The organism is Paenibacillus elgii NBRC 100335 (assembly GCF_004000865.1).
Lineage (GTDB): Bacteria > Bacillota > Bacilli > Paenibacillales > NBRC-103111 > Paenibacillus_G > Paenibacillus_G elgii.
Map to the genome: position 1 here is coordinate 1 of NZ_BIMB01000001.1, position 56,687 is coordinate 56,687.

Consider the following 56,687-nt stretch of genomic DNA (forward strand, 5'->3'; position numbering starts at 1 on the left):
TAACGCCCGCCGAGCCAGTCCGGTCGGCCGGGCGCCCAGCCGCCGAAGGCGGGAGCGGGCTCGACCGCGAACGCCGGGTGCTCGTCCAGAAATGCGGCGATCATCGCCTCGTTCTCTTCCGGCGAGAACGTACAGGTCGAGTAAACCATCAAGCCCCCCGGCTTCAGCATGCGGCCTGCCTGCCTCAGCAGCGTCCGCTGCATCTCGGCGTATTTCTCCGGCCAGTCCGGCCGCCAGACTTTAGCCATATCCTCTTCCTTGCGGAACATGCCTTCGCCCGAGCAGGGCGCATCGATCAGAATCTTATCGAAGTAGCCGGTGAACGCTCCTTCCAGCTTCGCCGGATCTTCATTCAACACGACGGCATTGCGTATGCCGCTCAGCTCAATGTTTTTCACCAGCGCCTTCACCCGGTCCGGATGCACATCGTTCGCGACGATCAGCCCGGCTCCTTGCAGCTTGGCCGCAAGCTGCGTCGTTTTTCCTCCCGGCGCGGCGCATAAATCCAGCACCCTTTCGCCGGGGCGGACGTCCAGCAGCTCAGCCGGAGCCATCGCGCTCGGCTCCTGAATATAATACAGCCCTGCATGGTAATGCGGATGCTTTCCTGGCCGCCCGTCTCCTTCCCGGTAGTAAAAGCCGGTTGCCGCCCAGGGGACCGGCTCGAGCTCCAGTCGGGTCAAGCCGCGAAACTGCTCTACGGACAGTTTGAGCGTATTGACGCGCAGGCCGTAATGCCGCTCCTCCCCATAAGACGCCAGAAAGGCCGAATATTCGGCCTCCAGCAAGCCTTCCATTTTTTGTTTAAATGCTTCCAGCAGCATCGGCTCCGTCATTGTCGTCACTCGTTTCAGTTAATCTGGAAGAAATAGATTTTATCGCCATCCGCCGCCTTGTGGTACCGCGACATCCAATGCCCGTTCAACCACGCGAACTCTTGATTATCCCAATTGTACTTTTTATAATTCAGGGCCGCAACGACGAGATCCGGCCGCGTGAGCGAACTGACGAACACCCGCTTGCCCGGCTCGTCGGCGAACAAGACGAGGTCCTCCTCCGGCAGCACGATCGGCCGCTTCGTCTTCCACTTCGCCCTGTAAAAGGTCCGGTCCTGCATATTGACGAATACTTGCTCGGCCGCCGTATCGCTCCCGCCGTCCGTCAGGACGCTGCCGAACGCCATGTCCTTCAGCTCCCACCCGTCGGGCACCTCCACCTGCTGGAGCGGCTGCATCGTTCCTGTCTTCAGATCCCCGAGCAGCCACGCGGTTGTTTTCTTAACCACAGCCGCAGTTCCGTCCGTTGCCGCTGCCCGCACCAATTGAAATTGATGCAGCAGCACCGTTTTCCGCTCCTCGCTGTAGCCTCCGAATTCCAGGTGCTCCTTCGAGCCTTTCGACAGGCTGAACCGCTTGATTGGATTCCCTTTCAGATCAGCAATCTGCACGCCGGACGAAGCAAGCAGCGTTCGTTTATTCCCGGCTAGCGCCAGCTCAGGCTTCCGGTCGTAGGTCCAATTATAATAAATCACCTTCCGTCCCGCATCCATCCCCGCGTCCACATATCCCGGTTCGGCCGCAAACGGCTGCCTGGCTCCCCCGGTATTCCAATCGATCCACCATAGGTCGCCTTGAAAACGGCCTGTGGCATAGAGCCCTACGCCCGCTTCCGGCGCCAGCAGAAAGCTTTCTCCGTCCCGCACGGCCTCGGAGGCGGGAACGATCCGGGCCTGCGCTCCGGTCTTCAAGTCGTAGCTTGCGATCCCGCTTCGCTCGTCACGGACCAGCACATGCCGCTTATCCGGCGCAAGCTTGGCTTCCAGCACCGCCGGCGCGGTCCGCCCGTTCGATTCTTGCCGGTACAGCTCCAGGAGCGGCGTCGCCGTGCGCTGCTTCATCGAGAAGCGGTTGAGATAATATACGAACTCGTTTCCTTCGTTTTTCACGGTCGTGTATACAAACTCGTCTTTATTCATAAACCCGCACAACCGGGTCGAACGCCGGAGCACGTCTTCGTCCGTCCCCGTGATCTGGGCAATCGGCGCGCTCTCGGCCAACTCGCTTTGCGGGCCCATCCACAGCGCATCGATCTGGGAGCTGCTCCCGCTATCGCCTGTTTTGCTGCGCTGAACAAGATATAGCATCGTGACGCCGTCCGGTGCAGCAACCTGCTCCAGTACCCGCCCTTGTTTTACTGTTGCCATAAACCCTTTGTTTATTTTGGATCGCACGATCTCCAGCGCTGAAAAGCCGGACGCAGAATTTTGGATGCGATAGGCATCCGGATCGGAGATCACTTTGGCCTTTTCCCCCGGCGGTCCAGTTTGAGCGGGAGAGACCGAAGGCTGCACGGCCCCGGCGTTCCAGAACATAGCGCCCCATACCAATCCGCCTAGCAGCAGCACGCCGCCCACTCCAAGAAACATGGCGTTTTCCCGCTTGCCGAGAACTTCGATGATGCGTTTCATAGTCTTACGTTCCCCCGCCATTCTCTTGGACGTCCCTAGTCTACCCATGTATTCCACGCCAATGTCGAAAATCCTTCAATTTTATTGTATGATAGGAGGAGGAAACTTTGCATAAGTAACGAATGTTTTTAGAGTGACCATTTATCTCGGTAGGAAGAGGGGAATCATGAAAAAGTTAGGTATCTTTTTAGCCATTATCGTCGTTCTATTCGGAGCTCTTTATTTTGTCAATCAACAATCGAACCAGGCGAAATTCGGAAAGTACGCGAACAACGTATACGGCATTGCCCCGGACAAGCTGAATCCGGCCACGCTCGCGCTTCTGGACGATCCGAACTACCAAAACATCATTTTGCCTGACGCGCTCGACAAGAAGATCGCAGCGCAGGAAGACTTCTACTTGTATTATTTCGGTTCAACGTGCCCGCACTGCAAGGTGACAACGCCTGTGCTTATGCCGGTCGCCAAAGATTTCAACATCGACGTCAAGCAGTTCAATCTTGAAGAGTTCAGGGACGGATGGCAAAAATACAACATCGAAGCAACCCCGACCCTGATTTATTACAAAGGCGGCAAAGAAGTCGAGCGCCTCGTAGGCGAGCAAAAAGCCGAAACGTTCAAAGCCTTTTTCGAAAAGCATAAAAAGTAATCCTGCCGGCTGTCGGTGGACGCCCAAGGATACCCCGAAGCAGCGGATGCGTCCGCTGTTTCTTTTATTTCATTTTTTTCAAAAGGAGCTGTACAGCCCCTATGCAACCCAAACAAGCATCGCTGACCGGAAAATATATATTGATCGCAGTCGTCATCGTGCTGCTGTCGATTCTGATCTTCATAAAGTTCGCTCACGATTTGCAGAAAAACCAACTGGAGCGCTTTGACCGGACCTATATCGATTGGATTCAATCGCATATCAGTCCTAAGCTGACCGTATGGATGAAGGGGATTACCGAGCTCGGATCGTTCCAGACCTTGTCCGTCCTGCTGCTCGTTAGCGTATCTCTGATGGTGTGGCGGAGGAAGAAGTGGGAAGCTCTCTTTTTCATGGTGGCCGTCACCGGCGGCATGCTGTTTAACCAGCTGCTGAAGCAAATTTTTGAACGGCAGCGGCCGATACTGCACCGGATCGTTGAAGAAACGGGCTACAGCTTCCCGAGCGGACATTCCATGGGGTCGATCGTCTTTTACGGCATGCTGGCTATGCTCCTCTTGATGTTCGTCAAATCTCCTGTTCTAAAGCTGCTAATTGCCGTAACGGCCGGTTGTCTGATCATCATGATCGGCGTAAGCCGCATTTACTTGGGGGTTCATTATCCGAGCGACGTAGCCGCCGGATTTGCCGCCGGGGCAGCATGGCTTACCGTGTGCGGGGCCGGGCTGCAAGCCGTTCTCGTCTCGCGCCGGTCCTAACGCCGGCATGGCAAGCCGCAGCATTCCGGGCTAATCCTCTTCATGCGGCTCCGGAGGATGCAGCCTAAGCTCTTCTACCAATGCCTCCAGTTCGGCGTCCAGAATGCGGATGTCCAAATCGTAGAAAGCAAACGGCAGCTCCTCCGCATGAGCCAGCTTGTTCAAGTACAGGCGGCTGTCATCGCGAAGTTGACCCAGATCGATCCCGAGCGCGTCCTCCGGGTAATTGTCCAATTTGTCCAAGGCCGCGGTAAACAGCTTGATCGACCCGCTCGTATTGCCGTTGCGGTAATGGTAAAGGCCCACTGCCACCTGCAGCAGGCCTTGGTACAACGGATGTCTGCCTTCCTCGAGCCAAAGCTCCTCCATCACTTCGTGACATTCGAAATAGTCGCGCGCCACGTTGAAATAATACACGAACTCTACATATAAACGATCGTATGACGTTGTCACCGTCTCGCCTCCGTTTCGATCGCCTCCAGCGGAGGCCCGGTGAATAACAGGCCGCTGGCCCGGCTTCACCGGACTTTTAGGCCAAGGAATTTTTCTTCGCCCGGTGAACCGCCTGATCCACCTCGTTCGACAGCTTCTTCAGCAGCCAGACGTCGTCCGTGTCCCACAGCTCGTTGAAGCGCATCTGAAACTGCGCGGCTTCCCGGACCCGTAGATGAAAGTAAAGCTCCTGAATGCCGTTCAGCACCCTGGTCACGATACTCGATTTGTCCTCAAACAGCTTCTGTGCTTCGACGATCTCTTCACGGATGCTGCTCATCTCTTGATCAAGCTGGTAAGCGGCTTCTGCCGCCCGGCTGAGCCGCGCGACGACATCCTCTGGCAAGCTTTCCCGGTATTTATAGTTCAGCGAATGCTCGATCGTCGCCCAGAAATTCATGGCCAGCGTCCTCAGCTGAATTTCGGCCAGCACGCGCTTCATGCCGAGCGCCGTCTGGACCCGGTATTCCACAATCATATGGTAGCTGCGGTAACCGCTCGGCTTTTTATTAGCAATATAATCTTTCTCATATAATAGCGTCATATCTTCACGGGCACGGATCAATTCGGCCAACCGATCAATATCCTCAACGAATTGACACATAATCCGAATGCCCGCAATATCTTCGATCCCGGTCTCGAGCTGATCCATCGGAACGCTCAGCCGTTTGGCTTTTTCCAAAATGCTGGAAGTCCTCTTAACCCGGCCGGTTACAAATTCGATAGGTGAATATTCATCTCGGCTTTTGAGCTCTGCGCGCAATGTCTTGAATTTGACTTTCAATTCCTCGACCGCCTGTTCGTAAGGCAGCAGAAATTTTTTCCAATCGCGTCCGTCCATTCCGTCGACCTCCAAATCTTTCTTGCCTTAATGCCCCGATCCGATCGCCTCCGATACGTTCGTAAATCCATCCTGCCGAAGCAATGTGCGAAGTCCGCGGTTAATGCGCTGCAGCACATCCGGTCCTTCATAGATCAAGCCGGTGTAGACTTCGACCAGACTGGCTCCCGCCCGAATCTTCGCATAGGCGTCCTCGGCCGTAAAAATGCCTCCCGATCCGATAATCGGAAGTTTCCCGTCCGTTAGCCGGTATACGGTTCGAATCAGTTCGGTGGAGCGCTCCGTCAACGGACGGCCGCTTAATCCGCCCGTTTCTCCCCGGTTCGCATGGCGCAGACCGTCTCTCGCGATCGTCGTATTGGACGCAATGATGCCGGAGACATGGCTCCGTACGATCGTTTCGACCATATACTCGATTTCCTGCGGCGTCAGATCGGGTGCAATCTTCACAAGCACAGGCTTCTCCCGTCCGCCGAAGCGGGCATGCTGCTTGTGGATCTCGTCCTTCACAGCCGCGAGCAGACGCGACAGGTCGTCCCCGTGCTGCAGATTGCGCAGATCCGGCGTATTCGGCGAGCTGATATTGACGACGAAAAAATCTCCGTACCCATATAATGCTTGAATGCAGGCGCGGTAATCGTCTTCCGCCTGCTCGTTGGGCGTCGTTTTGTTTTTTCCGATATTGATGGCAAGCGGAATCGTGCGCTGGCCTTGATTGCGCAAATTTCGCTTCATGCCTTCGATTCCGACATTGTTGAACCCCATCCGGTTGATGAGCGCCTCGTCCTCCGGAAGTCGGAACAACCGCGGCAGCTCATTGCCGACTTGCGGCTTCGGTGTCACCGTGCCAACTTCCATAAAGCCGAAGCCGATGTTCGAAAAACCGGGGACCGCTTTCGCATTCTTGTCCAACCCTGCCGCCAAGCCGACCGGATTCGGAAACCGGATCCCCCACAGCTCGCTCTCCAGCTCCGGATACGCCCGGACGCCCCACATCGCGCGGAGCAGTCCCCGTCCGCCAGGCAGCTTGGCAAACGTATGCAGTCCGTCGATAATGAGATGGTGCGCCTTCTCCGGGTCCATCCCGAACAGCACCGGCTTCGCGATTTTTTTGTAAAGCATGCTTCTGTCCTCTCCCCGCACGTGTCTCTTCGTTAGTCTCTTTTGACAGTTTAGCGCTTTACGAAACAAAAATAAAGGGGACAAGTCACAAAATCCTTACGACTTAAATCTATACATTATGTTAAAATATGCTTAATCCAATAAAAAGGCAGGGCTGAGGTCTATGCAAAAAAAGAAAGTATCCCCTTATGCACAGCGGAAAACAAAGGACGAGCCTAATAAGAAGCTGATCGTGTGGGTCGGTTCCATCTTCGGCGTCGTCATTCTCGGCATGATTGTTCTGCTTATTTTCAACCATTAGAGCTTGTTAGCGCTTTCTATCCTCTCGCACAAAAGCTTGGTCTTCTAATAAAGGCTATGGCAAAAACTAAAAATTCCCCGTCAAGGTAGGTTGAATATATTCCGTAAGAGTTTACGTCCGCCTTTGAAATCCGAAAAGATACCTTAAAATTCAATTCAATATTTTTCGGGTTTCAAGAGCGGCTGCAGGAATATATTCAACCGAATAACCAGGGGGATTCTTTCCCGGTTACTTCGCCACGGCCGGCTTGGACGACCAAGCTCCCTAATTCAACCAGTTGTACTTCTTCCCCGGATTCGTATCGACGCTTTGCGGCGGTACTCCATACGGTTCGGGGCTCCGCGATTCCTCCTTGGACAGTCCGCCCTTGCCGATCGTCACAGTCGTTCCGAGCGGCACCAAGTCAAACAGCTCCTCCACATCCTCCTTAGCCATACGGATGCAGCCTAGCGACTCGTCCTTGCCGATACTGGACGGCCGGTTCGTTCCGTGAATCGCATAATTCGTATCGGACAGCGTCATCCCGCGGCTCCCGAACTCTCCGTTCGACTTCCCGTTCGGATTGCGCACCTTTTCCGAGATGACGAAGCTGCCCTCCGGTGTCCGATCCGCTCCTAAGCCTACCGGATAATTGCGGACGACGATGTTGCCGCTGACGACCGACAGCCGGTGGGCCTGCTTATCGACAATAATTCGCATCGGCTCCGTCAAAGGCTTGGTCAGATTGCCCGTTCCGGGCGGCACGGAATTTCCGTCGGCGGCCGCAGGCTGCGCCCCGGCTTGCTTGAGCCATGCGCTCAGCTCCGCAGCCAAGGCTTCCTTGTCCCGGTCGAACGTTTCCTTCATATAGGGAGTCAGCCCCGGCAGCACGTTGTTCGGATACGCTTCCGTCAGCTGCGAAGCCTGTGCCGGCGCTTGCCCCGTACGCTGGATATAAGCCGCGACGGCGGAGCGCAGCACCAGATCCTGCTCCTGCTTCGTCATCCAAGCGGCCACAATGCTATCCGCCTTCTGCGGATCGGTTGGCTGGCAGCTGCAAGCAGCCGCGTCATGATAATTGATCTGCTGCTGCGCCGCATTTGCTTTCGCTTCGACGGAAAGCAGCGTCTCCGGCTTCTTCAGCCAGCTGATCCAAGCGGTCCCGTCGAGCGGAATCCCCCGGGCCAGAATCGCGTAGCTGCTAATTCTTTCCCGTAGAAGCATCTCTTGCAGCGCCGCGCCGACATTCGCCTGACTCTTCTCGCCGGCCAAATAATACACTTTCGTCTCCTGCAGCTCGGAGGAAGTCATCCCTTCCGGCAGAACGATAACCGGAGCGCTGGCGCTTTCTTCCGTCTTCTCGAATATACGCCCCAGCTCCGGGGCAAACAATACACCGGCAAAGGCGAGCAGACCGGCAACCATCAGGCGAACGAGCCGCTTCCGTCTGTTCTTTTGACGTTCCGTTCCCCAGCGATGGATCGGTTCGATTTCTTCGGGAGGCAGAGCCACCTTCTGATTCTCATACGCTTCATAGACTTCTCCGGCCTGCGCGTAACAGTATAGGGCTTTTCCCTTTTTCCCTTGCGCTTCATAATCGCGTCCGAGCAAGTACCACGCCATTTTATTGTTCGGATGCTCTTTGACGTATTTTTTTAAATATAACGGATCCTGTTTGAAAAAGAGCTGAAGCTGTTCTTCCGAATCCTTCAAATCTTTCGGTTTCACGGGACGCCCCTCTCTTTCCGCCTTCCTGCAAACTATATCGGCGGGAGAAGCGCTTTTCTTAATACTCTTGCGTCCTAGGCCGCACCGTTTCTTCAGCTGCAAACCTAGTCAAAAAGACCTATCCAGAGAAGTCCGCCTCTAAGAGCTTTCCTCGGAATAGGTCTCATTTTGTTGGCACTCCATATTACTTTGATAATTTCGTTTTGCTGCGTACAATTACCGTTCGTGTCGCCTCATCCCACTGAACGTCCATTCCGATTTCTTCGGCGAAGAAACGTACCGGTACGAAGGTCAAATTTTGCGAAATATACGACTCGACATCCGTCGGTTTGACGGTTGCTTCCTGTCCGGTTACCGCCCGCTTGATCCCGGTCTTTCCGATATACAGCTCGATCGTCCGGCCGTCCTTGGCGAGCTGTACGGCCCGGGCCGCATCGTCGAACGTCACTTTATAACCAAGCGCTTCCGTAATTGCCCGGATCGGAACCATCGTTCTACCGTTGACGATCTCCGGCTGAGCCTCGAACACGATCTGCTGCCGGTCCACGACGACTTTGACGGTCCTGTCCTTCGGAAGACCGTCCGGCAACCGATACAGACTGACTTCGCGAAGCTTGTTGTTGTAGGCGTCGGCCACCAATATCGATCCGTCGGCACGAACTCCGACATCCATCGGTCGGTGGAGCGCAGCGCTTCCTTCAATCCCGTCGGCATTTCCGGTTATGCGGTCGGCTGCCCCGGCAATGGTGCTGACTTGCCCGTCCAGCAAGTAACGAATCGCATGGTTCTGGCTGTCCGCGATGACAAGTCCGCCTTCCTCCGTCAAGGCAAGGCCCATCGGAAAGTTGAATCTCGCATCCGACGCGCTCCCGTCGGCGAAGCCTCCCTGAACGTGCAGCTCTTTGTTCGTTGCCGCCTGACCTCCGCCCGCCAGCGTCGTTACTTTCCCCTGCTGCAAATCGATATATCGGATGCGCTGGTTCCCGGAATCGCTTACGATCAAATTTCCTTTGGCGTCCAGCACAAGGGCGGTCGGCTCGTTAAATTTCGCGCTTTTCAAATCCCCGTCGGCAAAATCCCCTGCGGGCGATACTTGTCCGGGGAACAATTCTACGGCGCGGGACGACAAGGCGTTCAGCGTCTTGACTTCGCCCGAAGGCGATATGCTTCGGATCGCATGATTGAGCGAGTCCGCCACGTACAAGGTACCGTCGGCTGCGACAGCCACATCTGTCGGACGATAGAACAAAGCATCCTTCCCTTTGCCGTCCTTTCTTCCGAGCAGCCCATTACCGGCAACAGTGCTGACCTGACCGGCGGTATCGATTTTACGGATCGCATGATTTCCCGAATCGGCTACGTATACGTTGCCGTTAGCGTCGGCCGCAAGTCCTTGAGGCTCGTTGAAAAGCGAGGCATCGCTCTTTCCGTCTAACAGCGCGCCGACAGGGAAGCCTTTGCCGTCCTGTTTATAGGCTGCGCCGGCTAAGGTGCTGACCGTCCCCTGCGACAGCTTGCGGATCAGCTGATTTCGGGAATCCGAAACCAGCACCGTACCGTCCTTCAATACAGCCAATCCTCCCGGCATCCGGAAGGAAGCGGACGCGCCCGCTCCGTCCGCGCTCCCCAAGCCGCCGTTGCCGGCCAATGTCGTCATCTCCGTTAACGGTTGCCCGTTCTCGCCCCGCAGGGCGTCCTTCGACCACTCGGCGGCTTGCGCGCTTGATGCGCCAATCATGGCAGTCATCAGAAGCGACACGGCGATTCGTTTCGTTGCTTTCTTCATAGCTTGCTCCTTCCCGTACCCCGCACCTTACTTCGTGCCGACGCTAATCGATTGAATGTCTCTGCTTTCGTATACCGTATTCCCTTGTTTGTCGATGATTTTGATATAGCCCAGATCAACTTTGGCGGAACCGGAGGGCGAATCGACAACCGATAAAGGGACGTTTACGAGCAAGGTATCTCCGCTTAATTGAATCGGCTTTATTGCGCCGGAGCCCTGCGTTTCAAAGGCAGTTGCCGCGTAGATCAATTCGCTCCTGGAGGCGTCGCTTACCTGACGAAGCGTCTCTGCCGTTTGAGAGCCATAGAATACGGTGCCTGGAACAGACGTCAGGTCTGCCGGACCTCTGTAGTCCAGCGCAACCTTATCATAAAGCAAATGCGCTTCGACGGAATAGAACGGCGCAGCAGGCGTAAACCCTTTCATCGTCAACGCCACGTTGATCTTCCCGTCCTTGATGGCGCCGGCCTGCTCCAGACCTATTCCCAAAATATGAATCGGCGGAAGCGAAACCGGAACGCTTGCTGCGGAATCGCGGAAAGCCTGCACCGTTAAATTGTAAGTGCCGGGCTGCAGCGTCCGAAGCGTAACGGTGACTTCGCTATCTCCCTGCCCGTCCGCGCGTCCGACTTCCTCCGTGCCATTGAGCACACGGACGGTTGTCCCGGCAGCGGCTTTCACTTTAATTTGCACCGGATTCCGCACCGTCGCTTCTGCTGTCGGGCTAATCAACACGGGAGCGGAAGGACGGTCGTCCGTGGAACCGCCGCCCGAGCCGCTGTCGCTCCCGGAATCGGCTGGAGGCGTAGTCGGACGGGAGGATGATTCGGGCGCAGGCTGATTGGCGTTTTTCCTTTGGCTCTCCTCGAATTGTTTCTTTTCGTCCGCACTAAGCGTGCTCGTATATTGATCCGTCGCCTTTTGATCCGCTTCTGCAACGGCTTTTTGGTTTTGGTCTTGAATTCGCTGCCTGTCGGCTTCAATACGATCCAGCAAAGCCACCAGCTTGGCCTGATTATCGCGCAGCTCCCTTTGCTCCTGCTCATATGCGGTATTTTTGGGTTCCGCCTGTTTCTTTAACTGCTCCACTTCCGGATCGATGCCTGCATTTTTATCCAGGGCAGGAGGATTGTGAATATCAAGCTTTCTTGAGGCATCGGCCATGTTCGCATTGGCTTCGTCCACAGCTTTTTGAGACAGTTTCCCCGCGTCTACGGCCGATTTGGCCAGCAGGGACAGAAACCGGTCGAAATTGGTTGTGACGGCTTCCAAATCCGCCGGCGTACTGATCTTCAGAATCGAACGCCCGTCCGGTTTTCCCTCGCCTTTATCCAGATTTTCCTTAAGCTGCGCTTTAATTTTATCTTGTTCTTTTTGGATATCCCGGATGTTTTTGATAAAGCTTTCAAGCACTTTTTTATCCAGAACCTCGACCAATGCTTTGGGGTCGGCATACTCCGCTCGCGCTCTTGGGTCCTTATTCGGTCCGGAGGAGCTGAGCGCCACCTGCTGAGCCGGGTACACCGATACGCTTTCTGCATTCCGGGTCTGCTTATGATCCGCAGCGGGATCAGCTTCCGAAGCGGAGACGATCCCCGCCGCCACGGCCATCGTCGTTTCCCCCGTCTTCCAATTGACGGACGTCATAAAGTTCGTTCCCCTGACGCCCATAACCGCCGTCGGCGTCTCGATCTCGAATTCCTCCTCCGAGCCGATCAGAGACTTGACTTTCGCCCATAAACTTCCAGCCCAAGACTTCACCTTGGTTTTCTTGCCGCCGTTTTTTTCAACTAAATCGGATATGTATATCTCGGAATTTTCGCCGATTGTAATCTCATCCTCGCGGTCCACAACTCGCAGCACAACCGAGGAGGACGGACCGGTCACGATCGAATCGCCCTGGTTCAAATTCAAGTCCTGATACGCCGCGTAAGAGCGCGAGCCGCCCGATTTCTTGTAAGCTACATCTCCCGTTACTTCAACGACAGCCGCCGACCGGGATGATTTGGCATTCGCCGGGCTTGCGAGAGCTAAAGCGGCTCCCCCTTGAAACAGCATAGCGAAAACAAGCACCCAAGCCAAAGCCGGCTTCCGTTTCCGTCTATTGATCCGCACTGCGTTCGCCACAACAAAACCCCTCTCCGGAATCAAAAAAATCTATTCATATTGTAAGGTGAGAAACGGTATTATTCAACGAATTTTCGTCAAATCAAGCCGGAACGTCTTTCATTCCCATCACCTCAAAAAGCTTGAGCGGAACGCTCTTTCCTTTCATTAGCTTCTCCCCGGCAAATTGATAATCGAAAGCATGCTTCGTCAGCTCGTAAGTCGCTTCGGACACCAGGATCTGATTCGGCTGCGTATTGGACTCGATGCGGGCGGCCGTATTCACGTTGTCGCCAATCGCCGTATAGTCGACCCGCAGATAAGACCCGATATTGCCGACGACGACATCGCCGGTGTTGATGCCAATGCCGACGCTGATCGAAACGCCGTATTTCTCCAGCACCTCGGCGCGCACCCTCTCCATTCCCTTCTGAATTTCGTAAGCGGTTTTCACCGCGCAATATGGATGATCGGACACGTCCAGCGGAGCATTGTACAGGATCATCGCCGCATCCCCGATAAATTTGTCGATCGTGCCGCGGTTTTCAAGGGCCCGCTCCGTGATTAAGTTAAACATCATATTCAAGAAGTCGACCACTTCTTCGGGCTTCAGCTTCTCGGACAGCGGGGTAAACCCGCGGACGTCAAGGAACAGAACGGTGAGTTCCTTGCTGATCCCCCCGAGCTGGATTTCCCGCTCGCTGCTCGCAATCTCTTTGACCAGGTCGGGAGAAATATAGCGTCCGAATTGCTTGGTAATGTAATTTTTTTGCTTCGTTTCAAAATACGTTTTCATGGTCAGATTGCCAAAATAAGCAAGGAGCCCGCAAGTCACCGCATCGACAATGTCCAAATACTGCGAGTAGGCCGCGAAATACTCGTACTGTCCAACGAACAAAAGAACGACGACCACCATCGCAAATATCGCTCCGCTGATCGCCCGCAGCCGCCAAGTCACCCACCCGAGCAGCAGAACGACGAGAAGCGTAAGCGCAAAATCGATCCGCTTGTCCACAGGCAGCACGACCTGCTGCTTTAAAATCTGATTTAAAATATTCGCATGCGCATATACCAGATGCATATGTTTCTCCACAGGGGTAACGCCCTCGTCCGAGCCGGGGGCCGTATAGCCGACAAGCACAAGCCGGTCTTTGAACGTCTGAGGCGGCACGTCACCCTTCAGCGCTTTGGCGAACGGAATCGTTTCGAAATCGAATTCCTTTGCATCCCAACGGATCAGCATCTCCGACTTGGGACGGCCGTCCAATACAGGCAGGTTCAGATACCGGCTTACATCAACTCCGGCAAGCTGCGCCATTGCAAGCCCAAACGACGGATATACCCCTAGAGGCGAATCGATCTGCAGCCAGTGGGAGCGAATGACGCCGTCGCTGTCGTAAGCCGCATTGATATGTGATTTTCCAACCGACTGGCGGAAGGCCGGGATCGGTTCCGTTACCGAGCGGGCTGTCAGCAGCTCTCCTGCCTTCACCTTCATCGACCGGTCGAATTCATTTTCCAGGTTCGCATGGGATGGAATGACGATGTTGTTGTGTTTGGCCAATTCGTCGGCCAGCGCGCGGTCGCTTTCCGGCTTGTCGCTTTTGGAGTACAACTCGATATCGAAGCCGATCGCTTTGACGCCTGCGCTTTCCAGCAGCCGGATCAGCTCGGCGTATACTTTCCGATCCCACGGATAAGGCCCTACTTCCCGAATGGAGTCGGAGTCGATGCCGACGACGACAATATCCTCGTGCGGGGCTTGAGTCATGGTTTGCTTCACGTTAAAATTGTATAAACTGTCGGATAATACCTTAAGCGCCCCGGTCGTCAAAAGCACGACGCAGAGCAGCACGATAACCGCATTACCCGCGGCGATAACGCCGATCTTTCTCCATCCCTTTCTCATGAAAAGCCCCCTGTTTTTCTTGCAGTATCCGCTATCATCTTACCATAAAATCCCGGTACGAAGTTATTTATTTCAAGTCAGGCCGGAACGAAAAAGAGCCCGCTTCCACGGAGGAAACAGGCTCTTTGTTATGAAGCTATAGGTATTCGAGTATTAGTTAAAAGGAGCGTCTGCAACTTTGATGGAATCTGTCGGGCAGCCGTCCTGAGCATCCTGCAGATCATCGTACAGATCTTCCGGAATTTCGGTTACGCCTTTGTTGCCGTCGGCTTCGTAAATTACTTCTGCAAGACCTTCATCGTCGTAGTCGTAGATGTCTGGTGCCGTCGCTCCACAGGCACCGCAAGCGATACAGGTTTCTTTATCCACCCAAGTGTATTTTGCCATGTCTAATCTTCCTCCCTTGATTGTGTAACCACATCCTAAAATATAATATAAAAGCTTACAAAGTTCAAATAGAAAGTAGCGAACGATATGATACCGCTTCGTTATGGATTCCTCATGCGGGAGCGGATAAACTCGGCGACGGACTCTACGGCGTCCATAGAAAAGTAAGGAATGCCCGGCGCCGCGGCTTCTGCGAGCTTCCGGTCCGCGGCTATGCAAGCGATCGGGGGCGCAGTGAGCTCCTGCACGATCCGCGCCTGCTCCTCCGTCCGGAATACGGCGATTTTATCGTGCGGCTCCCGCTTGAAGCCTTCTATTAAAATCAGTCCGTAGCTTCCTTTTAACCGTTCGATCGTCTCCTGAAGCGTGACCGTTTTGCGTTCGTATGTTCTTACGGCATCCGGGGACAAGACGACGGCTGCCGATGCTCCGGACCGGATAAACAAAGTGGAATCCGCTGCGGGAGCTTCCTTATAATGCCCGTGCGCATCGTGTTTTATAACCGCAACCTTGACGCCCCGCTCCTCAAAATATGGAACCAACAGCGAAACTAGCGTCGTTTTACCGCTGTCAGAAAAACCGGCGAAGCCGATGATCGTCGTCAATAATCGTCATCCTCCAATCCTTTTAACCTAAGATGATCCATTTGCAGCGACGTGCCGCGTCTCTTGGTGTTGCGGATGAGCGTGGAAGGATCGTCGCCAAGCATCCCCGCAGTCAAAATCACGCCTTCGCCGTACTTGTCGCGGAGCGCATCCATCGCCTGATTCAGCTTTTCCTTGACAGGTTGCTTCTGATAGCTGAACAAGTCGAGCTGTACGGCAAGCTCCTGCTTGGCTGACAGATTCTGCAGCGTTACGCCGAGCAATCGCACCGGGAGCCCTTCCTTCCAATGAGCGTCGAACAATTGGCAGGCCGCCCGGTAGAAGTCGTCCGCGCTTTCCGAAGGCTCGGGCAGCTTCGAGGCCCTAGTAATCGTCTTCATATCGGGATCGCGTATCGAGATCTGTACCGTCTCCGCAACCAGGCCCTGCCGGCGCAGCCGCCGTCCGACTTGGTCGGACAAATTCAGAAACACCCGGTGGATATCGGCCCGGTCCGTATAATTCACCGGCAAGGTCGTCGCATGACCGATCGATTTGCTTTGCTCTTTATCCGGATTAACCGGCGAATTGTCTTCGCCGTTGGCCGCCCGCTTCAAGGCCGGACCGAGTACGCCGAACCGGTCGCTCAGCAGCCGCTCGTCGGCATTGGCGAGCTGGCCGAGCGTATGGATTTGCAGCCGCTTCAGCTTTTCGGCGGTTTTCTTACCAATGCCGAACAAATTAGCGCACGGATGCGGCCACAGCACGGTTGGCACGTCCCGTTTGCGCAGCACCGAGATGCCGTTGGGCTTTTTCATATCCGAAGCCATTTTGGCCAACAGCTTGTTTGGCGAGACCCCGATCGAACAAGGCAGAAGAAGCTCATCGCGAATTCGCTTTTGAATCGTTTCGGCGATTTCGAGCGGGGTTCCGAACATTTTGGAGCCGGTAATATCCACGTAGCATTCGTCTATCGACACCGCTTCGACGAGCGGCGAATATTCGTAGGCGATCTTCATAAACCGTCTGGAAAACTGCCTGTACAGGTCAAAATCGGGGCGGATCAAGATTAGGCCGGGGCAAAGCTTGTCGGCTTCCCGCACCAGCATCCCCGTCTTCACGCCGCGCGCCCTCGCTTTATAGGAGCAGGTAACAATAATACCTTTGCGCAGTTCTACGCTCCCGGCGACCGCAATGGGTTTGTCTTTGTATTTTTCGGGTTCTACCGCTTCATGCACCGAGCAATAGAACGCGTTCATATCGATGTGGAGAATCACTCTGCCGTTCACGGGATAGCCGTTGGCACTCCCATTTGTCTCAACCATGGCATCCGCCTCCCGTCCTCTACTTACAGCATAATTCGCCCGGAGTACCGGGGTCAAGCCGGGGATATTTTAGGATTGGCAATACCCTTTGGCTGCTACATTGTGCTATAATTAGAAATTATACTTTAGCGCAATAAAATGTTAAAAGAAACAGGAGGATCATTATGGCGGGCACGGTTAAAATTTTCGATACTACGCTTCGAGACGGTACTCAGGGCGAAGGCGTCAGCCTCTCCGTCGAAGACAAACTCAAAATCGCCCAAAAGTTAGATGCGCTGGGCGTTTCCTATATTGAAGGCGGTTGGCCCGGCAGCAATAACAAGGATATTGAGTTTTTCATGCGGGTGAAGGAATTGAAATTGTCGCATGCGAAAATTACAGCCTTCGGCAGCACGCGACGCAAGGAGACGTTGGCGGAAAACGATCCTAACCTGAACCGGATTCTTGAAGTCGGGGTTCAGGCCGCAGCGATCTTCGGTAAATCGTGGGACTTCCAAGTGCACACGGCCATTCAGACGACGCTGGAAGAAAATTTGGCGATGATCTACGATTCGGTCCGCTTTTTGAAGCAAAACGGGCTGGAAGTCATTTACGATGCGGAGCATTTCTTCGACGGCTACAAGAGCAACCCGGAATACGCTCTGGCGACGATTAAGAAGGCCGAGGAAGCCGGCGCCGACTGGATTGCGCTGTGCGACACGAACGGAGGCACGCTGCCTCACGAAATTTCGGCCATTGTGACTAAAGTAACGTCCTCGATCTCCTGTCCGATCGGCATTCATGCGCACAACGACTGCGAGCTCGGCGTAGCGAACAGTCTGGCCGCCGTCATGGCCGGAGCCCGGCAAGTGCAGGGCACGATCAACGGCTACGGGGAACGGTGCGGCAATGCCAATCTCGTATCGGTCATTCCAAATTTGCAGTTAAAGCTGAAGTATGATGTGATCAGCGCGGAGCAATTAGCCAGCTTGTCCACCGTGGCACGCTATGTCAGCGAAATTGCCAATATGCATATGCCGGTTAACCAGCCTTACGTTGGCTCTGCCGCTTTCGCGCATAAAGGCGGAATTCACGTATCGGCAATTTTGCGCGATTCCAGTACGTACGAGCATATCAAGCCTGAGCTGGTCGGCAACAAGCAGCGCGTGCTTGTCTCGGAGCTTGCCGGACAGAGCAACCTTGTATTCAAGACGCAAGAGCTCGGCTTGGACTTCGATACGAACAACCAGCAGACCAAGCAGCTCATCGAGCAAATCAAAGAGATGGAGCATCAGGGATACCAGTTCGAAGGCGCAGACGCCACGCTGGAGCTTCTGATCCGGGACGCCTACGGCAAGCTGGAGGAAGTGTTCACACTTGATTCGTTTAAAATTATGGTAGCCAAATCCGCCGATCAGCCGGTGCTTTCCGAAGCGATCGTTAAGGTGAATGTACATGGCAAAACGATCTATAACGCCGCCGAAGGGAACGGTCCCGTGAATGCACTGGACAACGCCTTGCGCAAATGTCTGGTTGAATACTATCCAGATATCAACAACATGCATTTGTCCGATTATAAAGTGCGCGTCTTGGACGAGAAAGACACTACGGCAGCAAAAGTTCGCGTGCTGATCGAATCGACCGATTTCAACAGCACGTGGAGCACCGTCGGCGTATCGGAAAATATTATCGAAGCGAGCTGGCACGCCCTTGTCGACAGCATCCGGTATGCGCTGCTCGGCATGACCCGGGTGGCCGACAAGCCGGAAGAAAGCCGGGAACGCCTCGGGCTCGTAAATCACTAAAATAACGATTGCAAACAAGCCGCAGTTCTCCGGCCGGAGACATTGCGGCTTGTTTTGATGTAGCGGGCTTGCCAAGTCTAGCTTGCGATCAGCCGTTTGATTTTGTCCTCCAATTGGTCGGGAGGCAGCACATGAATGACTTCCTTCAAGCGCCCTTGTCGGTCAATCAGGAAGCTTGTCGGGACGAATAACAGCCGGTAGGCGTCAGCCGCCTCCCCACTCGTATCCAATAGTATCGGGAACGAAAACTGGGCTTGGTTGACGAAACGCTTGACCGCCTCCAGCTCATCCCCTTTGGTCACGTTAACCGCGTAAAGATCGAACTGTCCTTTGTAACGGTCGTACACCTGCTTTAAGGCAGGTGCTTCTTCGCGGCACGGTCCGCACCACGAGGCCCAGAAATTCACCATCAGCGGCTTGTCCCGTACCCCGCCGACCTTATATTCTCCCCCATCCAGTCCCTTCAGGGTAAACGCAGGGGCCGGCGATTCCACCTTTAATTCCGGCCGGCCCGCAGCCGAGACCGACGAGTTCCGGTCAATCCGATCATATTGAAAAAGCGCCAGCCCCGCCAAAGCCAATGCCAGTCCGAAAATCAGCAAATTTCGTTTCATCGTCTCTCTCCTGTCCATACTCCGGCTTGCTTACGGTTACAGTATTGCCCATTTTCCAGAAAACGTTACTAACCGATCACGCTCCGCTGGATAAAGCCGGAAAGCATGGCGCCTTCCATGAAAGGGCACATTAACTTTACGATTGTTTATTAGCGGAGGTTGAATATCGTATGGAGAAAGCAAAATCGAAAAAGCTGCGGATTACGTTCGAAAGCGATATCGATTATTCGGCTTCAAATGATAAGCAAGCCACTGGCGGCGATAATCCGAAAGCGGCAGACTCGAAAGGAGTCATTTGGGAGTTTATCGCCATCGCCAGCGTACCGCTTGTCCTGGTGCTCGGAAATTCGATGCTTGTTCCCATTTTGCCGGATATGCAGGAACGCCTCGGTATTTCCCAATTCCAAAGCAGCTTGGTGATCACATTGTTTTCCGTCACCGCGGGCCTCGTGATCCCGATCGCCGGGTACTTGTCCGACCGGTTTTCCCGCAAAGCAATCATGATACCTTCGTTGATCATTTACGGCGGTGCCGGGATCTTGGCGGGCTTCGGCGCCCTTTGGAATTCGTATACCGTGATCATTATTGCAAGGGCGATTCAAGGGATGGGCGCAGCGGGCACCGCTCCAATTGCGATGGCGCTGGCGGGGGATCTGTACAAAGAAGGGATGGAGAGCAAAGCACTGGGGTTGACGGAAGCTTCGAACGGAACCGGAAAAGTGGTCAGCCCGATTCTCGGCTCACTGCTTGCGCTAATCGTCTGGTATGCCGCTTTTTTCGCTTTTCCGTTCTTCTGCCTGTTATCTTTGCTGGCCGTCATGTTTTTGCTGAAGGAGCCCAAGAAGGAGCAAGCTCCACCCAAGCTCGGTGAGTACCTGCGGAATATTGGCGCTATTTTGAAGCAAAAAGGGCGCTGGCTCATCACGTCGTTTTTTGCGGGCTCCATGGCTTTGTTCGTCTTGTTCGGCGTCCTCTTTTATTTATCGGACATTCTGGAGGTAGCCCCTTACCATATCGACGGGGTGATGAAAGGGCTCGTCCTCGCCATTCCGCTCCTCGGCATGGTGGTCACATCCTATACGACCGGCTCACTCATCAAAAAGAACGGCACTCTGATGCGCTGGCTCATCAATATCGGCCTTGTGCTCATGACCGTGTCGCTCGGTTTATGCATTTTGTTCTACAACAAAAGCATTTATGTTTTTATCGGCCTGCTGACTCTGAGCAGTATCGGGACCGGCTTGCTTTTGCCCTGCTTAAACACGATGATTACCGGCTCTGTCCAACGGGAGCAGCGGGGGATGATCACGTCGTTATACAGCAGCCTGCGTTTTCTGGGCGTCGCCTTCGGCCCTCCGCTGTTCGGGTGGATGATGGACAAGTCGCATCAAATCGTGTTCATTACCGTTACGTCTTTGTCGCTTCTGACGTTAATCCTTGCCTTCTTCTTCATTAAGCCGCAAGGGAAAATCGGAGGGTAAAAAGAGCGGGAAATGTAGTATAATGGCGCAAAAGACAATGAAAGGCGCCTCTTCCGATGAATCGTTTGCAGATTCGAATTCACCGACAAGCATGGTCCGAGATGATCGGCCACTGCCTTGAAGCGATGCCGCGCGAAGCGTGCGGCCTTCTTTTTGGCTATCTGTCTGCGGCAGGCATTCCTGTGGCCTTAAACTATATGCCGATCGCCAACGCCGCGGCCAATCCGCTGCACAGCTTCGAGCTGCACCCGCAGGAGCTTGTCCGGGCCCTATACGCTGCCAGCGGGAAGCATGAGCTGATAGGGATCGTTCATTCCCATCCCCGCTCCGCTCCTTATCCGTCGGATCGAGACTTAGCTACCTTATGGCACACGACGCCCAGTCACTGGATCGTTTCGCTGCGCGATCCGTCTTTGCCCGAGGTCAAAGCCTTCGCCTTTCGGAAAAGGCAGCAGGAGCATTCCAGCCTTGAGGCGATTTCATATGACATCGTTATGGAGTGACTTGATTTTAGTGATGGCTCAAATGCGCATACAAATCCCCTAACGTCTGCACGTCCTTCGACTTGATTTCGCGCATGAGCGCAGTCCACAAGTGGGCGGTCATTCGCGCATCCTCAAGCGCATGATGGCGCTTCGTCACTTCGATGCCGTACACGTCGAGCAGCGTGTCCAAATCGTATTTTTTCAGCTTCGGGTGAAGCCATTTGGCAATCATCATCGTATCGAGCAGACGGTGGTTCAAGTTGACTTTGGACGTCCGCCAGAGCGCCGCATTCAAAAAATGCTTGTCGTGACCGGAACCGTGAGCGACTAGAACCTTCTGCCGGACGAATTCCAAAAAGCCGCGCAGCGCGTGCAGCAAATCCGGCGCAACCGCCGCCATCTCGTTCGTAATCCCTGTCAGCTTTTCGATCTCCCCAGGAATGCTTCTCTTTGGATGGACCAGGCTGTAGTAGGTGCTCTCTTCCTTGATTTCGGTCCCGGTGACGGAAACGGCGCCGATCGAAATAATCTCATCCCCGTTATACGGCGAAAAACCGGTCGTTTCCAAGTCGAAAACGACCAGTTCCACTGTGCTTAGAGAAATTTCATACAATGAATTTTTGCGCTGTTCCTTCATGATGGAGCGGATGAATGCCATCTGCTGCGCGCTTTGCGCATCGAACATCGACGTGATCGCCGGAGTGAGTCCGCCCATTTTATACAGCTGCCACATCCGGCCGGCCGGCCGCATATCCTTCATAAGCGATCACCTAACCTTTTGACTATCTCCTTAGGAATGGTCCTCTTGACGTACTTCTGCAAGTCCGTACCAATGCGAAGGCATTGCTTCAGCTCCGTTACCCGTTCTTTCGTCAACTGGTCTGCGGTCAGCTTGCCGCGGGTCACATACCGGCCTTCCTCGAGCTGATAAGGAGTCATCGACCTCAGCTTCAATGCCAACGTCAGGGCCTCCAGCCAATCCTGACCGATCTCTTCCGGAACGTGTCCGCCTGCGATCAATGCCTGTATCCGCTCCTCGGTCGACGAACGGCGGATCCCCGCTTCCACCGCCAGCAAGCGGATTCCGTTAACAATCGGGATGTAGGCGCCGTACTTCACATCGACTCCGCCGGCATCTTCGCCGTACCGCTCCTTGATCAGCTGTCCGAACAGGCCGATCGATACTTTATGGTGCAGCGTATTGCGCAGCATGTGCTCCAGCATGGCGGGTTGGGCTGCGGTATACCGGTAGATTTCCTCGATAAGTGCGCAGCCAAACATTTCATCCCCGTACACCGAACGCGCATCGACCGTAATTAGCAAATATCTCACATGCTCCCAGTCCGGCTCCCGCATCCACTCGTTTACCATCCGACGGTAATCTTCCAGCGGCTTGCGCCATTGCTCGTTGGTGCAGATAACTTGCCCGTGGCAGGGCGGGTAGCCAACCGCTTCCAAGCCTTCCGTAATACGGGCAGCCAATTCGGTGAAATAACGATCCGCCTCCAGACGCTGCTCTGCCGATGAAGGGTCCGCGTAGATCAAGCCGTTGTCTTGATCACTCCACAACGTCTGCTCTCCTCGTCCTCCGCTGCCGAACAGCAAGAATGCATAAGGAAGCGGTGCGGCTTCTCCCCATTCTTCCTTCAGTCGCTCCTCGGACAGCACAATGACTCGGCGGATTAACGCATCGTGGTATTCGTTGACCTCCCGGCTCCATTCCAGCGCTTCGGCAAAAAGGAGACGCCGCCCGAACTCCTCGTTAACTTGATCCCGAAGCGCCCTCAGCTTCTGCAAGCTCCGGACCCGGGACGTTTCCCGTTGAAACCTTTCAAGTGCGAGACGGTCCATGACGACATCCCCTTCTGCTTGTTCGCTCTATACCGTGGTAGCTGCGCCGCCATGCGCCGCTTTCTTCATTTGCTCCGGATATCCGTACGTCCCGTGCTCGGACAAATCCAGACCAACGAGTTCTTCTTCTTCCGTCACCCGAAGGCCGATCGTCACTTTGATCAAGTACAAAATAACGAAGGACAGCATCAGGACGAACAGGAAGGCGCCAAAAATGCCAAGCGCTTGCACGCCAAGCTGCTCCAAACCGCCGCCGTAGAACAGACCTGCTTTCCCGACGCCTACTTTCGCCGCCAGCTCGGGTGTTGCGAAAAGTCCGGTCGACAGCGTTCCCCAAATGCCCGCAATCCCATGAACGGAGAAGGCGTAGATCGGGTCGTCGACGCCCGCTTTTTCAAACCATTGTGCCGTGAAGAAGGTCAAGACGCCGGAGACCGCCCCGATAATGACAGCGTCGCGCGGTGCAACGAAGGCGCAGGCCGCGGTAATAGCCACTAGAGCGGCCAACACGCCGTTCAGCATACTAGGTATATCAGCCTTGCCAAAATACATCCAGGACACGATCATAGCCGCTACCGCGCCTGCCGCAGCCGCAAGATTCGTCGTTAAGGCGATGTAACCGAAGAAGCCGTCGTTCATCGCGCTCAGCGTCGAGCCTGGATTGAAGCCAAACCAGCCGATCCATAGAATGATCACGCCGAGAACTGAAAGAACTTGGTTGTGCCCGGGAATCAGATTTGGCGTTTTATCTTTATTATACTTGCCGATCCGCGGCTTAAGCAGCAGCGTAGCGACAAGCGCAGCCGTTGCGCCTTGCAAGTGAACGACCGTGGAGCCCGCAAAATCCTGCATTCCGATTTGCGCGAGCCAACCGCCGCCCCATACCCAGTGAGCTACGATCGGATAGATGACTACTGTGAACAGCGTGCCGAAAATGAAGTAGACGGCCAGCTTGCCGCGCTCGGCAAAGCCGCCCCACGCAATCGCAAGCGATACGCCGGCAAACGCCAGCTGGAACAGAAATTTGATGGCGATCGGTACGTCCGACGCGGATAGCGAACCAAAGGCCGCTTTGGCTTGCTCCTCCGTCCCGTCTACGAAGAATCCGGTCGTCCCGAAGAAGCTGTTGCCGTCTCCGAAAGCTAAGCCGAAGCCGACGGCCCAGAAGGCGATTGCACACAGGCCGAAAGTCAATACGGTCTTGCCTGCGACGTGGCCGGCGTTTTTCATCCGGGTGGAACCCGCTTCCAGCAGCGCAAAGCCCGCTTGCATGAAGATGACCAGAATCGCTGCAAGCATGACCCACACCGCGTCGATTGCGCCTTGGAGCTGAGCGGGTGTCGCTTCGTCGGCAGCGAATGCGAGGCTTGAAGGCAACAAAGCTAACATAATTACCGCGGATAAGAATAACCTTCTAAACAAAACGACCACTTCCTTCTTTGATGTTAGTTTTTATAACTCATTCTGAAATTTATATTGTCATTATATCCACCAGTCACTATTTTGACAATAGATTTTCGTTAGAAAACCATGAATTACGAAATATAATCTAACATTATCCATGTATAATTCGTTTTTTCAATCTTTTTCCGTTGATATCCATATTATTTGCGTTATATAAAATAACGCGCATATTCAAACTGCGATATGCTTCAGGCAATCAAAGCGACTTTCCCTCCAGGTAAAAGTGTAACGTTTGACTGTATGGTTTGGATTCAGGTATCATGAATACAAGAGCACCTATTCCAGTATCTATATAAAACGAGGTGACATGAGATGGGGAGATGAAGCTTTACAAAATCGGCGAGTTGGCGCGCTTATCGGAGGTCAGCCCCAGAACGATCGACTACTATACAAAGCTCGGGCTGATTCAACCGGAGAAAAGATCAGACACGAATTATCGTTACTACAGCGATGAAACCTTAGCGCGTCTAAAACGTATTGAAAGTATGAAGAGGGAGAAGTATACCTTAGAGGAAATCAAGGCTAGCCTGTTGCAATGGAACAAGGTGAGCCGAGATGAAATAGTGACAGATAAACTGACATCATTGCAATTGTTACTTAAGCAGCTTGAGAAGGAAGCGAAGGAAGTCGGACCGATGCTTGAGAAGCTGAAGCCGTCGCAATTGAAGAACCTGAACAAAATTCTCACGCAGCCCACCGCTGCATGCATCGAGGCTTTATTGTTGCTGTTAGGTAAAGGCCCTCTTTCCTAATCGAAACGATATTTACAAACGGAGGAATGGATCGATGTTTTTTCACCCTATGGATTTCCTAATTATCATTGCGTTCATACTCTCCATTTGGGCGCAATTCCGGGTCAAAGGAACATTTAACAAATGGTCCGATGTGCCCGTGCAATCCGGTATGACGGGATACGAAGCGGCCCGCCGCATGCTGGACTCCAACGGATTGTATGACGTTCCGGTCGAGCCGATTCCCGGCGCGCTGACGGATCACTACGACCCGATTGCCCGCACCGTACGGTTGTCGGAGCCGGTTTATTACGAGAGCACCATCTCGGCCGTATCGGTCGCTTGCCACGAGGTCGGACACGCCATTCAGCATAAAGTAAATTACCCGATGCTCGTCGCCCGCCACCGGATGTTCCCGGTCGTAAACTTCGCTTCCGGCATCGCGCCGCTGCTCTTGATCGCAGGCTTTTTGTTCCATTGGACCGGATTGCTTGGCCTGGGGATTATATTCTTCTCCGCCGCCGTCGCTTTCCAGCTTGTGACCTTGCCGGTAGAGTTTAACGCCAGCAACCGGGCCCGCGACTTGATGGTTGCCGAAGGCTATATCACCAACGATGAAGAACGTGGCGTAGCCAAAGTACTAAACGCTGCTGCGCTTACTTATGTAGCTGCTGCCTTGATCTCGCTGCTCGAGCTGATTAAGTATATTATGATCTTCACCAACCGCAGCGACGACTAACCTTGCTGCTCGCTGCGCTGAACGTTAAAGCCGCCGGACCCGCTCCTTCCTGGAGTGATCTGGCGGCTTTTTTTCATGCGATCTTATCGCTCCTGCTGCAAGGCGTCTATTGTCGGTTCGAACCACAGATCCCGGAACCGGACCCAACCGAGCGAGTTCAAGCAAACGTTTCTTAACGAAGGATGGAATACGGTGCGCTGCGTATGATGGAACAGAAACAATACATAAGCCTGATCGGTTACAAGCTGCCTCAGCCGATTCAAATACGTGCCGCGCGTGACGGGAGATCCTTCTTGGTACAGCCGCTCGATGATGAAATCGGTCTGCTGCTTCAGCTCGTCTCCCAGATGCATCCGAACGACACAGTTGTCTGCGAGAAACAGCTCGATAACCGCCAGCTCTACATCATGATCCAAGACGTTGCGGTTAAAGGTGAAATGCGAGCTGCGCACCATTTCCTCCCGTTCCGCCGTTCCCCAGTTCACTTCGTTCAGCTTTACCTTTATGCCAATCTCGCCAAGCTGGATCTGCAATTTCTCCGCGGACCCCTTGTGATGGGGAGCATGCACAAGCAGCATCTCTTCCCCGTCATACCCACTCTCCGCCAGCAGCCGTTTGGCCAGTATCGGATCATACTGCTCATCTGTATCGCTAGGCTCTCGAGATTCCTCGTAAAACCACTTGGCGAACGTCACATCTCCAGGTGCGCCAGAGGGCACCAGAAGCTTGCGGTCGACGCCATGGACGACAGCTCTTCGAAAAGCCAGCTTCTGCTGCGGTCCAGGCAAGTTTAAATTAAACGTGAAAAAGCTGCAATCCCGTCCGATCGTCTGTATCGCCTGCCAGTCTTTAGGCAGCTCTTCAGCCGTGTCGCATTGGTGCCGCATCATATAATTCGGCGGTTGAAGATGACTCGCTTTGCGCATCAACTCGGGTGTATACCAAATTTCAATCCGGTCCAGATGCGCCCGCCGATCGAAATAACGCGGGAACGCTTCCAACACCAGCATATTGTCGTCATTTTGGACCACACGGAAAGGTCCGGTCCCGACCGGCATCCGGCGGAAAGCTTCTCCGAGCTCCGTCACCGCATCCTGCGGAACGATCGAAGCCCGGTCGTAGCTCAAATGATGCAGGAACAGCGGATTAGCCCGCCTCAAATGGATACGTATGGCGTAGCTGCCGATCGTCTCGATGTGCTCCACATCCGCAAACAGCCATCGAAACGGCGAGCACAATTCTTTGCAGTTATGACGTTCAATTGAATACTTGACGTCCTCCGAGGTCATTTCTCTCCCGTGATGAAAAAATACCCCTTTGCGCAAATAAAACGTCCATTCCTTGCCATTGTTCCCGCTGGTCCAGTAGTGCGCAAGCCCGCCTTCGATTTTGCCGGTCTTCGTGTTCATTCGGATGAGCACGTCAAAAATTTGCTGTACCATATGACATTCTACGACAAAGGTGATGAGCGCCGGGTCCAGGCAAGCAATCCGCTTGGAATAGGGCAGCCGCAGCGTATCCGTCAGCGTATCGTTCTTCACCTCGGGCCGATAGCCGAAATGAGAATCCAGCCAATAAACGAACTGGTCCTTGAGCGCAGGCAATGCGGAATGCTCTTCCAAATAAGCGAACGCTTGCTGAATGTCACCTTTCTTCACTAACGCTTGAGCAGCTTCCAGCGCAATCGTTTCGCTTTTGGCCAAAAATATGATTTTTGAGCGATGCCCCCGCCCGCGGCCCGGAGTCCAGTGAATCCAACCGGCTTCTTCCATCCGTTTCAAAACCAAGTTGACGTTGCGGGCCGTACATTGAAAAATATCCGTCAGCTCCGTCAGCGTAATCTCAATCTCCGCCTGTTCCTTAACCTCCGCATATTTCTTGCGCAGGCGCAAATAGTAGAAATCGATCATTCTGAAAACGCCTCCTCGCCGGTCCATGCGTCCATAAAAGATGAAAGAAATAAACTATATGCTACACTTTTTATTCATCTTTCGCAAGGTATAATGAAACCAGAAGCCGCAAGCAAGCGAAAATAAAGGCTTCCTCAGGAGGAGAGACACCATGTTAAACCCGTTCGATCTTGAAATGCAAATGCTGGAGCAAGCGAAAGAAACCGAAAAAAAAGCAAGCGGCTCCCGGTTTCCCCGTGTGCCGCTTATGGACTGGCTGGTTGGCGTCACCGCCGTCAGCGCGATATTTGTTTAACCCCGAGGCTGTCAATGAAGACGCATATTAGGCCCAGGCGGCCTTTTTCTCGAAAAAGTCGATCAAAAATTTGCGGAACACTTCCGCCACGGGCGGAAGCTTTTCGCCGTTTCGGCGAATCAGCCCAATGCTGCGCGTAACGACCGGTTCCGTAACGCGCACCTTGACCGGCTGAAGCTCGTTGATTTCCTTCAGCGCCATCTCCGGCAGCAGGCTGACGCCCATGCCTGCCGCTACCAGCCCGCGGATCGTATCCGTTTCTTCCCCTTCAAATCCGATTTGGGGCGTAAAGCCCGCCTTTGAACAAGCTTCCAGTACGATCGCGCGGAGCGAATACTCTTCGCTGAACATGACGAACGATTCGCCGCTAAGCTGGTCCAGCTTAATTGATTCGTTTCCCGATAACGCATGGCCTTCCGGCACGATGGCATACAGCTCTTCCTCAAGCAGCACTTCACCGACCACGTGATTATGCTTCTCCGGAAAAGGTGAAATGAAAGCGAGATCGATTTCTCCTTTCATGACGTCGCGGATCAAGCTGTTATAAGTCCCCTGACGCAGGCGGAACTTGACGTTCGGGTAATGCTTGCGGAAGCTCGCGACGACTGTCGGCAGCAAGTTAATACCAAGACTGTGGGGAAAACCAATCCGAATTTCGCCCCGCTCCGGGTCAAGAAATTCGTGGACCTCATCCACCGCGCGATCCAGATCGGTCAGAATGCCCTCCACCCGGCACAAAAACAGCTTTCCGACCGAAGTCAGCTGCAGATTGCGGCCCTTTTGCACAAACAATTGTACGCCAAGCTCTTCCTCCAGTTGATGGATTTGGCGGCTTACCGCCGATTGCGCCACATGCAGTTCTTCCGCTGCCTGGGTTACGTGCTGTTTGCGCGCCACTTTTACAAAATACTGCAGCTGTCTAAGTTCCAAAGCTATTCCTTCCCCCTGTATATATTTAAAGTTGTGCACTCCTATTGGACAAGTTCTCTTATAAAAGATTATAATATATTTTGGTGAAATACCAATCATTCTCACACATTGAAGGAGGCCCATGTACTCATGGCAAAAGCGGCATTCAAAGGCAACCCGATTACCCTCATCGGAACGGAAGTTAAGCCAGGCGATAAAGCTCCCGATTTCACAGTAAACAAAAACCTGCTCGAAACCGCATCTCTTGCCGATTATGCCGGCAAAGTGAAGCTGATCAGCGTGGTGCCTTCTTTGGACACCGGCGTATGCGATGCGCAAACCCGCCGTTTCAATGAAGAAGCTGCCAAGCTCGGCGACAACGTCGTTGTACTGACGATCAGCGTGGATCTTCCGTTCGCGCAATCCCGCTGGTGCGGCGCTGCGGGCATCGATAAAGTCGTAACGCTGTCCGACTACAAAAACCGCTCGTTCGGCAAAGCGTACGGCGTGCTGATTGACGAACTGCAATTGCTGATGAGATCCATCTTCGTCATCGATGCAAACGATACCGTACAATACGTGGAATACCTCGGCGAAATGACCGAGCATCCGAACTACGAAGCTGCGATCGAAGCAGTGAAAAAGCTCGTTTAATATCGTTTCCGATCATCAGTCATGACACACAAAAAAACAGCGGGCAGCCGTGGAGCTCCTCGCTGTTTTTTTTAATCGTTTATTTTATAAGCGGCCAGCCGCTTGTCAATGTGCCTATATATATCAAGGATCGTCCTGTAATTCGACCCGAGGTCTCCGAGCGAGCCGCGGGAAGCCGAATAAATATCGATCGCCGTCTTGAGCGGGTTAATGCCGAACATGGTAAGGGTAATATCCTGCGTGCGGCCGGTAATGGTGCGCCGTTCCACTACGATTTCGCCGACGTTCTTGACTTCGTGGAGAAGTTTGTAGCCGCTTAGCTTCTTGAACATGTTCACGACTTCGTCCCATGCCTGATCTTTGGAGATTTTATAGTATCGGGTCTTCAAAGCCGGGTCCTTAGCCTTCTCTCCTGTTGTTTCGTGGCTGCGAATGAGACCGATTAAGGTGCGCTTTAGCAAAGCCTTCCCTCCTCAATGAAGTGACAATCTATTCCGGTTAACACTATCTTTTATCATATCATTGTTTGCAGGGAAGAGAAAGAGCTAACGAATAAAACCGTTCATATTTTGTACAAAATTGATTTCTGCGTTTCCCTTGCTTCCAGTATATTACCATGGAAGCCAGTCTATGATTCGAATCCCGGACAAGTTTGCGATTTCGCGTTACATATTTTTTCAAAGGAGAAATTCATTGATGCTGATACGACAAGCACGGCCAACCGATATAGCCGAAGCATATGCGATTGAAACGATGTCCTATCCCCCGGAAGTCGCCGCTTCCCGCGAAGCGTTCGATTACCGCTTGCAGACGTTCGGCCGTTATTTCAAGGTAGCCGAGCACGACGGACGGGTCGTCGGAATCGCCAATGCCGTTCGCCTATCTCATGAAAACCTTGCTGATGAAGAAATGAAGCAGACCGGAGCCAGTGACCCGGAAGGACGGTTTTTGTGCGTGCTGACCGTCGCCGTCCACCCGGATTATCGCGGCAGCGGACTCGGCGCCCGGCTGATGGGAGCTTTACTGGAGCAAGCGGAGGCGGACGGGCTCGAAGCCGTACTGCTGCTATGCGAGAAGCATTTGATTTCGTTCTACGAACGTCTGGGCTTCCGGTATATCCGGTCTTCGGCGTCCGAACATGGCGGCATCGCCTGGCAAGAAATGAAACGCGATTGCAGGTGACGAACAGAAACAGGGCCTGCTGCCGCTTAGGCGCAGCGCAGGCCCTGTTGGTTTACGTTGGACGAAGGATGGTTGTCCCATCCTCGTTTGGTTTTAGAATGAGCTTTGGTTCGCGCCTTCCCAGTCTTTCAGGAAGCGCTCGATACCGGCATCCGTTAACGGGTGCTTGATCATTTGCTGAATCACTTTATAGGGAACAGTAGCAATATCCGCTCCGAGCAGCGCCGCGTCGATGACATGAGTCGTCGTACGTACGCTTGCCGTAATAATTTCGGAGCCGATGTTATGTACCTTGAACATTTCGCTGATTTCTTTAATCAAATTCATGCCGATTTGGTTAATATCGTCAAGGCGTCCGACAAACGGGGAGACGTACGTTGCTCCGGCGCGTGCGGCAAGCAAAGCTTGCGTCGAACTGAAAATCAGCGTCACGTTCGTTTTGATGCCCATCTCGCTGAAACGTTTCGTCGCTTTCAGTCCTTCTTCCGTCATTGGAACTTTTACAACAATACTATCGCCAAGAGCAGCCAGTTTTTTACCCTGTTCCACCATCTCGTCAGCTTGAAGGCTGATCACCTCAGCGCTGATCGGCAGGTTTCCGACGATCGAGATGATTTCCTTCACCGTTGCGAAGAAATCTTTTCCTTCTTTGGCAATGAGCGACGGGTTCGTCGTAACACCGGCAATGACGCCGAGTTCATGTGCTTTGCGGATTTCTTCCACATTGGCTGTGTCGATAAAGAGCTTCATCTCCAACATCCCTCTCTTTAATTGTGAACGCTAACATTTTAACGCAACAAAAAAACCCGCATATGCCGTCCGATTTCGTGTTTCAAACCCGCTCTCGCAGGTGGGTGTCCGCAGAATCGGTTTTGAAGTCCCCTTTCGAGGGCATGACAGCCGCGATTCAATGTAGGTCTCCCTAGAAACAGTCATTGGTTCAAAACAACTGTAAAACCGAAACGCACATCGCAGGATTTTGTTGTATTCCTATTATAGTCCACTCTAGGGTGAAAGTAAACCTTTGCGCCGTTCTTCTTGTTGGAACCGGGGGAAAATTACGGGTTTTCCGCCTTGCGCTCCGATTCGGCCGCCTCCGGAGCATCGGCATTTTCCGTCTCCAGACGCTGCTGTTCCGCTTCTTTCTCGGCCAGCTCTTGCTGCTTCTCCTGCAGCTTTCCGAATATCAGGTTAAAGTGCCAGAACGATACGACTGCGATCAAGCTGCCCATAAAAAAAGGAATCAGGAACGTAAACATATTAAAGCTGACATACAGGACGATGCCGTTCAACACGATCATCGACAGCGATCGCACCGGATTGCCGATCGTAATCAACAGCGCATTTTTGACAATTTGCAAAATCTTCATGTGCAGGTGCGACAGGATCGAGAAGAAATGGAACAACGAAATGATCAACAGCACGGTGAGCGATAGCACTAAAAAGCGTAAAATGCCAAAGGTTCCCATTTGATTCCCATAAAACTGGAAATTAGTGTACAGAATGGCGCCAATGAGAATATAAATCAGACCACCAAGCAAGCTTTGGACGAAGTTATCCTTATAGCCGCGAAAAAACGTCTTGAACAGCGGCACATCCTCTTCCCCCGTCAACCACTTCCGAGCCACGCTGAACATCGCTGTCGTCGACGGAAAGATAGTGAATGGCGCGACAACGGCCATCAATATAAGTGTTTGCAGTGCTTGATCGGCCGATTGAGACTGCAAAAAAACGAGCCCCAGGAAAAAGAAAGGAATGGCACATATGACCCATAATACGTTGATTACCGATAGTCTCATGATCCATTCGGAAATACGGTAAAACCCACCCATGATTCCTCGAAATTCCAAATCCTATGCCCTCCTTCATCTGTATTGCTTTATTATAGCCTATTTCATTCCATCTAGGTAGCCGTCCATATCTAATGCTGCAAATAACATATGCTAAAGTACCAACCACGGTTAGTAGCCCCCGTCATCCGTTATGTACGCACAGCGGAATGTCCCATGGGCAAGCAAGGGATACCCGCGCCCGGATGCCGAGGAGCTCAACTTGCACATGAGAACCGTTATCCGTCAGGATAACGCTGTTTCTAGTGGTAAAATACAGGAAGGAGGCTGGTCACTATGGGTGGTTTCGCAGGAGGAGGATTGTGGACTTCCACTGCCGTTATTTTGGTTCTGTTTATTCTGCTGGTCATCGTTAGCTGCAGCTTCTGGATCTAATTCATGCAATGGTATAGCAGGCATGTGCAGGTACGTACATGGCCTGCCTTTTTATGGCTAAAAAAAAGCAAGCACGCTTTAGATGGCGTGCTTGCTTTTTGTTCATTACACCAGTGTTTCTTCGTTCGAGCGGTTGGAGGAACGGGAGTACCCTCCGCGATTGTCGCGGTCCGAACGGCCGCGGTCGCGGTCGCGTCCGCCGTCACGGTATCCGCCGCCGCCGTCGCGACGGTTGCGGTCCCCGCCACGATAGCCGCCACGGTCACCGCCATAAGGGCGATCGTTGCGACGTGCGCCACCAGCCGTACCGTAAGAGCCCGACGGTCTGCGTCCGTTGCTGCGGACGTCCGGTCTTCTTTTCTTCGCACGGATCGGATCTTCCGGTGTCAGTTCGATTTCGACGTCTTTCTTCTCGCCGGTAAGCAGCTTGAACGCCGCAGCCAGGAGGTGAACGGAATCGTGCTGCTCCAGCAGGGAAATCGCAAGACCTTTAAATTGATTGTGGTCGTCGCTTTGCATCGCTTCCAGCACGCGCTCTGCCGTCATTTTTTGCTTGCCTTCGATGGCTTCCGCCAGGCTCGGCATCGGCTTGCGGGAAATTTTGTGACGCGTGATTTTCTCGATAAAATGCAGGTGGTCGATCTCGCGCGGCGTAACGAACGTATACGCTGCGCCTTCCTTGCCCGCACGGCCGGTACGGCCGATCCGGTGCACGTAGCTTTCCGGGTCCTGCGGCAGGTCGAAGTTGATGACGTGGGTAACGCCCGATACGTCCAAGCCGCGGGCCGCTACGTCGGTTGCGACGAGTACGTCGATGCTTCCGTCGCGGAATTTGCGCATTACGTTGTCACGCTGATTTTGGGACAGATCCCCATGCAGACCTTCGGCAGTATAGCCGCGCTTCTGCAATGCTTCGGAGAGCTCGTCAACCCGGCGCTTCGTCCGGCCGAAGATGATCGCAAGGTCCGGCGCTTCCATGTCGATCAAGCGGCAGAGCGCTTCGAACTTCTGGCGCTCGTGAAGCTCGATGTACGATTGATCGATCAGCGGCGCGCTAACTTGCTTCGGAATGACGGATACGTGCTCCGGGTTGCTCAAAAACTGCTGAGCCAGCTTCTGAATGTTGATCGGCATCGTCGCCGAGAACAGCATCGTTTGACGCTCATCCGGTACGAGCTTCAGGATCGATTGGATGTCCTCCATGAAGCCCATATCAAGCATTTCGTCAGCCTCGTCCAAGATGACGGTTTGCACATCGTCCAGCTTAATGGTTTTACGGTTGATGTGGTCGAGCAGACGGCCCGGCGTACCGATGATGATTTGCGGCTTTTTACGCAGCGCACGAATTTGCTTTACGATATCTTGACCGCCGTAAATCGGCAGGGAGCGAATGCCCTTGAAGCGTCCCAGCTTCTCGATCTCTTCCGCTACCTGGATTGCCAATTCACGTGTCGGGCACATGATCAAAGCAACGATACGCTCTTCTTTAATGTCGATCTTGTTAATGAGCGGGATGCCGAATGCCGCGGTTTTCCCTGTTCCCGTTTGCGCTTGGCCGATAAGGTCGCGTCCTTCCATCGCTATCGGAATGGCTTTTTCCTGGATCGGCGTCGACTCCTCGAAGCCCATTTCCGTAATTGCGCGAAGTACCTTTGGCTCTAAGCCGAATTCACTGAAAGTTTTCAAATGATTTCAATCTCCTTTGTTCTAGGGTTCATCTTTTGTCTATACCCTTAAGTGCGCTCCTATCTTCTATTTTTAATCTCTTCATGAAACACCTTCCAAGCCGTGTCAATATGAACAGTCAAGGCCGTACTTAAGAATATCTTTAGTAGTATACCATACCCTGATGCCATATTCCAGAATTGTTCAAACTTGAAACCCAAATTCGCCGAATATCGTATATAATAATTATATTCGTCGATTTTGAAAAGGAGCGAAATGCCCATGTCCATCTGGAAAAGAGTCGGTTCAATTATCAAGAGCAACAATCCGGAGCCGGAAGTAAAGCCATCGAACCCGTTGGAGGAAACAATGGTCGGCGATATTCTTAATGTAGACCTCGAAGAATATGTCGTATCCGGCAAGGCCGTTTATTTTGACCGCGGGTTTGCGCCGCACCGCTTTGCGTATTATCTGCAAAACGGCAAGCATATATCATGTCTGCTTGTGGAAAAAGGACGCACGTACGAATGTTTTTTATGCGAATTTGTGGAAGGCTCGCTTGATGATCCGAACGACGTGCCGTCGGTGCTCGACGTCGGCGGCGAAGTGACGTACCATATGGAGCATAACCGCACGGATACGGTGCGTGTCGAAGGGAACACCGATTTCCGCGCAGGAGACGAAGTCATGTTCTGGCGTTACTTCGGTTCGGAGAACCGTTACTTCTTCCTGCAATGGCAGGACGGGAAATATGTCGCCATGGAGGGCTCCCCGACACCGGCGGGACAAATTAAATTTATGAAGGGCTCCCGATGACCGTTCGTCCTCATTTCCATAATCGAATGATTAAATCAGCTTGAAATGGAGGTGACCGCCGCATGATCAACAAATTGTCCAAATGGATTGCCATCCTGCTGGTATTCACGTTGCTGGCCGCTTGCGGCGACGCCGGCAACTATATTAAAGACAATTATTCGTTAATCGACGTTCAAGGGCAAGGAAAGAGCACGGCCAAAATTTATTCCGTCGCGGGAAAAGACGTGCCGACCGTCGCCAAGGAAATTGCAGGCAAGGAAAAGCCGACCGAAATGAGCAAGGATTCGGAAGAACGGATGTTCCTGGTTTACGATAATAAGATCGTCAACGTACAGAAGGACCCGAACACCGAAGGAACCACCTTGGTCGAGGTTGACTCCATCCAATACGCCAAAGAAAACTATAGCTCCTCGTTCCTCCAGGGCTATGTGGCGGCAACGCTGCTGCAATCCCTGTTCGGTGGCGGCTGGTTCAACAACAACCGCGGCACAGGCAATGATTACAAGGGGTACACGTCGAGCCCACGCTATAACGATTACGGCAAGTACCAATCTGCTCCTAATCCCGGGTCGACAGGCTCGGGCTCGACGACCAAGCCGCAGCCTTCGACGTCCGATCGCAAAGGAAGCTTTAGCACGACGCCGTCGAAGCCGCAAACGACGACACCGTCCAATCCGCAGACGGATACGCCGTCAAAGAGCAATCCGTCCGTAGGGGATTCGGCCAGAAAGAGCGACGGCTCCAAACCGACTTACAAGACGCCTTCCTCCGGTTCCTCGAAACCGAGCACCAGCTCGCGTTCCGGATCGTTCAAGCGCAAATAAGACCGCCAAGCTTTCCCTTAACCTGGGAAGCTTGGCTCTTTTTCGGCTTTCGGGGGTTCAAAACGGTCAAAACGCTTCATACTAAAAGCATGCGGGAGGTGCATTCATGTTTCAGCTTCAACGTTCCTGGACCGGTTCTTTAATCGCTTGTCTTCTCGGCGCGGCTCTGATCGCATCGAGCTTCAACCTGTTCTTGATTCCCCATCAATTGCTCAGCGGTGGCATTTCGGGCGTATCCATGCTGGTCGGTTATTTTACGGATTGGAATATTTCGCTCTTGTTTCTTATCTTTAATGCACCGCTTCTGATCTGGGGACTGCTGACGCTAGGGCGCAAATTTATTATTTTGAGCGTCGTCTCGGTTGTATTGACCACATGGTTCATGCAGCTGATCCCTACAATGACCGTCAGCAAAGATTTAATCATCTCTTCCGTTGCCGGGGGGGTGCTGGTCGGGCTCGGAACCGGTATTTCGATGCGGGTGGGCGGATCGACCGGCGGCTTTGACATCATCGCTTCCATCCTCACGCGCAAACGGGATTTTTCGCTTGGCACGTCTCTATTCGGTCTGAACGGCATTGTTATCGTGGCACTCGGCTTGTTCAAAAACAACTGGGACCTAGCCCTGTACTCCATGCTGTCCATGTTCATAACAGGCAAAGTCATCGATACGATTCATATCCGGCATTTAAAAGTAACCGTCTTCATCATCACCAAGAAAAAGGATCTGCTCCTGAAAAAAATGCAGAAGCTCAAGCGCGGTGTCACGGTCATCGATACCGAAGGAGCATATACGAAAGAGCCGCAGCATATGCTGATGACGGTGACGACACGCTACGAATTGAACGAACTTCAAAACCTGGTGCGCCAATGGGACCCGCAGGCTTTCGTCAATATCACCGAGACCGTAGGCGTTATGGGCCTGTTCCGCCGCTCCGACCGGAACGAACCCGGCAATTAAGCAAAATTCCCGGTACATAGACCTTCGGAATTATGCTATACTGGAGGAGTAATTTCATACCGTTTTTCCAAGGCTTAACCTGAATTACTCGTAAGTCCTGATCTCTAAACAACAGATGACGGGAAGGGTGATGCTTGTGGAAACCGTAAGGTTGGCAACCATTGTCATGAGACTGACGCCGGAGCTGTATCCATTCCTTAAGAAACGCGAGCTCGAATCGGAGATCGTGCTGCGCAACGGGCTGGAAGCTCTCGAAACAGAGGATGCCATGGAAATTATTCAATACAGCATTTCGGAACATCAAAAGGACGCCTTCCTTCATTGAATAAGTAAAGCGTCATAATATGTATAAGACCGCTCTTCGGCCGCCCGTACGGTGGCAGGAAGAGCGGTTTTGTTTTATGCCCCTATTCGGAAGGAAGCTGCAAGCCGCGGGACAAGCTGCGGTATTCCGTGGGTGCGATGCCGACCGATTTTTTGAAGTTTTTGGATAGATGGAACAGATCGTGAAAGCCTGTTGCCTGCGCCACCTCGCCGATGGTCATGTCGGTCGAACCGATGAGCTGCTTCGCTTTTTCGAGACGGCGCTCATAGATGTACGTCATCGGTGTCGTCCCGAGCTGGCGCTTGAAGAAGCGCACAAAATAATTAGGATGGTGATGCACGATGTCGGCCAGCTCCGCTATCGTCATCTCCTCGGCCAAATGCGCGTCAATGTAGTCCAGCACCTCGCCAAGTTTGCTGTGACGGAATGATAGGCCCGCCTGCCCCGCCTGTCTTAACACCGCCTGCTCCATATAGCAGGCAATGACGCCGAGCAGCGCCGCCTCGACCCGGATTGACCCGGCCGGTCCTTTCTTCCTTCTATGCTCGTCCGCCAGCCTCTCGAACAAAGCAACCGCCTCAGAGGACTCCTGCGCCGTCAAGCAATAGGGCAGCTTGAACAACGAAAACAACCCCATCCAATTCAAGTCGGACGTAAAATGACACCAATACATCGTATATGTCCGGGCCGGATCGGTAACCGAGAACGATTGCACCAATCCTGCCGGAGCAAAAACAAGCTGCCCCGGCTGGGGGGACAGCTCCTGCCCGCCGACCGTCATCCGCCCTTCCCCTTCGCAGATGTAATAGATTTTGCTATACGCGGGGGTGAACGGCTTTTGAATCCAGTCGGGATTGCATTTGCTCCGTCTTGCATTCAGCAATTCCGTCTTCATATCCTTCAGCAAATGGCTGAGCAGCGGGAAATCCGGTTCGTTGTTAGACATCGCAGCACCTCGAAAAGCGTAACTTGACGGTTCGACAAAAAGGTTAATTTCGTACAAATAAGCGTTAACCGCATCCATAGGGATTATATCATATGCCGGGTACAATGGGAGTGAGCAACGCGGAAATGACGAACCACAAATGAATGGAGGCTTCTTCGATGATCAAACGGGATATGTATATGGATAATGCGGACGCGGAAGCGGCCGAACAAGCGAATACGCCTTTACCGAATGATGAACTGCAGGACCGCAGGCTGGCTTGGTGGCGGGAGGCGCGTTTCGGGATGTTTATCCATTGGGGATTGTATTCGCTGCTAGGCGGCGTCTGGAAAGGCCGGACGGTGCCGGGCGCCTACGGAGAGCACATTATGCTGCGCGGCCAAATTCCGGTGAAGGAATACGAACGGCTCGCGGAATCGTTCAACCCGGTCCGCTTCGATGCGGAAGCCTGGGTACGGGCCGCCAAGGATGCCGGGATGAAATATATCGTGATCACGGCGAAGCATCACGACGGCTTTGCCTTGTACGACTCCGCCGCGAGCGATTTCAATATCGTCAAACGCTCCCCTTTCGGCCGTGATCCGATGAAAGAACTAGCCGAGGCTTGCCGCAAGGAAGGAATAAAGCTGTGCTTCTATTACTCCCATTCGATGGACTGGCATCACCCCGATTCCCAAGGCAACACGCATGACTACCCGAACAATATCGGGGCGTGGGACTCTTTGGAATCGTGGGTTAACGATGAGGACAAATTTGCGCGGTACGAGCGGTATATGGAAGAAAAAGCGTTGCCGCAAGTTCGGGAGCTGCTGACCGGCTACGGCGATGTCGCCATCGTATGGTTCGATTGCGGGCATAAAGTGACCGACGAGCAGGGACAAAGGTTCGTCGATACAGTCCGCAGCCTGCAGCCGGATTGCCTGGTGAACCGCCGCGTGCGCCGGGACGGCTTCGGGGATTACGGCAATTCCGGCGACAATCAGCTGCACATCCGGATCAACCGCAAAGACTGGGAATCGATCCATACGATGAACGATTCGTGGGGCTACAAGAAAACGGATCACAATTGGAAATCCGTTACAAGCATTCTGCACAACATGATCGACGTGTTCAGCTTGAACGGCAACTATTTGCTGAACGTAGGCCCTACGCCGGAAGGCGAATTCGACGAACCGTCAAAGAATATTTTGCGCGAGATCGGACAATGGCTGAAAATAAACGGCGAAAGCGTGTACGGAACGACCGGAAGCCCGCTCGGCAAGCCGCAGTGGGGACGCTGCACGACAAAGGACGGACTCCTCTATCTGCACGTATTCGAATGGCCAGCGAGCGGGCGGCTGGTCGTTCCGGGGCTGCGCAACGACGTTCTAAGCGCTTACCTGCTGGCTGATCCACAGCGGGGCTCGCTCGTCCATCGCCGTTTGAACGACCAAGATGTACTGATCGAGGTGCCTGCTAACCCGCTTGACCCGAACGTCACCGTAGTCGTGGTCGAATACGAAGGCGCAATTGACGCCAATCCGGTGAAACGGCTGCTGGAGCTCGATTATGTCAACCGGTTCGGCGCCTTCGACGGCGACATCCAAGGCAGCGAGCTGCGCTACGATACCGGCAAAAGAGACCGCGACGTCGTAACGAACTGGGTCAGTCCCGCTGACTTCATCCACTGGACGTTTCGCGCGGAAACGCCTGGAGCCTGCCGGCTCACGGTCGTTTACGGAGCGGCGGAAGGCGAAGCCGGGGGTACGTACCGCGTGGAGCTGTGCGGCGAGCGGCTTCAAGGTTCGGTGCAGCCGACGGGCGGCTGGTACGATTTCAGAAGCGCCGAGCATGGAACGGTGCGCATTCCCGGGTCAGGTACCTATACGCTAACGGTCAAGCCGGATACGATAACCGGCGCTGCGCTGATGAATTTGAAAGAAGTGCGGCTTACCTTTTTGAACGAACAAGAGGGTTGATTTATTTTCTTAAATTTTTTTAGGACTGTCCTAAAATCGTTGTCTTTTTGTAACAAAAATGTGTTATAGTACAATTAAATAAATGGTATGATTAAGTCATACCATTTCGGAGGTGTACTAACACTATGGGAGCATTATCCCCTTGGCACATCATTTTGATCGCTCTCGTCGCTCTGCTTTTGTTCGGACCGAACAAGCTTCCGGAGCTCGGACGCGGTTTCGGCAAAATGTTCCGCGAATTTAAAGATGCAACGTCAGGCAACGGCGGCCGTTCCGACGATAATCCTCCGGAGCCCGAAGCCCCGAAAAAAGAATTGGCGGCTCCAGCAGCTTCGTCGGCAAGTGAACCCGTTCAGCCGACAGCGAATAAATAATTGTAGTACGATGAAACCATTCGTCCGGCTCAGGACGGATGGTTTTTTTTGCGGTAATACGCGTGCGTACCGAGCAGCAGCACCGCTGCGATACAAGCCATTCCTGCTCCCATGAAATACATGTACGAGCCGCCCCATTCATCCTTGATCCAGCCTCCAACCGAACCTCCGGCAATGCCCGCAAGCCCTAGAAACACCATGGATAGCATCGACTGGCCCGTAGATTGCAGCTCTTGCGGCACGAGCTGAACGACATATTGCACCGAAACGATCCAAAAGGCGGCGAACGTCATACAATGCGTTGCTTGTAATAACATCAAAACGGACGGGTCCGATATCCAGCCGTACAACAGCCAGCGGATCGTATACAGCACTGCGACGATCCCCAGCAGCGCCAGCTCGTGAAACCGGTGCATATAACGGCCGAGCAGCGCAAATGTCGGAATTTCCGCCCCTGCCGCAAGCGCCCAAGCCCATCCGGCCATCGAATCCGTGGCCCCCAAATCCTTCAAGTACAGGACGAACAGCCCGTCATTCATCCGGTGCGGCACCATGAGTATGAAGATCAGCAGCAGAAACCACAAGAACGGCTTGTTTCCGAACAAACTGCCCAGCGCCTTGAGAGAAATGCGCTCCCCCGTTCCTTTCTCATCTTTAAGAAATACGAGCAGCACGAAAGGCAGTACCCAGATGCTCCAATATATATAATGAATGCTGTTCATCCCGCCTAAAGCGCCCAATACATAACCGGACGACAGTGCCAACAGCGTAAATCCCATCGAACCCCACATCCGGATCGAACCGTAGCTTTTCCCGGCTTGCAGCGCGGATTTAATCGACACCGTGTCGAGCAGCGGCACCGACGATTGCATGAAGAAATACAACAGCAGCGTAAAGAGCAGCGCGAGGGTGTATCCGCTCGTCTCGAAAAGGCCGATGCTCGACAATACCGTCATAACCCACAGCCCGAAGATGATCGTCTTTAGCGTCTGATAGCGGTCGCTCAAGTAGCCCCAGATCGGCTGGGCAAAGATCGTCACAAACGGCCCGATCATCATAAGCAATCCGATCTGTGAAGAAGAGTAGCCTTTTCCTTCGAAGTAAATGGGCAGAAACGGCAAGAGGACGGCAGTGGTTGCATAGTAGGAGAAGTTCAGCCCCCGCAGCGTCCAGATTTGTTTGTTCATCCGGATATCGGTCCTTTTTTGATGTGTCGTTTAAAATCTATCGATGCTCTCTATCGGATTGCCAACTCTTTTATTATAATGGTAGATATCAAACTAGCAAGGAGAGACTGATCCATGGAACTTTTATTGGCCGCGTTCCTCATGGCCTGGGGGGGCGTCAGCGCCGATCATCCCGATGCGACATTCGAGCAAGTGGCCCAAGCTTCGATCGATTCTAAAACTGCCGTTGCCCAGCAGCCTTCCCCCGACGGGAATCTGTTCGACCGGCTGACTCCGGTAGACAAGAAGGACCCGCAAAAAGATGCGCCGAAGGTCAAAGGCATTTACGTCACGGCGCACAGCGCAGGCGGTTCGCGTATGAATACGCTGCTGAAGCTGATGGACGATACCGAGTTGAATTCGATGGTCATCGACCTCAAGGACGACTGGGGGTACATAACGTACGATACCGGCAATCCCGAACTGAATGCGATGGACACGACACAAAAAATTATTACCGACATGCCGAAGCTGATGAGTACGTTTCAGGAACACAAGGTATACCCGATTGCCCGTATCGTCGTATTCAAAGATACCGTACTGGCAAAAAAACGGCCTGATCTGTCTTTTGTAAATCCGGACGGCTCCCTCTGGGGCAATGGCAAAAATCCGCCGGACAGCTTCGTGAACCCGTACAAGAAAGAAGTGTGGGACTACAATATCGCGATTGCGAAAGAAGCGGCCAAGGCAGGCTTCAAGGAAATCCAGTTCGATTACGTCCGGTTCCCGGAAGGCTTCGAGAAGCGGGCCGATACGCTGAAATACGATAAAGACGAGCGCTCCCGCATCGAAGCGGTTGCCGAATTCGTGAAGTACGCCCGAGAGCAGCTTACCCCTTTGGGTGTCCGGGTATCAGTTGATATCTTCGGCTACGCCGCCTCCGTACCGGCCGCCGAAGGCATCGGCCAAGACTTCCAGAAAATATCCCAGAACGTCGACGTCATCTGCCCGATGATTTATCCGAGCCACTATTCGAACGGTTGGTTCGGAGCCAAGGTGCCGGATGCCGCACCCTACGTAACGATCAACGGGGCCATGAAGGATACCGCCAAGAAGCTTGACCCGCTGCAATCTCTGAAGCCGGTCGTCCGGCCATGGATTCAAGATTTCACCGCCACTTGGGTACCCGGTCACGTCCGTTACGGCAAAAAAGAGATTGAAGAGCAAATCCGTGCGCTGAAAGATAACGGCACCGAAGAGTTCCTGCTATGGAACGCCGTCAATACGTACACGCCGGACGTCGATTACAAGTAAAAAGCCTCGCCTGCGAAATAAGCGAAAAGCCCGCTTCCTTCCACACATCGAAAGGAGCGGGCTTTTCCATTTGTAAAAAAGATCAGGCCGTGCCGCTGCTGCGGCTTTGCACGCCCATATTCGGGAGCTGCCAGTCGATCTCTGCGCTGCCGATGCTTCGCAGAAAATCGTTGACCTGCGAAAACGGCCGGCTGCCCAAAAATCCGCGATGCGCCGAGAGCGGGCTCGGATGAACGGACCGCACGATGAAGTGGCGCTGTTCGGTAATGAGCTGCATTTTTTGCTGGGCGGGGTTTCCCCAGAGAACGAACACGATTGGTTTCTCCCGCTCGTTCAACAGCGAAATGACACGGTCGGTGAACGTCTCCCAGCCTTGCCCTTTGTGCGAATGCGCTTCGCCCTGCCGTACGGTAAGCACCGTGTTCAGCAGCAGCACGCCCTGCTCGGCCCAAGGCACCAGGCAGCCGTTATCCGGGATCGAGCAGCCAAGGTCGCTTTGCAGCTCCTTAAATATGTTTTGCAGCGAAGGCGGTGCCGGGATTCCGGGCTTGACCGAGAAGCTGAGGCCGTGAGCCTGTCCCGGGCCATGATACGGGTCTTGTCCGAGAATGACCACTTTGGTATCCGCATAAGAAGTGTAATGAAGGGCGTTGAAAATATCGTGCATATCCGGGTATACCGTACGCGTGGCATACTCCTGCTTCAAAAACGATCTCAGCCGGTGATAATAAGGCGCCTGAAACTGGTCTTCCAGCAAAGGAGCCCAATCGTTCTGTAATATCGCCGCCACGGCGATCTCACTCCCCTTTCATTCCCGATTATTTCCGAAACGTCGAAATCATTTGTGCGAAATAGCCGACGGTCTTCAGCACGCGCTCCCGCGTCTTCGCATCTTCGGGCTCGCCCTCCGGCGTAAAGCTGCGCTGCGCTCCGCCGATGGAGATCCATTCCGGGCAGTTGATGCCGTGCAGGTTGCGCACGATGGTCTGCAGCTGCTGCAGCGAGCTGACGCCGACGGCTCCCCCGGCCGAACTGACCGACAGCGTCACCTTGCCGTCGAAGTGATCGAAGCCGGTAAAATCGAGCGCGTTCTTCAGGACGCCCGACATGCTCCCGTGATATTCCGGCGTCGCCAGCACGATGCCGTCAGCTTCCAGCAAACGCTGTCTCAGCTCAACGATATTCGCATCCGTCTGGTCGAGGTCCCCGTTGTAGAACGGCAGCGGCTTCTCATACAAATCGAACAGCGTAACCTGGCAATGCTTTTCTTCAAGCAGCCGCGCAATATACCGGCACAGCTGCGTGCTCGTAGCCTCTTTACGGTTGCTTCCCGCAATAATCGTAATTTTCATCGTTTGACTGCTCCTTTGCTTCATCTAAAGTTTTGCTGCTTTTTGCTTTCAATGACATAGCCCGTGCCTTGGACCGCACGCTTTCATGACAACGCGGACGGGCTGCTCCTGCAGTTGGCCTTCCAGCTTATATATGTACACCACTGTTGTCTCCCACTTCTATGAAATGGGCCGCTCCCCCATCCTACCGAAATCGGTCGGAAGAAGCAAGTGCCGAAGGAGCGATGGCGCTTCCCTATTAGAATGAATTAGAGACAATTTAAAGATTTGAAGAAGCAAAACAAAATGCATAATATGGAAATATAAACCATAATATCACGGAGGGAAAGCAATGAATTCTTTTATGAAAAAGACAAAAGCATGGTGTCTGTCTCTTTTATGTGGTTCCGTCCTGTTAGCCGGGGCAGCAGGGCTCACTACCGAAGCCCAGGCTTCCTCAAATCTGCAGATGAGATCCGTATTGGTCTATACGGGATCGAACCAACCGGCGTACAAGACTGAAGATATTGTCAATTTATCCAAAGGCGCTGACCATTTCATTATCGTAACGACCAAAACGACGGCAGCTTCAGCGGATGTAACGGATTTCGCCAATCAGGCCAATAAAATCGTCGCAGCCAATCCTCAAGCCAAGCTTTGGATCTCCACCCCGTCACGAAACTCGACCAGCAGCGCAAGCACATACGATGCCTCCATTACCGGATTTCTTGATGCGGTTAAAAAGGCCATCGGACAAACCAACTGGGACAAGCATGTGAAAGGCATCTATATTAACTTCGAAAACATTTATTTGGACGGACCTGATACCGGCACGAAATATACTGGGGCGAACTGGACCAAGACGTTACAAAGCAACATGAACGATAATACCGTAGTCAAAACGATGAGGTCGATCAAGCAATGGGCCAAAAGCAACGGCAGCCTCAATGTGGCATGGGCTCCGTACGTAACTCCTCATAACGATCAATTGAAACGACTTGCTTACGTCATTAACGAAAATATCGCCGATGTCGTTTTACTTCAGCCGCATTACTATTTTGACGGAAACAAAGTACCGCTGCTGGTTGTGGACAAAAGCATAACAAACGGGTACTTGAGCTACACGGACGGCAAGCCGATTATTCCTGCCAACGATAGTTACATCAAGCTCCGAAGCGCAAACATCGGCGTTGATATGGAAATCGACGGTGACGCAAGCAAGTCCGATAGATATAACTTATACAAAGAATATGAAACGACCTTCCGCAAACATAGTAATAAGCCGTTTACTTATTACCTTGGCAGCGCTACGCAGATGAACTACAAGTCCTACGCCGGAAAACAGCTTTGGGAGCATCTGGTCGAGTTTTATACGTCCCTGTAGCGTCCGCCAGTATTTCTATGCCTTGCATTCCCCGACAGCGATTCGCTACAATACAATCAATGTACTTCGTCATCCATGTGAGGGGGAAAAGCCAGTGCTTGCTATCGGGACCAAGGCTCCCGCATTTACCGCAGAAAGCACGCAAGGTGCGGTCCGGTTAGCTGATCACCTGGGGAAACGGCCGATCGTGCTTATTTTTTATCCGAAGGACAACACGCCCATCTGCACGAAGCAGCTTTGCGCCGTTCGCGATTCCAAAGCCCAGTATGCCGATTATGATACACTGGTGCTTGGCGTCAATCCCGGTTCGCTTGAAGAGCACCGGCAATTTTCGCAAAAGTTCGGTTACGATTTTCCGCTTGTCACCGATTCCGGAGAGACGATCCGCCAGTTGTACGATGTGGGCCAGACATTATTCGGTCTGCTTGGGCAGCAGCGCATCGTCTATGTCATCGGCCGAGACGGTACGATTCGGTATGCGGCAAGAGGAAACCGTCCTACCGCTGAAATCGTAGCCGCAGTAGCCCAGGACTCGGAATAAGTCCTAACTTATGAAAAAACATGCAGCCTTCCGCCTACGGAAGACTGCATGTTTTTTGTGCTTTTATTGGGATAACCGTTTCGAAAGCTCGTATAATTCCATATTGAATTGTTTTTTGGTATTCACGACTTTATCGATATCGGTCGCAACAAGCTCGCCTTTGATCATTCCGCATGACTTGCCGGAATCTCCTTCGATCAGCCGGCGTACGGCAAAATCGCCGAGGCTGCTCGCCAAAATCCGGTCGTTGTGCGTAGGCGTACCGCCCCGCTGAATATGTCCAAGCACGGTCACCCGCGGCTCGATTCCGTTGCGCTTCATAATTTCCGCCGAGATATTTTCCCCTTTGCCTACGCCCTCGGCCACGATAATGATACTGTGACGCTTTCCTTGGGAGAAGTTTTCCGACATACGATTGGCGATTTCGTCCAGATCGTACGGCACCTCAGGCACCAGAATCGTCTCCGCTCCGCTGGCCAGGCCCGCATAGAGGGCGATATCTCCACAGTGGCGGCCCATGACCTCGACTATGGACGAGCGTTCATGAGAGCTCATCGTATCCCGAATCTTATTGATCGCATCCACAACGATGCTGACCGCCGTATCAAAACCGATGGTGAAATCGGTGAACGGGATGTCGTTATCGATCGTTCCCGGCAGCCCCATCGTTTTAATTCCGAGCTTGCTCAGCTTGTTTGCACCTTGGTAGGAGCCGTCCCCGCCGATGACGACAAGCCCGTCGATTCCGCGCTTGCGCAGATTGTCCGCAGCGAGCTGCTGTCCTTCCGGCGTGACGAACTCCTTACAGCGTGCCGTTTGCAGAATCGTTCCGCCGCGCTGAATGATGTCGCCGACGCTCCGCAGGTCCATCTCGCGGATGTCGTCGTTGATTAGCCCCGAGTAGCCGCGCTGTACGGCGAATACTTCAAGACCGTGATACAAGCCGCTGCGTACGACGGCGCGAACGGCCGCGTTCATCCCCTGGGAATCGCCGCCGCTCGTGAGTACCGCAATTTTTTTTACAGACATGGTGGTTCCTCCTCGTCATCTTGACTGTCTCTTTAATTGTATATAGAATCAAGAGGTTTTGCGGATCCAAATACTGTTAATGAAGAAAAACAAGCGCATCAGCGGACTGTCCTTCATCAACTTCCGGGATATCGTCTTCACTTGCCGCTGCTTGCTGACTTTAGGATCAGACAAGTACAGCGCCAGCAACCCTTCGATAATCATCCGGTGAAATCCCGGATGCTCGAGCTGTTCCGACTTGCTCTTCGCCTCCTCTACAATGAAGGCGATGCGTTCGACGGTCCGATCCATATTATCGTAGTAGCTGCAGAAATTAAGATCGCCGCCGGCCAGATCTTCCTCTTGGTCTATCAAATAATCAAGCAAAATGTGAAGTCCGCAAATGTACGGAAAATACGCCTCGTGAATTTGCCGGACCGTTTCCGGCTGCAGCTTCGGATCGGAAGCAGCCAAAAACAACATGAAAACGCCAAGCGTCGATCCCGTAGCGGCGGCAAATTCATTCCACGCGACCGCCGGAAACCGTCCCCGGTGCTTCTCCCACCAAGACAGCAGCGCATCCTCGCGCAGCTCCCGGTGAATGTGTTTATACACCTGCAGATCGCAGTACAGACCGACAAGCTCGCGCACCGAATCCGCTGCAAGCGGATAAGAAGGCAGCAGTCGGAGACTGGCTTGACATGTCTTGACCAGCTCGTTCAAATAACCGGCGTCGTCCTTCTCTTCCCGGAATTCGTAATAATCGTGCAGCGGCTCCGCCGGATCGACCGCATCGAGCATCGATTGATGCAGACGCCGAAAATCTTCGGGATCGAGCGAAGTGCTCCGGTCGCACAAGTTATCCAAGTAATCGCTGATCGTCTGGAAAGCGACGATCAGGGGAATAAGCACATGACGCATGGACAGATTCGCTACGGCATAGACCGAGCCGCCTTCACAGTGGAACTGCTTGCTGGTCATGCTCGCGATCGCTTGCTTCCGGAGCTCAGGATCGGGCATCGCTTCGGCTTTATCCCGCCAGTGGCGAAGCTGCTCCCGCACCTCCGGCAGCGCATAGCGATACACGCGCAGCATAAGTCCAATCGGGCGTTGGGGCACATCGGCTGACGAGTTACGGCGACTCAAGCAACGTTCCTCCGCCTCCGCTTTGGACATAGCCGTATTCGAGAAGCAGGCGCATCTCAAGCCATTGGATATGCTTAAGCAGCTCCTCGGCCTGCTCGTCCCGTATCCGGGTGACGTGCTGCTCGACCAGCGCGTTAAACGCGCAGGGATCCCAACCGGACCCGGATGCCCACTCCTCCAGCCGTTCCCTGAACGCCGTATTTGTAATGTCCTGCAGGTCTAACGACCTCACATAACCGTAGGCCCGCTCCGCGAGCTCCTCATAGATGGGAAGACTGCGTGCCATGCGAAACCAATAGTCGGCATTAGGATAATCGCCTTCCATCCGGTGCATGATTCCGTGCCAGTAGCTACCTGCGGGATTATGAATTTCCTGGGAGAGCGCATGGGATTTCTCCAAGCTCTCGTTAAACAAATGCAGCCCTGCTTTTACCGTGAGCGCATAGGCTTTCCGTTCCCCTTCGAAGGCGTCCAGCGACAGCTTTCCGATCTTGATATCGGCTAAGTCGTCGAGCTCTTCATCGGGATACAGCGAAGGTTTATGCGACGTCAGCTGCGCTGCGAGTCTGCCTAGACTATCGGTCCAACTCAAGCTTACAACCTCCTTCTGCGTACCGCGTTGCCATTCCATAGCTTTGCTTGCATCGGGGTTCCCCCCATTATATTCGGTAATGGGTCGCGCCATCAGTGATGAACCGCACGATCCGGCATGTCCTGATGAACCCGAAACCATAAGTGCAGTTCGTTGATCGTGCTGGCCAGATCGGCGATTTCGCTGTTTAAGCGGCAGGATGTCGGAAAATGCTCTTCCACATTGAGCAGCTCCTGCTTCGCGATGATAACCCGTTCCAATTGCTTGACCCGATCGGGAATGCCGCCGCGGATTTCCTCCCAGCGCAGAAGCATCTCCGCTTGTTCCTGCTGGCTATAGTCCTCAAAGTCCTGTTCAAGACGGGGCAGCGGAATGCCGAGACGTTCGTCCAGTTCAAACGCGTAAGTCATCTCCGTTTCCACCTTTCTCACCTTTTCTCGATTATGCAAAAGGGACGCACCGTTTGATCGATCCGTTTATCTATATAAATGTATCACGAACGATGAGCCTCTTCCAGTAGGTACGTAAATTTTTCTCCCTTGACTCCCCTATCCATGTTATAATGTTTGGCATGTGAAAAGAGGGAAGTCAACATGAACGAACTGCAGCAAACCCGCATTACGTTTCGGCAGCTGCTTGCCTTCTTTGTTCCCCTCGGAATGTCGGCGAGCCTTGTAACGATCTCCCATGTCATCATTAACAGTACGCTGGCGCGCGCGGCCTCTCCAGAGATTGTCATCGCAAGCTACGCCCTGCCGATGAGCATTCTGGGCATTACCGAGAGACCGGCGGTGCTGCTGCGGCAGACGTGCTCCGCTTTGGTGCGCGACCGCCTCTCGTTCCGCGCTTTGACGGCGGTCAGCCTTTACGTTCTCGGGGCCATCTTCCTCATCGGCGCATTCATCAGCTACACCCCCGTCGGACCGTGGGTGTTTTTGCGTTTGTTCGGGGTCGACGCCGCGATGGTCGAGCCGATGGTGGAGGTGTACCGCGTCTTGATGTTCGTCAGCATTTTTTCGGGAATCCGCTGCATGTTTCACGGCATTATTATTTACAACATGCGGACCAAATGGCTGACGATCGGCATGGCGATCCGGCTCGCCGGAATGTATGCGCTCTCGCTTTATTTTATACGGACGGGCGTCACCAGCGGAACGGTCGGCGCAGTCATCTTCCTGACGGGCATGATCATCGAAGCCGCCGTGAGCCTCTGGGAAGGAAGGGCTTTGTTAAAACACGAAATTCCGGAGAAGCAGCCGGACCATCCGATCGAGAAGCCTTCACAGGTGTTCCGGTTTTACCGGCCGCTGCTGTTCTCATCGGTTATCGCGGTCATTTCGGGACCGGCGATCAACGCCTTTCTCGGAAAAACGACGGACTTGAAGCTCGCTATCGCCTCGTTTGCGATCGCCGCCAGCCTCACGAACCTGGTGCAAAGCTTTTTCTCCTACATACATCAGATTGTGCTGAACTTTTACCGCAAAGATGCGGCTTCCGTGGTCCGCTTCACCCTGCTGCTCTCGCTCATCCCAAGCCTGCTGATCGCCTTGCTCGCTTATACGCCGGTCGGCCCGTGGTTCATGCAGCATGTGATGGGCGTTAGCGAGCGCTTGATGCTGGCAAGCCTGTCGACGCTCCGCGTCTTTATGCTGATGACGCTTGTGTTTCCGTGGCTTGATTTCGGCAACGGGCTGCTGATGCTGCGCAGTCAGACCAAGGTGATGGTCTGGTCCCAAGCCGCAAACGTGTGCGTTACGCTGCTGGTTCTTGTGCTCTGCGTCGCCCGGACTCCGGGCTGGAACGGGATGATCGGCGCCCTGGCCCAATCGCTTGGCGTCGCGGCGGAAGCGGCGGTCGTCTGGGCCGTGCTGCGCTCGGCTCTGCGGGCGGACCAAGCCATTCCGAGACCACTGCCGGCTGCGAACCGAAAACCTACCGAATCGAGTGAAAGCTTATGAGTATGTCCAAACCTCCGCGCAACGAGGTCGTGCTGCGCAGCTTTACGTTTACGTATTACATGACGATGGCCGTGATCACGTCATTCTTTCCTTTATATTTCCAATCGAAAGGCTTTTCCACGCTGCAAATCGGACTTTTGTATTCGGTCGGCCCGATGATCGGGATCTTCTCGAACTTATTTTGGGGAGTGGCCAGCGACAAGGTCCGCAGCGTGAAAAAGATTTTGAACGTCATTTTTATCGGGCAGCTGCTGATGGCGGCTTGGACGTTTCACACTGATACGTTCGGGCTTCTGATGGTGTTGATGGCCGCCTTCTTCTTTTTCCAGTCGCCGACGACCTCGCTGACCGACAGCTTGATTCTGCTTACCGTGAGCCGCAACGGCAAAAGCTACGCGTCCTTCCGCGTATGGGGCTCGATCGGCTTCGCCTTCGCCGCCCTCGTGTTCGGCCAGCTGCTCAAAAGCTACGGCGCGGGTCTGACCGTGGCGCTGTGCCTCGGCACGATTGCCTGCTCCCTGCTGCTGTCGTTCCTGCTTACGGATACGCGGGACGTCAATGTGAAAAAGCCGGACTTTTCCGGGCTTCTCCCGATCGTCGGCTCCAGGTCGTTTCTCGCGTTCCTGCTTACGGTACTGACGGTATCCATCGCCCACCGGATGAACGACGGCTTCCTCGCCTTGTTCTTACAGCGGCTCGGCGGAGACCAGTCCGTCGTCGGCTGGTCGTGGATGATGTCGGCGCTCAGCGAAATTCCGGTGTTCTTCCTGCTCAGCAAATACGGGCACAAGCTGAAGGAGCTGCCGCTGCTGGCGCTCTGCTGTCTGGCTTATGCCGTACGCTTCCTGCTCATGAGCCTGGTGGATAACCCGATGTGGGTCATTGCCATTCAGATGATGCATTCGATCACGTTCGGCGTGTTTTTGTTTACGACCATCCGGTACATTCAGAGAGTGGTTCCCGATCATTTCCGGGCCAGCGGCCAGGCGGTATTCGCGATTACGTGGTCCGGACTGGCCGGATTGCTCAGTGGCACGATCGGCGGTTGGGTGTTCAACAGCTGGAGCCCGCACGCCATGTATGCGGTTGGCTCCGCGCTCTCGTTCGTCGCCATGCTCGGATTTCTTGCCCTGTACGCCAAAGCGAAAAACGTTGCAGCAGGGGCACAGCAAGATACATTGCAATAGCTGCAGGACTGGCCGCCGTGGCAAACGTCTATTATCAAGCGGACGTTCCGGCGGCTTTTTTTGCACGCGTCTCTTAAAGTTTTCTTAACTTTTCAGCTTTTTCCACTTCTGAATGGACCGGTCGTCTATACTGAATTAGAAAAATTCGACAACGGAGGGGTTATGTGCTTGCGGTAGAACATTTGTCACACAGCTTTCGCAGCGGCAGCGAGAACACGCCTGTCCTGCACGATATTGACTTCCGGGTAGACAAAGGGGAAATGATCGCCCTGCTCGGCAGCTCCGGCTCGGGAAAGTCGACGCTGCTGAACCTGATGGCCGGCTTGATGAAGCCGACGTCCGGAAGCATTTTGATCAGCGGCCAGGCGATCGAGAAAATGAGCGAAAACCGGCTTGCGGAATTCCGCCGGACCCATATCGGCTTTATTTTTCAATCGTACGAATTGATTCCGCATTTGACCGTCCGCGAGAACGTCGAGCTGCCGCTTGTCTTTCAAGGCCAGCGCGGCAAGCACCGTCGTGAAAAAGCCATGTCGCTGCTCTCCAAGGTGGGCCTCGGAGAAAAGACCGAGATGTTTCCCTCGCAGCTGTCCGGCGGGCAGCAGCAGCGGGTCAGTATCGCCCGTTCGCTCATTACCCAGCCGGCTATTGTGTTTGCGGACGAGCCGACCGGGAACCTCGATACGAAAACGGAGAAAGAAATTATCGATCTGCTGATCGAATTGAACCGGACGCTTGGCATCACCTTCGTCATCGTTACCCACGAGCTGGAGGTCGCCAAGCGAACCCGGAGGGTCATTCAACTGCGCGACGGGTACCTGGTCGAAGACGGCGCATGGGCAGGTGACGCGGAATGAAGCTGCTCGATTATTTTAAGCTCGGCTGGGATCAGCTCAAACGGCGCGTCGTCGTCACCCTGCTGTGTACGATGGGCATTGCCATCGGCTCGGCTTCCATCGTGGTCGCCCTCTCCTTCGGAGAGTCGATCAACCAATACAGCCGGACGCAGATGAGCCTATACCTGAAATCGGACGAGATTACGGTCACCAGCGGCGGCCGGGCCGAAGGAGCCGATCCGAACGATCCGAACAGCGCGAAGCCTTACGAGCTTACGAAAGCCAAAATCGGCATGATGCGCACCTTCCCATATATTAAGGCGCTGGCTACCTACCGGACATTAAACCAGTTCGAATTTGAAGTGGACAGCAAAAAAGGCTACATCGATCAAATTTTTGCCACCGAGCTGGACACGCTGCCTGCTTTCGGCTATGAACTGCAGCAAGGTGGACCTTCGGAGCAGGAGAACACGATTATTTTAAGCTACGGGGCGACGATGGGGCTTTTCGACAGCCAAATATCCAAAGCCCGCCAGCAGCAGCTTCAAAGTATGAGCGAACGCGATGCCCGGAATGCTTGGCGGGAGCAGCAATATATCGCGTATCCCGTTTACCAGAAGCAAATCGTGCTCAAGCCGCAAATTTACCGTTCGAACGACGTCGGGGAAACGGTGGACATCCAAATTCCCGTCCGGGTCGTCGGCATCCTCAAGAAGCCGGAGGGTGTTCCCAACGATATGCTGATTCATCAAAAGACGGCGTTCGTATCGCCGGCGCTCGGCAAGCGGCTTCAGGAAGCGATCATTCAAATGAACGGCGGCAAGGTCAAGGAAGATAAAAACTCCTCGCAGACGGCCGAGTATAACGAGGTCAAAATTAAAGTCGACAGCAGCGCCCATGTCAAAGAGCTGGAAACGCTGCTCAAGAAGCTGAAGCTCACCGTGCAGACGAATCTTCACCGCGAGGAAAGCATGCAGAACGAGCTGCTCATCGTCCGGCTGATCTTCGGCGGCGCCGGGGTCTTTATTTTGTTCGTCGCCTCGATCTCGATCATCGTCGCCATGACGATGTCGACCTATCAGCGCAGACGGCAGATCGGCATCATGAAAGTGCTGGGCGCCAACCTCGGCCAAATCCGCAACATGTTTATGGTCGAATCGGCGCTGCTCGGGCTGCTCGGGGGCCTGGTGGGCATTCTGGTGTCGTATTGGGTCATTTGGGGGATCAATATCGCCATCATGCAGTTTGCGCCTCCAAGGCCGGGAGCTCAGTCGGAAATTTTATTTATCAGTCCCTGGATCCTGCCAGTCGGCCTGTTCTTCGCCATCATGACCGGAGTGCTGTCCGGCATTTATCCGGCCATCAAAGCGTCGCGCACGGATGCGCTGACTGCCATCAAACGAGACTAACAGTTTAGGAGTTATGCAGCTATGAAAAAAAGAACTTGGTTCGCCGCCGTAGGCACGGTGCTTGTGATCGGCATTACGGGGCTGTTATATTGGCAAAGCCGACCGCAGAACGCGTCCCGTCCGGCGGTTTCGCAAACAACGAATGCACTAAAATTCAAAGCTGTCCGGGAGGATCTGTCCAACATTGTCGAAGTGAAAGGAAAGTCCTCCTATCAGAAGGAGACGTACATCAACGCTCCGTTCGGCGCCTATGTCGCGGCTTGGTCCGTCAAGGACGGCTCTCAAGTAGCCAAAGGCGACGTGCTGTTCCGGCTGGACGACACGGAGCTCCGCAACGAAATCGCCCAACTTCAAGCGAACGCCAAGAAGCAGGAAATGGACATTCGCTTGAGTCAATTTCAGGAAAAAACCGGCATCGCCGATGCGGACACCGAGGGCATTACCGAAACGGACGCCAAAAAGCGTTTTGCCGCGTCGGAAAGCCGTAAAATGCAAAACGAGATTACGCAGGTTACTCTCGAGCATACCCGTTCGCAGCTCGCAGAAAAAACGAAGAAGCTGCAAGCCGCCGGCTTTGCTGCGCCGGAAAACGGCATTTTCCTGTTCGAGGGCACCAAAGAACCGAAGTCGGTGAAAGATAACGAGCGGATCGGCAAAATCGTCGATTTGACGAAGCTGCAGCTGATTTGCAATGTCGGCGAATACGACTTGTTCCGCATCAAGGAAGGCATGGATGTCGAGGTGCGCGTCGACGCGCTGAAGGATGTCAAGCTGAAGGGCAAGGTCGAGCGTCTGTCCAAATTCGCCAAGGCCGGCACCGGCAGCAGCAGCGAGTCCTCGAACACGACGGCCGCCCAGTTCGAGGTTACGATCTCTCTGGAGCCAAACGATCGGCTGATTGCCGGACTCAGCTTGACCGCCTCGATCCAAACGGATAAGAAAAGCGGCGCGCTGGTCGTGCCGACGCTGACGATTAATCGGGATAAAGACGACTACTACGTCATGGTCGAAGCCGCTGACGGTAGCTTGGAGAAACGCATTGTGAAAATCGGTCTGGAGACGCCGGAAAAAACGGAAGTGCTGAGCGGGCTGAACGAAGGCGAATCCGTCGTGCTTCAATAATTCCCCTCAACCGTACCTTCGGGTGCGGTTGTCATTTTCATGCGGCGCCGTTATAATGGAAAAGAGCTTTTAGTACCAAGTCCTAAGAAATACCGCAAGTCGAAAAGAGAGGATGACCCGCTAATGACCGATACATCTACACTATCCTACCATGAATTCAAAACGATCGTGCTTGACCGTCGCAGCATCCGCAAATATACGGATCAGCCGGTTGCCGTCGAAGATATCCGCGAAATCATCGATTGCGCCCGTTACGCTCCAAGCGATACGAACTCCCAAACGTGGGAATTCATTGCCGTCATGAATCGCGATAAAATTAAAGAAATCGAGCAAATTACTTGGGATCAGCTGCATCGCCGAGCTGCCGAAGCGGAGCAACGCGGCTTGTCCAAAGAAGCCCGCCTGTTGACCAAGTCGTTCGGACCTTACGCTACCGCTTTCTCGAATGCGCCTGTGCTGATCGTATGTCTCGCGACGCCGTACAACTCCAAGTTCCGGGAACGTATCTTCGATCCCGTTGAGCTTGTCGACGATGCGGTATGGGCGGAAGAAGGCATCAAGAGCAGTTGCCTCGCCGCACAAAACCTGATGCTGGCCGCACATGCCCGCGGGCTTGGCACATGCCCAATGACTGGTCCGGTGCTGCTCGCCCAAGACCAGCTTCGCGAATATTTGAACATTCGGCCGGAATGCCAGATCAACATGGTCATCGCCCTCGGCTATCCTTCCGAGCGGCCGGCCCGCCTGCCGCGCAAGGAAATCGACGACATCCTTCATATCGTCGATTAATAACAAAAACGCTAAAAAACGCCTCGGACCCTTATCGGGAATCCGGGGCGTTCTGTATGCTCCCACCGTATAAAAGTATTATGTCCTAGTCTGTCACCGCTCCCCGATCTGTTCGAAAGCTTGTCCAGAGGCGCAAAAAAAGCGGTTCCTGGAACGATGATTCCAAGAACCGCCTTGTTGATTTTTCATTTGGCATTGAAACTTAAGCAAAACTATCTAACGATGAGATGAAAACCGCCGCAGCGGTAAGTTTTCTTGCGAAATCAAGAAGCGAATT

Annotated in this window: 57 protein-coding genes and 1 other RNA gene; 27 read left to right on the plus strand and 31 right to left on the minus strand. The window is 53.6% G+C overall.

All coding sequences use genetic code 11. The features are described 5' to 3' along the window. Positions 1-836 (minus strand): RsmB/NOP family class I SAM-dependent RNA methyltransferase (locus PEL01S_RS00005; protein WP_163767877.1); only part of this gene is annotated, 836 nt, incomplete at its 3' end. A 14-nt stretch (positions 837-850) separates the two neighbouring features. Continuing rightward, entirely contained in the window at positions 851-2,467 is a 1,617-nt protein-coding gene (locus PEL01S_RS00010; protein WP_127458806.1) for a hypothetical protein, read from the minus strand. Positions 2,468-2,633: 166 nt separating this feature from the next. Here PEL01S_RS00010 and PEL01S_RS00015 point away from each other — a divergent pair, with 166 nt between their 5' ends. Both PEL01S_RS00015 and PEL01S_RS35035 read left to right on the plus strand, forming a co-directional pair. Then, complete coding sequence (locus PEL01S_RS00015; protein WP_010491357.1) at positions 2,634-3,116, plus strand: thioredoxin family protein; 483 nt, start codon at positions 2,634-2,636, stop codon at positions 3,114-3,116. Between the two features lie 101 nt (positions 3,117-3,217). Then, positions 3,218-3,874 carry a phosphatase PAP2 family protein gene (locus tag PEL01S_RS35035; protein ID WP_239551290.1) on the plus strand — a complete coding sequence of 219 codons (657 nt, stop codon included), beginning with the start codon at positions 3,218-3,220 and terminating at the stop codon, positions 3,872-3,874. Positions 3,875-3,904: 30 nt separating this feature from the next. Here PEL01S_RS35035 and PEL01S_RS00025 read toward each other — a convergent pair whose 3' ends face one another. From PEL01S_RS00025 to PEL01S_RS00035, 3 genes are all read right to left on the minus strand, one after another. After that, a complete protein-coding gene (locus PEL01S_RS00025; protein WP_127458807.1) occupies positions 3,905-4,327 on the minus strand; it encodes a DUF309 domain-containing protein in 423 nt (140 codons plus the stop codon). A gap of 76 nt (positions 4,328-4,403) precedes the next feature. Further along, positions 4,404-5,207, minus strand: coding sequence for a GTP diphosphokinase (gene yjbM, locus PEL01S_RS00030; protein ID WP_127458808.1), 804 nt, complete (start codon positions 5,205-5,207; stop codon positions 4,404-4,406). Between the two features lie 27 nt (positions 5,208-5,234). Next, a complete protein-coding gene (locus tag PEL01S_RS00035) occupies positions 5,235-6,329 on the minus strand; it encodes a quinone-dependent dihydroorotate dehydrogenase (protein WP_127458809.1) in 1,095 nt (364 codons plus the stop codon). 163 nt (positions 6,330-6,492) lie between these two features. On the opposite strand from PEL01S_RS00035, the gene PEL01S_RS34305 reads away from it, so the two are divergent. Beyond that, positions 6,493-6,630 (plus strand): hypothetical protein, encoded by a 138-nt coding sequence (locus PEL01S_RS34305; RefSeq protein WP_164824227.1) that lies wholly within the window; start codon positions 6,493-6,495, stop codon positions 6,628-6,630. A 264-nt stretch (positions 6,631-6,894) separates the two neighbouring features. On the opposite strand, the gene PEL01S_RS35535 is transcribed toward PEL01S_RS34305, so the two are convergent. The 7 genes from PEL01S_RS35535 to PEL01S_RS00070 form a co-directional block, all read right to left on the minus strand. Beyond that, positions 6,895-8,337, minus strand: a complete 1,443-nt coding sequence (locus tag PEL01S_RS35535) for a L,D-transpeptidase family protein (protein WP_127458810.1) — start codon at positions 8,335-8,337, stop codon at positions 6,895-6,897. 184 nt (positions 8,338-8,521) lie between these two features. Continuing rightward, positions 8,522-10,123: a stalk domain-containing protein gene (locus PEL01S_RS00045; RefSeq protein WP_127458811.1), complete on the minus strand. Its 1,602-nt coding sequence runs from the start codon at positions 10,121-10,123 to the stop codon at positions 8,522-8,524. A gap of 27 nt (positions 10,124-10,150) precedes the next feature. Continuing rightward, entirely contained in the window at positions 10,151-12,250 is a 2,100-nt protein-coding gene (locus tag PEL01S_RS00050; protein WP_127458812.1) for a FecR domain-containing protein, read from the minus strand. Positions 12,251-12,332: 82 nt separating this feature from the next. Further along, positions 12,333-14,138 carry a CHASE2 domain-containing protein gene (locus tag PEL01S_RS00055; protein ID WP_127458813.1) on the minus strand — a complete coding sequence of 602 codons (1,806 nt, stop codon included), beginning with the start codon at positions 14,136-14,138 and terminating at the stop codon, positions 12,333-12,335. 153 nt (positions 14,139-14,291) lie between these two features. Continuing rightward, positions 14,292-14,525, minus strand: a complete 234-nt coding sequence (locus PEL01S_RS00060; protein WP_010491381.1) for a ferredoxin — start codon at positions 14,523-14,525, stop codon at positions 14,292-14,294. Between the two features lie 101 nt (positions 14,526-14,626). Continuing rightward, positions 14,627-15,130: a molybdopterin-guanine dinucleotide biosynthesis protein B gene (gene mobB / locus PEL01S_RS00065; RefSeq protein WP_063179650.1), complete on the minus strand. Its 504-nt coding sequence runs from the start codon at positions 15,128-15,130 to the stop codon at positions 14,627-14,629. Next, a complete protein-coding gene (locus PEL01S_RS00070; protein ID WP_127458814.1) occupies positions 15,127-16,434 on the minus strand; it encodes a DNA polymerase IV in 1,308 nt (435 codons plus the stop codon). The genes mobB and PEL01S_RS00070 overlap by 4 nt, the downstream gene beginning before the upstream one ends. Before the next feature lie 164 nt (positions 16,435-16,598). Between PEL01S_RS00070 and cimA the strand changes: the two genes are divergently transcribed. Further along, the gene (gene cimA / locus PEL01S_RS00075) at positions 16,599-18,218 is read left to right on the plus strand and encodes a citramalate synthase (protein ID WP_063179654.1); all 1,620 of its coding nucleotides are present in this window, start codon (positions 16,599-16,601) and stop codon (positions 18,216-18,218) included. Positions 18,219-18,295: 77 nt separating this feature from the next. Here the strand turns inward: cimA and PEL01S_RS00080 are convergent, their stop codons facing one another. Next, complete coding sequence (locus PEL01S_RS00080) at positions 18,296-18,832, minus strand: TlpA family protein disulfide reductase (RefSeq protein ID WP_127458815.1); 537 nt, start codon at positions 18,830-18,832, stop codon at positions 18,296-18,298. Positions 18,833-19,002: 170 nt separating this feature from the next. Here PEL01S_RS00080 and PEL01S_RS00085 point away from each other — a divergent pair, with 170 nt between their 5' ends. Then, entirely contained in the window at positions 19,003-20,313 is a 1,311-nt protein-coding gene (locus tag PEL01S_RS00085) for an MFS transporter (RefSeq protein WP_127458816.1), read from the plus strand. A 56-nt stretch (positions 20,314-20,369) separates the two neighbouring features. Further along, complete coding sequence (locus PEL01S_RS00090) at positions 20,370-20,816, plus strand: M67 family metallopeptidase (protein WP_127458817.1); 447 nt, start codon at positions 20,370-20,372, stop codon at positions 20,814-20,816. Between the two features lie 7 nt (positions 20,817-20,823). On the opposite strand, the gene PEL01S_RS00095 is transcribed toward PEL01S_RS00090, so the two are convergent. From PEL01S_RS00095 to PEL01S_RS00105, 3 genes are read right to left on the minus strand one after another with little or no spacing between them, the layout of a single operon-like run. After that, complete coding sequence (locus PEL01S_RS00095; protein ID WP_127458818.1) at positions 20,824-21,558, minus strand: exonuclease domain-containing protein; 735 nt, start codon at positions 21,556-21,558, stop codon at positions 20,824-20,826. After that, positions 21,555-22,649, minus strand: coding sequence for a DUF294 nucleotidyltransferase-like domain-containing protein (locus tag PEL01S_RS00100; RefSeq protein WP_127458819.1), 1,095 nt, complete (start codon positions 22,647-22,649; stop codon positions 21,555-21,557). Before PEL01S_RS00100 ends, PEL01S_RS00095 begins: the two co-directional genes overlap by 4 nt. 27 nt (positions 22,650-22,676) lie before the next feature. Further along, entirely contained in the window at positions 22,677-24,038 is a 1,362-nt protein-coding gene (locus tag PEL01S_RS00105) for an ammonium transporter (RefSeq protein WP_127458820.1), read from the minus strand. 395 nt (positions 24,039-24,433) lie between these two features. Between PEL01S_RS00105 and PEL01S_RS00110 the strand changes: the two genes are divergently transcribed. Then, a complete protein-coding gene (locus PEL01S_RS00110; RefSeq protein WP_010491397.1) occupies positions 24,434-24,865 on the plus strand; it encodes a MerR family transcriptional regulator in 432 nt (143 codons plus the stop codon). 34 nt (positions 24,866-24,899) lie between these two features. Further along, entirely contained in the window at positions 24,900-25,583 is a 684-nt protein-coding gene (locus PEL01S_RS00115) for a zinc metallopeptidase (protein WP_010491399.1), read from the plus strand. An 83-nt stretch (positions 25,584-25,666) separates the two neighbouring features. Here PEL01S_RS00115 and PEL01S_RS00120 read toward each other — a convergent pair whose 3' ends face one another. Beyond that, positions 25,667-27,493: an ABC transporter substrate-binding protein gene (locus PEL01S_RS00120; RefSeq protein WP_127458821.1), complete on the minus strand. Its 1,827-nt coding sequence runs from the start codon at positions 27,491-27,493 to the stop codon at positions 25,667-25,669. Positions 27,494-27,644: 151 nt separating this feature from the next. On the opposite strand from PEL01S_RS00120, the gene PEL01S_RS34310 reads away from it, so the two are divergent. Then, the gene (locus PEL01S_RS34310) at positions 27,645-27,788 is read left to right on the plus strand and encodes a hypothetical protein (protein WP_010491402.1); all 144 of its coding nucleotides are present in this window, start codon (positions 27,645-27,647) and stop codon (positions 27,786-27,788) included. A gap of 27 nt (positions 27,789-27,815) precedes the next feature. Here PEL01S_RS34310 and gltC read toward each other — a convergent pair whose 3' ends face one another. Next, on the minus strand, positions 27,816-28,718 hold the full coding sequence (gltC, locus tag PEL01S_RS00125; RefSeq protein WP_063179670.1) for a glutamate biosynthesis transcriptional regulator GltC: 903 nt from the start codon (positions 28,716-28,718) through the stop codon (positions 27,816-27,818). A 129-nt stretch (positions 28,719-28,847) separates the two neighbouring features. Here gltC and tpx point away from each other — a divergent pair, with 129 nt between their 5' ends. Next, positions 28,848-29,351, plus strand: a complete 504-nt coding sequence (gene tpx / locus PEL01S_RS00130; RefSeq protein ID WP_010491406.1) for a thiol peroxidase — start codon at positions 28,848-28,850, stop codon at positions 29,349-29,351. Positions 29,352-29,422: 71 nt separating this feature from the next. Here tpx and PEL01S_RS00135 read toward each other — a convergent pair whose 3' ends face one another. Beyond that, positions 29,423-29,812 (minus strand): DUF1499 domain-containing protein, encoded by a 390-nt coding sequence (locus PEL01S_RS00135; RefSeq protein ID WP_010491409.1) that lies wholly within the window; start codon positions 29,810-29,812, stop codon positions 29,423-29,425. Positions 29,813-30,047: 235 nt separating this feature from the next. Between PEL01S_RS00135 and PEL01S_RS00140 the strand changes: the two genes are divergently transcribed. Beyond that, positions 30,048-30,533, plus strand: coding sequence for a GNAT family N-acetyltransferase (locus PEL01S_RS00140; protein ID WP_063179672.1), 486 nt, complete (start codon positions 30,048-30,050; stop codon positions 30,531-30,533). Between the two features lie 93 nt (positions 30,534-30,626). Here PEL01S_RS00140 and fsa read toward each other — a convergent pair whose 3' ends face one another. The 3 genes from fsa to PEL01S_RS00155 form a co-directional block, all read right to left on the minus strand. Further along, positions 30,627-31,283, minus strand: coding sequence for a fructose-6-phosphate aldolase (gene fsa / locus PEL01S_RS00145; RefSeq protein ID WP_127458822.1), 657 nt, complete (start codon positions 31,281-31,283; stop codon positions 30,627-30,629). 49 nt (positions 31,284-31,332) lie between these two features. Further along, positions 31,333-31,514, minus strand: a non-coding RNA gene (ssrS, locus tag PEL01S_RS00150) — 6S RNA. Positions 31,515-31,591: 77 nt separating this feature from the next. After that, positions 31,592-32,383, minus strand: a complete 792-nt coding sequence (locus tag PEL01S_RS00155; RefSeq protein ID WP_127458823.1) for a YesL family protein — start codon at positions 32,381-32,383, stop codon at positions 31,592-31,594. Positions 32,384-32,659: 276 nt separating this feature from the next. Here PEL01S_RS00155 and yjcZ point away from each other — a divergent pair, with 276 nt between their 5' ends. Then, entirely contained in the window at positions 32,660-32,758 is a 99-nt protein-coding gene (gene yjcZ / locus PEL01S_RS00160) for a sporulation protein YjcZ (protein ID WP_082866870.1), read from the plus strand. A 105-nt stretch (positions 32,759-32,863) separates the two neighbouring features. Here the strand turns inward: yjcZ and cshA are convergent, their stop codons facing one another. Continuing rightward, positions 32,864-34,444, minus strand: a complete 1,581-nt coding sequence (cshA, locus tag PEL01S_RS00165; protein ID WP_127458824.1) for a degradosome RNA helicase CshA — start codon at positions 34,442-34,444, stop codon at positions 32,864-32,866. Positions 34,445-34,705: 261 nt separating this feature from the next. On the opposite strand from cshA, the gene PEL01S_RS00170 reads away from it, so the two are divergent. The 4 genes from PEL01S_RS00170 to PEL01S_RS00185 all read left to right on the plus strand — a co-directional run bounded on the left by PEL01S_RS00170 (position 34,706) and on the right by PEL01S_RS00185 (position 37,349). Then, positions 34,706-35,239: a DUF4178 domain-containing protein gene (locus PEL01S_RS00170; protein WP_036680105.1), complete on the plus strand. Its 534-nt coding sequence runs from the start codon at positions 34,706-34,708 to the stop codon at positions 35,237-35,239. A 62-nt stretch (positions 35,240-35,301) separates the two neighbouring features. Beyond that, positions 35,302-36,063, plus strand: a complete 762-nt coding sequence (locus tag PEL01S_RS00175) for a DUF4247 domain-containing protein (RefSeq protein ID WP_174806879.1) — start codon at positions 35,302-35,304, stop codon at positions 36,061-36,063. A 106-nt stretch (positions 36,064-36,169) separates the two neighbouring features. Continuing rightward, a complete protein-coding gene (locus tag PEL01S_RS00180) occupies positions 36,170-37,024 on the plus strand; it encodes a YitT family protein (RefSeq protein WP_127458825.1) in 855 nt (284 codons plus the stop codon). A gap of 130 nt (positions 37,025-37,154) precedes the next feature. Further along, positions 37,155-37,349, plus strand: coding sequence for a hypothetical protein (locus tag PEL01S_RS00185; RefSeq protein ID WP_010491429.1), 195 nt, complete (start codon positions 37,155-37,157; stop codon positions 37,347-37,349). An 82-nt stretch (positions 37,350-37,431) separates the two neighbouring features. Here the strand turns inward: PEL01S_RS00185 and PEL01S_RS00190 are convergent, their stop codons facing one another. Further along, positions 37,432-38,295, minus strand: a complete 864-nt coding sequence (locus tag PEL01S_RS00190; protein WP_163767881.1) for a helix-turn-helix domain-containing protein — start codon at positions 38,293-38,295, stop codon at positions 37,432-37,434. A 158-nt stretch (positions 38,296-38,453) separates the two neighbouring features. On the opposite strand from PEL01S_RS00190, the gene PEL01S_RS00195 reads away from it, so the two are divergent. After that, positions 38,454-40,253 carry an alpha-L-fucosidase gene (locus PEL01S_RS00195; RefSeq protein WP_127458827.1) on the plus strand — a complete coding sequence of 600 codons (1,800 nt, stop codon included), beginning with the start codon at positions 38,454-38,456 and terminating at the stop codon, positions 40,251-40,253. A gap of 125 nt (positions 40,254-40,378) precedes the next feature. Continuing rightward, complete coding sequence (gene tatA, locus PEL01S_RS00200; protein ID WP_054973572.1) at positions 40,379-40,627, plus strand: twin-arginine translocase TatA/TatE family subunit; 249 nt, start codon at positions 40,379-40,381, stop codon at positions 40,625-40,627. Between the two features lie 29 nt (positions 40,628-40,656). Here the strand turns inward: tatA and PEL01S_RS00205 are convergent, their stop codons facing one another. After that, positions 40,657-41,814, minus strand: a complete 1,158-nt coding sequence (locus PEL01S_RS00205) for an MFS transporter (protein WP_127458828.1) — start codon at positions 41,812-41,814, stop codon at positions 40,657-40,659. Positions 41,815-41,928: 114 nt separating this feature from the next. On the opposite strand from PEL01S_RS00205, the gene PEL01S_RS00210 reads away from it, so the two are divergent. Next, entirely contained in the window at positions 41,929-43,107 is a 1,179-nt protein-coding gene (locus tag PEL01S_RS00210; protein WP_127458829.1) for a putative glycoside hydrolase, read from the plus strand. Between the two features lie 82 nt (positions 43,108-43,189). Here PEL01S_RS00210 and PEL01S_RS00215 read toward each other — a convergent pair whose 3' ends face one another. Continuing rightward, entirely contained in the window at positions 43,190-43,897 is a 708-nt protein-coding gene (locus PEL01S_RS00215) for a uracil-DNA glycosylase (RefSeq protein ID WP_127458830.1), read from the minus strand. Between the two features lie 28 nt (positions 43,898-43,925). Continuing rightward, on the minus strand, positions 43,926-44,459 hold the full coding sequence (locus tag PEL01S_RS00220) for an NADPH-dependent FMN reductase (RefSeq protein WP_127458831.1): 534 nt from the start codon (positions 44,457-44,459) through the stop codon (positions 43,926-43,928). Between the two features lie 331 nt (positions 44,460-44,790). On the opposite strand from PEL01S_RS00220, the gene PEL01S_RS00225 reads away from it, so the two are divergent. Next, a complete protein-coding gene (locus tag PEL01S_RS00225; RefSeq protein WP_127458832.1) occupies positions 44,791-45,822 on the plus strand; it encodes a hypothetical protein in 1,032 nt (343 codons plus the stop codon). Positions 45,823-45,916: 94 nt separating this feature from the next. After that, positions 45,917-46,363, plus strand: a complete 447-nt coding sequence (locus PEL01S_RS00230; protein WP_127458833.1) for a peroxiredoxin — start codon at positions 45,917-45,919, stop codon at positions 46,361-46,363. 63 nt (positions 46,364-46,426) lie between these two features. On the opposite strand, the gene pfkA is transcribed toward PEL01S_RS00230, so the two are convergent. The 4 genes from pfkA to PEL01S_RS00250 form a co-directional block, all read right to left on the minus strand. Beyond that, on the minus strand, positions 46,427-47,392 hold the full coding sequence (gene pfkA, locus PEL01S_RS00235; protein ID WP_063179698.1) for a 6-phosphofructokinase: 966 nt from the start codon (positions 47,390-47,392) through the stop codon (positions 46,427-46,429). A gap of 48 nt (positions 47,393-47,440) precedes the next feature. Beyond that, the gene (locus tag PEL01S_RS00240) at positions 47,441-48,466 is read right to left on the minus strand and encodes a tetraprenyl-beta-curcumene synthase family protein (RefSeq protein WP_174806885.1); all 1,026 of its coding nucleotides are present in this window, start codon (positions 48,464-48,466) and stop codon (positions 47,441-47,443) included. A gap of 37 nt (positions 48,467-48,503) precedes the next feature. Beyond that, a complete protein-coding gene (locus tag PEL01S_RS00245; protein ID WP_063179702.1) occupies positions 48,504-49,109 on the minus strand; it encodes a hypothetical protein in 606 nt (201 codons plus the stop codon). A 92-nt stretch (positions 49,110-49,201) separates the two neighbouring features. Beyond that, positions 49,202-49,519 (minus strand): hypothetical protein, encoded by a 318-nt coding sequence (locus PEL01S_RS00250; protein WP_063179704.1) that lies wholly within the window; start codon positions 49,517-49,519, stop codon positions 49,202-49,204. Positions 49,520-49,702: 183 nt separating this feature from the next. On the opposite strand from PEL01S_RS00250, the gene PEL01S_RS00255 reads away from it, so the two are divergent. The 6 genes from PEL01S_RS00255 to PEL01S_RS00280 all read left to right on the plus strand — a co-directional run bounded on the left by PEL01S_RS00255 (position 49,703) and on the right by PEL01S_RS00280 (position 56,410). Next, complete coding sequence (locus PEL01S_RS00255; RefSeq protein ID WP_127458834.1) at positions 49,703-51,067, plus strand: multi antimicrobial extrusion protein MatE; 1,365 nt, start codon at positions 49,703-49,705, stop codon at positions 51,065-51,067. Further along, a complete protein-coding gene (locus PEL01S_RS00260; protein WP_127458835.1) occupies positions 51,064-52,254 on the plus strand; it encodes an MFS transporter in 1,191 nt (396 codons plus the stop codon). Before PEL01S_RS00255 ends, PEL01S_RS00260 begins: the two co-directional genes overlap by 4 nt. Positions 52,255-52,418: 164 nt before the next feature. Further along, positions 52,419-53,111, plus strand: a complete 693-nt coding sequence (locus PEL01S_RS00265) for an ABC transporter ATP-binding protein (RefSeq protein ID WP_127458836.1) — start codon at positions 52,419-52,421, stop codon at positions 53,109-53,111. Then, a complete protein-coding gene (locus PEL01S_RS00270; protein ID WP_127458837.1) occupies positions 53,108-54,499 on the plus strand; it encodes an ABC transporter permease in 1,392 nt (463 codons plus the stop codon). Before PEL01S_RS00265 ends, PEL01S_RS00270 begins: the two co-directional genes overlap by 4 nt. A 21-nt stretch (positions 54,500-54,520) precedes the next feature. Continuing rightward, positions 54,521-55,621, plus strand: a complete 1,101-nt coding sequence (locus PEL01S_RS00275; protein WP_127458838.1) for an efflux RND transporter periplasmic adaptor subunit — start codon at positions 54,521-54,523, stop codon at positions 55,619-55,621. A gap of 123 nt (positions 55,622-55,744) precedes the next feature. Beyond that, positions 55,745-56,410, plus strand: a complete 666-nt coding sequence (locus PEL01S_RS00280) for a nitroreductase family protein (RefSeq protein ID WP_063179715.1) — start codon at positions 55,745-55,747, stop codon at positions 56,408-56,410. Positions 56,411-56,687 lie beyond the last annotated feature (277 nt).

Excerpts from the sequence above, each read along its gene's own strand:
- PEL01S_RS00115 (WP_010491399.1), top strand. The coding sequence starts at position 24,900 with ATGTTTTTTCACCCTATGGATTTCCTAATTATCATTGCGTTCATACTC.
- PEL01S_RS00205 (WP_127458828.1), bottom strand. The coding sequence starts at position 41,814 with ATGAACAAACAAATCTGGACGCTGCGGGGGCTGAACTTCTCCTACTAT.
- yjbM (WP_127458808.1), bottom strand. The coding sequence starts at position 5,207 with ATGGACGGACGCGATTGGAAAAAATTTCTGCTGCCTTACGAACAGGCG.
- PEL01S_RS00060 (WP_010491381.1), bottom strand. The coding sequence starts at position 14,525 with ATGGCAAAATACACTTGGGTGGATAAAGAAACCTGTATCGCTTGCGGT.
- PEL01S_RS00015 (WP_010491357.1), top strand. The coding sequence starts at position 2,634 with ATGAAAAAGTTAGGTATCTTTTTAGCCATTATCGTCGTTCTATTCGGA.
- PEL01S_RS00110 (WP_010491397.1), top strand. The coding sequence starts at position 24,434 with ATGAAGCTTTACAAAATCGGCGAGTTGGCGCGCTTATCGGAGGTCAGC.
- PEL01S_RS00220 (WP_127458831.1), bottom strand. The coding sequence starts at position 44,459 with ATGAAAATTACGATTATTGCGGGAAGCAACCGTAAAGAGGCTACGAGC.
- PEL01S_RS00090 (WP_127458817.1), top strand. The coding sequence starts at position 20,370 with ATGAATCGTTTGCAGATTCGAATTCACCGACAAGCATGGTCCGAGATG.
- PEL01S_RS00180 (WP_127458825.1), top strand. The coding sequence starts at position 36,170 with ATGTTTCAGCTTCAACGTTCCTGGACCGGTTCTTTAATCGCTTGTCTT.
- PEL01S_RS00185 (WP_010491429.1), top strand. The coding sequence starts at position 37,155 with ATGCTTGTGGAAACCGTAAGGTTGGCAACCATTGTCATGAGACTGACG.
- PEL01S_RS00010 (WP_127458806.1), bottom strand. The coding sequence starts at position 2,467 with ATGAAACGCATCATCGAAGTTCTCGGCAAGCGGGAAAACGCCATGTTT.
- PEL01S_RS00055 (WP_127458813.1), bottom strand. The coding sequence starts at position 14,138 with ATGAGAAAGGGATGGAGAAAGATCGGCGTTATCGCCGCGGGTAATGCG.
- PEL01S_RS00170 (WP_036680105.1), top strand. The coding sequence starts at position 34,706 with ATGTCCATCTGGAAAAGAGTCGGTTCAATTATCAAGAGCAACAATCCG.
- cimA (WP_063179654.1), top strand. The coding sequence starts at position 16,599 with ATGGCGGGCACGGTTAAAATTTTCGATACTACGCTTCGAGACGGTACT.
- PEL01S_RS00225 (WP_127458832.1), top strand. The coding sequence starts at position 44,791 with ATGAATTCTTTTATGAAAAAGACAAAAGCATGGTGTCTGTCTCTTTTA.
- PEL01S_RS00190 (WP_163767881.1), bottom strand. The coding sequence starts at position 38,295 with ATGTCTAACAACGAACCGGATTTCCCGCTGCTCAGCCATTTGCTGAAG.
- PEL01S_RS00095 (WP_127458818.1), bottom strand. The coding sequence starts at position 21,558 with ATGAAGGATATGCGGCCGGCCGGCCGGATGTGGCAGCTGTATAAAATG.
- PEL01S_RS00085 (WP_127458816.1), top strand. The coding sequence starts at position 19,003 with ATGGAGAAAGCAAAATCGAAAAAGCTGCGGATTACGTTCGAAAGCGAT.
- PEL01S_RS00240 (WP_174806885.1), bottom strand. The coding sequence starts at position 48,466 with ATGCTGCGCGTGTATCGCTATGCGCTGCCGGAGGTGCGGGAGCAGCTT.
- PEL01S_RS00035 (WP_127458809.1), bottom strand. The coding sequence starts at position 6,329 with ATGCTTTACAAAAAAATCGCGAAGCCGGTGCTGTTCGGGATGGACCCG.
- PEL01S_RS34305 (WP_164824227.1), top strand. The coding sequence starts at position 6,493 with ATGCAAAAAAAGAAAGTATCCCCTTATGCACAGCGGAAAACAAAGGAC.
- PEL01S_RS00260 (WP_127458835.1), top strand. The coding sequence starts at position 51,064 with ATGAGTATGTCCAAACCTCCGCGCAACGAGGTCGTGCTGCGCAGCTTT.
- PEL01S_RS00275 (WP_127458838.1), top strand. The coding sequence starts at position 54,521 with ATGAAAAAAAGAACTTGGTTCGCCGCCGTAGGCACGGTGCTTGTGATC.
- tpx (WP_010491406.1), top strand. The coding sequence starts at position 28,848 with ATGGCAAAAGCGGCATTCAAAGGCAACCCGATTACCCTCATCGGAACG.
- PEL01S_RS00255 (WP_127458834.1), top strand. The coding sequence starts at position 49,703 with ATGAACGAACTGCAGCAAACCCGCATTACGTTTCGGCAGCTGCTTGCC.
- PEL01S_RS00120 (WP_127458821.1), bottom strand. The coding sequence starts at position 27,493 with ATGATCGATTTCTACTATTTGCGCCTGCGCAAGAAATATGCGGAGGTT.
- fsa (WP_127458822.1), bottom strand. The coding sequence starts at position 31,283 with ATGAAGCTCTTTATCGACACAGCCAATGTGGAAGAAATCCGCAAAGCA.
- PEL01S_RS00175 (WP_174806879.1), top strand. The coding sequence starts at position 35,302 with ATGATCAACAAATTGTCCAAATGGATTGCCATCCTGCTGGTATTCACG.
- PEL01S_RS00140 (WP_063179672.1), top strand. The coding sequence starts at position 30,048 with ATGCTGATACGACAAGCACGGCCAACCGATATAGCCGAAGCATATGCG.
- PEL01S_RS00280 (WP_063179715.1), top strand. The coding sequence starts at position 55,745 with ATGACCGATACATCTACACTATCCTACCATGAATTCAAAACGATCGTG.
- PEL01S_RS00210 (WP_127458829.1), top strand. The coding sequence starts at position 41,929 with ATGGAACTTTTATTGGCCGCGTTCCTCATGGCCTGGGGGGGCGTCAGC.
- PEL01S_RS35035 (WP_239551290.1), top strand. The coding sequence starts at position 3,218 with ATGCAACCCAAACAAGCATCGCTGACCGGAAAATATATATTGATCGCA.
- PEL01S_RS00080 (WP_127458815.1), bottom strand. The coding sequence starts at position 18,832 with ATGAAACGAAATTTGCTGATTTTCGGACTGGCATTGGCTTTGGCGGGG.
- tatA (WP_054973572.1), top strand. The coding sequence starts at position 40,379 with ATGGGAGCATTATCCCCTTGGCACATCATTTTGATCGCTCTCGTCGCT.
- yjcZ (WP_082866870.1), top strand. The coding sequence starts at position 32,660 with ATGGGTGGTTTCGCAGGAGGAGGATTGTGGACTTCCACTGCCGTTATT.
- PEL01S_RS00195 (WP_127458827.1), top strand. The coding sequence starts at position 38,454 with ATGATCAAACGGGATATGTATATGGATAATGCGGACGCGGAAGCGGCC.
- PEL01S_RS00100 (WP_127458819.1), bottom strand. The coding sequence starts at position 22,649 with ATGGACCGTCTCGCACTTGAAAGGTTTCAACGGGAAACGTCCCGGGTC.
- PEL01S_RS00070 (WP_127458814.1), bottom strand. The coding sequence starts at position 16,434 with ATGGTTGAGACAAATGGGAGTGCCAACGGCTATCCCGTGAACGGCAGA.
- PEL01S_RS00270 (WP_127458837.1), top strand. The coding sequence starts at position 53,108 with ATGAAGCTGCTCGATTATTTTAAGCTCGGCTGGGATCAGCTCAAACGG.
- PEL01S_RS00105 (WP_127458820.1), bottom strand. The coding sequence starts at position 24,038 with ATGTTAGCTTTGTTGCCTTCAAGCCTCGCATTCGCTGCCGACGAAGCG.
- PEL01S_RS00045 (WP_127458811.1), bottom strand. The coding sequence starts at position 10,123 with ATGAAGAAAGCAACGAAACGAATCGCCGTGTCGCTTCTGATGACTGCC.
- PEL01S_RS34310 (WP_010491402.1), top strand. The coding sequence starts at position 27,645 with ATGTTAAACCCGTTCGATCTTGAAATGCAAATGCTGGAGCAAGCGAAA.
- pfkA (WP_063179698.1), bottom strand. The coding sequence starts at position 47,392 with ATGTCTGTAAAAAAAATTGCGGTACTCACGAGCGGCGGCGATTCCCAG.
- PEL01S_RS00250 (WP_063179704.1), bottom strand. The coding sequence starts at position 49,519 with ATGACTTACGCGTTTGAACTGGACGAACGTCTCGGCATTCCGCTGCCC.